54 protein-coding genes (1 of these 54 running past the window's edge) are annotated in these 57,671 nt (G+C 41.2%); 28 read left to right on the top strand and 26 right to left on the bottom strand.

Features of this window, described 5'->3' with window-relative positions; all coding sequences use genetic code 11:
* Window positions 1–598: the 3' portion of a YebC/PmpR family DNA-binding transcriptional regulator gene (locus DBR43_RS22555; RefSeq protein WP_124585096.1), read on the top strand. Its footprint begins 128 nt before the window's first position; only the last 598 of its 726 coding nucleotides appear in the window; its start codon lies beyond the left edge, outside the window; the stop codon is at window positions 596–598.
* On the opposite strand, the gene DBR43_RS22550 is transcribed toward DBR43_RS22555, so the two are convergent.
* From DBR43_RS22550 to DBR43_RS22495, 12 genes are all read right to left on the bottom strand, one after another.
* Complete coding sequence (locus tag DBR43_RS22550) at window positions 599–1,363, bottom strand: prolyl oligopeptidase family serine peptidase (protein WP_233603165.1); 765 nt, start codon at window positions 1,361–1,363, stop codon at window positions 599–601.
* A 116-nt stretch (window positions 1,364–1,479) separates the two neighbouring features.
* The gene (bglX, locus tag DBR43_RS22545; RefSeq protein WP_124585092.1) at window positions 1,480–3,783 is read right to left on the bottom strand and encodes a beta-glucosidase BglX; all 2,304 of its coding nucleotides are present in this window, start codon (window positions 3,781–3,783) and stop codon (window positions 1,480–1,482) included.
* A 25-nt stretch (window positions 3,784–3,808) separates the two neighbouring features.
* Entirely contained in the window at window positions 3,809–4,465 is a 657-nt protein-coding gene (locus DBR43_RS22540; protein ID WP_124585090.1) for a GDSL-type esterase/lipase family protein, read from the bottom strand.
* Window positions 4,466–4,475: 10 nt separating this feature from the next.
* A complete protein-coding gene (locus DBR43_RS22535; protein WP_199757117.1) occupies window positions 4,476–6,227 on the bottom strand; it encodes a family 43 glycosylhydrolase in 1,752 nt (583 codons plus the stop codon).
* A 33-nt stretch (window positions 6,228–6,260) separates the two neighbouring features.
* On the bottom strand, window positions 6,261–6,698 hold the full coding sequence (locus tag DBR43_RS22530) for a hypothetical protein (protein WP_124585088.1): 438 nt from the start codon (window positions 6,696–6,698) through the stop codon (window positions 6,261–6,263).
* 72 nt (window positions 6,699–6,770) lie between these two features.
* On the bottom strand, window positions 6,771–8,120 hold the full coding sequence (locus DBR43_RS22525; RefSeq protein ID WP_199757116.1) for a glucoamylase family protein: 1,350 nt from the start codon (window positions 8,118–8,120) through the stop codon (window positions 6,771–6,773).
* 231 nt (window positions 8,121–8,351) lie between these two features.
* Window positions 8,352–9,179, bottom strand: a complete 828-nt coding sequence (locus DBR43_RS22520; protein ID WP_124585086.1) for a LamG domain-containing protein — start codon at window positions 9,177–9,179, stop codon at window positions 8,352–8,354.
* Between the two features lie 22 nt (window positions 9,180–9,201).
* Window positions 9,202–10,689 carry a RagB/SusD family nutrient uptake outer membrane protein gene (locus DBR43_RS22515; RefSeq protein ID WP_124585084.1) on the bottom strand — a complete coding sequence of 496 codons (1,488 nt, stop codon included), beginning with the start codon at window positions 10,687–10,689 and terminating at the stop codon, window positions 9,202–9,204.
* An 11-nt stretch (window positions 10,690–10,700) separates the two neighbouring features.
* Window positions 10,701–13,739 carry a SusC/RagA family TonB-linked outer membrane protein gene (locus DBR43_RS22510; RefSeq protein ID WP_124585082.1) on the bottom strand — a complete coding sequence of 1,013 codons (3,039 nt, stop codon included), beginning with the start codon at window positions 13,737–13,739 and terminating at the stop codon, window positions 10,701–10,703.
* A 250-nt stretch (window positions 13,740–13,989) separates the two neighbouring features.
* Window positions 13,990–16,890, bottom strand: coding sequence for a two-component regulator propeller domain-containing protein (locus DBR43_RS22505; RefSeq protein WP_124585080.1), 2,901 nt, complete (start codon window positions 16,888–16,890; stop codon window positions 13,990–13,992).
* Window positions 16,891–16,905: 15 nt separating this feature from the next.
* The gene (locus DBR43_RS22500; protein WP_124585078.1) at window positions 16,906–17,844 is read right to left on the bottom strand and encodes a rhodanese-related sulfurtransferase; all 939 of its coding nucleotides are present in this window, start codon (window positions 17,842–17,844) and stop codon (window positions 16,906–16,908) included.
* Between the two features lie 74 nt (window positions 17,845–17,918).
* Window positions 17,919–18,704, bottom strand: a complete 786-nt coding sequence (locus DBR43_RS22495) for an SDR family oxidoreductase (RefSeq protein WP_124585076.1) — start codon at window positions 18,702–18,704, stop codon at window positions 17,919–17,921.
* A gap of 158 nt (window positions 18,705–18,862) precedes the next feature.
* Here DBR43_RS22495 and DBR43_RS22490 point away from each other — a divergent pair, with 158 nt between their 5' ends.
* Complete coding sequence (locus DBR43_RS22490; RefSeq protein WP_124585074.1) at window positions 18,863–20,059, top strand: aminopeptidase C; 1,197 nt, start codon at window positions 18,863–18,865, stop codon at window positions 20,057–20,059.
* A gap of 108 nt (window positions 20,060–20,167) precedes the next feature.
* Window positions 20,168–21,139, top strand: coding sequence for a 2-hydroxyacid dehydrogenase (locus tag DBR43_RS22485; RefSeq protein ID WP_124585072.1), 972 nt, complete (start codon window positions 20,168–20,170; stop codon window positions 21,137–21,139).
* On the opposite strand, the gene DBR43_RS22480 is transcribed toward DBR43_RS22485, so the two are convergent.
* Window positions 21,130–21,816, bottom strand: a complete 687-nt coding sequence (locus DBR43_RS22480; RefSeq protein ID WP_124585070.1) for a helix-turn-helix transcriptional regulator — start codon at window positions 21,814–21,816, stop codon at window positions 21,130–21,132. The genes DBR43_RS22485 and DBR43_RS22480 overlap by 10 nt on opposite strands.
* A 124-nt stretch (window positions 21,817–21,940) precedes the next feature.
* On the opposite strand from DBR43_RS22480, the gene DBR43_RS22475 reads away from it, so the two are divergent.
* Window positions 21,941–22,675, top strand: coding sequence for a hypothetical protein (locus DBR43_RS22475; protein ID WP_124585068.1), 735 nt, complete (start codon window positions 21,941–21,943; stop codon window positions 22,673–22,675).
* Window positions 22,676–22,727: 52 nt separating this feature from the next.
* On the opposite strand, the gene DBR43_RS22470 is transcribed toward DBR43_RS22475, so the two are convergent.
* The gene (locus DBR43_RS22470; protein ID WP_124585066.1) at window positions 22,728–25,178 is read right to left on the bottom strand and encodes a DUF5686 and carboxypeptidase regulatory-like domain-containing protein; all 2,451 of its coding nucleotides are present in this window, start codon (window positions 25,176–25,178) and stop codon (window positions 22,728–22,730) included.
* A 142-nt stretch (window positions 25,179–25,320) separates the two neighbouring features.
* On the opposite strand from DBR43_RS22470, the gene kbl reads away from it, so the two are divergent.
* From kbl to DBR43_RS22450, 4 genes are all read left to right on the top strand, one after another.
* Window positions 25,321–26,508 carry a glycine C-acetyltransferase gene (gene kbl / locus DBR43_RS22465; RefSeq protein WP_074608848.1) on the top strand — a complete coding sequence of 396 codons (1,188 nt, stop codon included), beginning with the start codon at window positions 25,321–25,323 and terminating at the stop codon, window positions 26,506–26,508.
* A gap of 102 nt (window positions 26,509–26,610) precedes the next feature.
* Window positions 26,611–27,648: a phenylalanine--tRNA ligase subunit alpha gene (gene pheS / locus DBR43_RS22460; protein WP_124585064.1), complete on the top strand. Its 1,038-nt coding sequence runs from the start codon at window positions 26,611–26,613 to the stop codon at window positions 27,646–27,648.
* Complete coding sequence (locus DBR43_RS22455) at window positions 27,648–28,067, top strand: hypothetical protein (protein WP_124585062.1); 420 nt, start codon at window positions 27,648–27,650, stop codon at window positions 28,065–28,067. Before pheS ends, DBR43_RS22455 begins: the two co-directional genes overlap by 1 nt.
* The gene (locus DBR43_RS22450; RefSeq protein ID WP_073237758.1) at window positions 28,067–28,642 is read left to right on the top strand and encodes a TetR/AcrR family transcriptional regulator; all 576 of its coding nucleotides are present in this window, start codon (window positions 28,067–28,069) and stop codon (window positions 28,640–28,642) included. Before DBR43_RS22455 ends, DBR43_RS22450 begins: the two co-directional genes overlap by 1 nt.
* 3 nt (window positions 28,643–28,645) lie before the next feature.
* On the opposite strand, the gene DBR43_RS22445 is transcribed toward DBR43_RS22450, so the two are convergent.
* Window positions 28,646–29,209 (bottom strand): hypothetical protein, encoded by a 564-nt coding sequence (locus tag DBR43_RS22445; RefSeq protein ID WP_124585060.1) that lies wholly within the window; start codon window positions 29,207–29,209, stop codon window positions 28,646–28,648.
* A 119-nt stretch (window positions 29,210–29,328) separates the two neighbouring features.
* On the opposite strand from DBR43_RS22445, the gene DBR43_RS22440 reads away from it, so the two are divergent.
* From DBR43_RS22440 to DBR43_RS22430, 4 genes are all read left to right on the top strand, one after another.
* Window positions 29,329–29,439, top strand: coding sequence for a phenylalanyl-tRNA synthetase subunit alpha (locus DBR43_RS22440; protein ID WP_124585058.1), 111 nt, complete (start codon window positions 29,329–29,331; stop codon window positions 29,437–29,439).
* 106 nt (window positions 29,440–29,545) lie between these two features.
* Window positions 29,546–29,713 carry a hypothetical protein gene (locus DBR43_RS33020; protein ID WP_158622575.1) on the top strand — a complete coding sequence of 56 codons (168 nt, stop codon included), beginning with the start codon at window positions 29,546–29,548 and terminating at the stop codon, window positions 29,711–29,713.
* A 134-nt stretch (window positions 29,714–29,847) separates the two neighbouring features.
* The gene (rlmD, locus tag DBR43_RS22435) at window positions 29,848–31,329 is read left to right on the top strand and encodes a 23S rRNA (uracil(1939)-C(5))-methyltransferase RlmD (RefSeq protein WP_124585056.1); all 1,482 of its coding nucleotides are present in this window, start codon (window positions 29,848–29,850) and stop codon (window positions 31,327–31,329) included.
* A 19-nt stretch (window positions 31,330–31,348) separates the two neighbouring features.
* Window positions 31,349–31,750, top strand: coding sequence for a hypothetical protein (locus DBR43_RS22430; protein WP_124585054.1), 402 nt, complete (start codon window positions 31,349–31,351; stop codon window positions 31,748–31,750).
* A gap of 10 nt (window positions 31,751–31,760) precedes the next feature.
* Here DBR43_RS22430 and DBR43_RS22425 read toward each other — a convergent pair whose 3' ends face one another.
* Entirely contained in the window at window positions 31,761–33,422 is a 1,662-nt protein-coding gene (locus DBR43_RS22425; protein WP_124585052.1) for a serine hydrolase domain-containing protein, read from the bottom strand.
* A gap of 68 nt (window positions 33,423–33,490) precedes the next feature.
* Window positions 33,491–34,207: a head GIN domain-containing protein gene (locus DBR43_RS22420; protein WP_124585050.1), complete on the bottom strand. Its 717-nt coding sequence runs from the start codon at window positions 34,205–34,207 to the stop codon at window positions 33,491–33,493.
* A 137-nt stretch (window positions 34,208–34,344) separates the two neighbouring features.
* On the opposite strand from DBR43_RS22420, the gene DBR43_RS22415 reads away from it, so the two are divergent.
* From DBR43_RS22415 to hemH, 5 genes are all read left to right on the top strand, one after another.
* The gene (locus tag DBR43_RS22415; RefSeq protein WP_124585048.1) at window positions 34,345–34,854 is read left to right on the top strand and encodes a phosphoribosyltransferase family protein; all 510 of its coding nucleotides are present in this window, start codon (window positions 34,345–34,347) and stop codon (window positions 34,852–34,854) included.
* Between the two features lie 38 nt (window positions 34,855–34,892).
* The gene (locus DBR43_RS22410) at window positions 34,893–35,516 is read left to right on the top strand and encodes a 1-acyl-sn-glycerol-3-phosphate acyltransferase (RefSeq protein ID WP_124585046.1); all 624 of its coding nucleotides are present in this window, start codon (window positions 34,893–34,895) and stop codon (window positions 35,514–35,516) included.
* Window positions 35,517–35,596: 80 nt separating this feature from the next.
* Window positions 35,597–36,478 carry a glycosyltransferase family A protein gene (locus DBR43_RS22405; protein WP_124585044.1) on the top strand — a complete coding sequence of 294 codons (882 nt, stop codon included), beginning with the start codon at window positions 35,597–35,599 and terminating at the stop codon, window positions 36,476–36,478.
* A 58-nt stretch (window positions 36,479–36,536) separates the two neighbouring features.
* Entirely contained in the window at window positions 36,537–37,385 is an 849-nt protein-coding gene (locus DBR43_RS22400; protein WP_124585042.1) for a 4-hydroxy-3-methylbut-2-enyl diphosphate reductase, read from the top strand.
* Between the two features lie 90 nt (window positions 37,386–37,475).
* Window positions 37,476–38,489, top strand: coding sequence for a ferrochelatase (gene hemH, locus DBR43_RS22395; RefSeq protein WP_124585040.1), 1,014 nt, complete (start codon window positions 37,476–37,478; stop codon window positions 38,487–38,489).
* On the opposite strand, the gene DBR43_RS22390 is transcribed toward hemH, so the two are convergent.
* Window positions 38,486–39,703 (bottom strand): 3-deoxy-D-manno-octulosonic acid transferase, encoded by a 1,218-nt coding sequence (locus DBR43_RS22390; RefSeq protein WP_124585038.1) that lies wholly within the window; start codon window positions 39,701–39,703, stop codon window positions 38,486–38,488. The two genes, hemH and DBR43_RS22390, sit on opposite strands and share 4 nt — an antisense overlap.
* A gap of 63 nt (window positions 39,704–39,766) precedes the next feature.
* Between DBR43_RS22390 and DBR43_RS22385 the strand changes: the two genes are divergently transcribed.
* The 5 genes from DBR43_RS22385 (at window position 39,767) to rfbB (ending at window position 44,823) form a co-directional block, all read left to right on the top strand.
* A complete protein-coding gene (locus tag DBR43_RS22385) occupies window positions 39,767–41,077 on the top strand; it encodes a UDP-glucose dehydrogenase family protein (protein ID WP_124585036.1) in 1,311 nt (436 codons plus the stop codon).
* Window positions 41,077–42,066 carry a UDP-glucuronic acid decarboxylase family protein gene (locus tag DBR43_RS22380; RefSeq protein WP_074608879.1) on the top strand — a complete coding sequence of 330 codons (990 nt, stop codon included), beginning with the start codon at window positions 41,077–41,079 and terminating at the stop codon, window positions 42,064–42,066. The genes DBR43_RS22385 and DBR43_RS22380 overlap by 1 nt, the downstream gene beginning before the upstream one ends.
* Window positions 42,067–42,072: 6 nt before the next feature.
* Window positions 42,073–43,095, top strand: coding sequence for a UDP-glucose 4-epimerase GalE (galE, locus tag DBR43_RS22375; protein ID WP_124585034.1), 1,023 nt, complete (start codon window positions 42,073–42,075; stop codon window positions 43,093–43,095).
* A complete protein-coding gene (locus DBR43_RS22370) occupies window positions 43,096–43,662 on the top strand; it encodes a hypothetical protein (RefSeq protein WP_124585033.1) in 567 nt (188 codons plus the stop codon).
* Between the two features lie 105 nt (window positions 43,663–43,767).
* A complete protein-coding gene (gene rfbB / locus DBR43_RS22365; RefSeq protein WP_124585031.1) occupies window positions 43,768–44,823 on the top strand; it encodes a dTDP-glucose 4,6-dehydratase in 1,056 nt (351 codons plus the stop codon).
* 55 nt (window positions 44,824–44,878) lie between these two features.
* On the opposite strand, the gene DBR43_RS22360 is transcribed toward rfbB, so the two are convergent.
* A complete protein-coding gene (locus tag DBR43_RS22360; protein WP_124585029.1) occupies window positions 44,879–46,111 on the bottom strand; it encodes an ABC transporter permease in 1,233 nt (410 codons plus the stop codon).
* 118 nt (window positions 46,112–46,229) lie between these two features.
* The gene (locus DBR43_RS22355) at window positions 46,230–46,583 is read right to left on the bottom strand and encodes a HesB/IscA family protein (protein WP_124585027.1); all 354 of its coding nucleotides are present in this window, start codon (window positions 46,581–46,583) and stop codon (window positions 46,230–46,232) included.
* Window positions 46,584–46,672: 89 nt separating this feature from the next.
* Here DBR43_RS22355 and DBR43_RS22350 point away from each other — a divergent pair, with 89 nt between their 5' ends.
* The 3 genes from DBR43_RS22350 (at window position 46,673) to dnaA (ending at window position 50,378) form a co-directional block, all read left to right on the top strand.
* Window positions 46,673–47,203, top strand: a complete 531-nt coding sequence (locus DBR43_RS22350) for a hypothetical protein (RefSeq protein WP_124585025.1) — start codon at window positions 46,673–46,675, stop codon at window positions 47,201–47,203.
* A gap of 2 nt (window positions 47,204–47,205) precedes the next feature.
* Entirely contained in the window at window positions 47,206–48,753 is a 1,548-nt protein-coding gene (locus DBR43_RS22345) for a methylmalonyl-CoA mutase (protein WP_124585023.1), read from the top strand.
* 194 nt (window positions 48,754–48,947) lie between these two features.
* The gene (gene dnaA / locus DBR43_RS22340) at window positions 48,948–50,378 is read left to right on the top strand and encodes a chromosomal replication initiator protein DnaA (protein WP_124585021.1); all 1,431 of its coding nucleotides are present in this window, start codon (window positions 48,948–48,950) and stop codon (window positions 50,376–50,378) included.
* Window positions 50,379–50,447: 69 nt separating this feature from the next.
* On the opposite strand, the gene DBR43_RS22335 is transcribed toward dnaA, so the two are convergent.
* The 6 genes from DBR43_RS22335 to DBR43_RS22310 all read right to left on the bottom strand — a co-directional run bounded on the left by DBR43_RS22335 (window position 50,448) and on the right by DBR43_RS22310 (window position 54,139).
* Window positions 50,448–50,999: an NUDIX hydrolase gene (locus DBR43_RS22335; protein ID WP_124585019.1), complete on the bottom strand. Its 552-nt coding sequence runs from the start codon at window positions 50,997–50,999 to the stop codon at window positions 50,448–50,450.
* A 1-nt stretch (window position 51,000) separates the two neighbouring features.
* Complete coding sequence (locus DBR43_RS22330) at window positions 51,001–51,399, bottom strand: hypothetical protein (RefSeq protein WP_124585017.1); 399 nt, start codon at window positions 51,397–51,399, stop codon at window positions 51,001–51,003.
* A gap of 5 nt (window positions 51,400–51,404) precedes the next feature.
* Window positions 51,405–52,181 carry a TPM domain-containing protein gene (locus DBR43_RS22325; RefSeq protein ID WP_124585015.1) on the bottom strand — a complete coding sequence of 259 codons (777 nt, stop codon included), beginning with the start codon at window positions 52,179–52,181 and terminating at the stop codon, window positions 51,405–51,407.
* Window positions 52,178–52,627 (bottom strand): TPM domain-containing protein, encoded by a 450-nt coding sequence (locus DBR43_RS22320; RefSeq protein ID WP_124585013.1) that lies wholly within the window; start codon window positions 52,625–52,627, stop codon window positions 52,178–52,180. Before DBR43_RS22320 ends, DBR43_RS22325 begins: the two co-directional genes overlap by 4 nt.
* Before the next feature lie 80 nt (window positions 52,628–52,707).
* A complete protein-coding gene (locus tag DBR43_RS22315) occupies window positions 52,708–53,289 on the bottom strand; it encodes a LemA family protein (protein WP_124585011.1) in 582 nt (193 codons plus the stop codon).
* 283 nt (window positions 53,290–53,572) lie between these two features.
* Complete coding sequence (locus tag DBR43_RS22310) at window positions 53,573–54,139, bottom strand: hypothetical protein (RefSeq protein WP_124585009.1); 567 nt, start codon at window positions 54,137–54,139, stop codon at window positions 53,573–53,575.
* A 512-nt stretch (window positions 54,140–54,651) separates the two neighbouring features.
* Here DBR43_RS22310 and DBR43_RS22305 point away from each other — a divergent pair.
* Genes DBR43_RS22305 through DBR43_RS22295 form a run of 3 tightly spaced genes read left to right on the top strand, consistent with a single transcriptional unit; the run spans window position 54,652 to window position 57,057 of the window.
* A complete protein-coding gene (locus DBR43_RS22305; RefSeq protein WP_124585007.1) occupies window positions 54,652–56,193 on the top strand; it encodes an NAD(P)/FAD-dependent oxidoreductase in 1,542 nt (513 codons plus the stop codon).
* 38 nt (window positions 56,194–56,231) lie between these two features.
* A complete protein-coding gene (locus DBR43_RS22300) occupies window positions 56,232–56,693 on the top strand; it encodes a DinB family protein (protein ID WP_124585004.1) in 462 nt (153 codons plus the stop codon).
* Window positions 56,694–56,697: 4 nt separating this feature from the next.
* A complete protein-coding gene (locus tag DBR43_RS22295; protein ID WP_124585002.1) occupies window positions 56,698–57,057 on the top strand; it encodes a CoA-binding protein in 360 nt (119 codons plus the stop codon).
* The last annotated feature ends 614 nt before the right edge of the window (window positions 57,058–57,671 follow it).

The following is a 57,671-nucleotide window of genomic DNA, read 5'->3' as shown; positions in this document are numbered from 1 at the left end:
CAACTCCCGCTTACGTACTGCGATCCAGAATGCGAAGGCAGTAAATATGCCTAAGGATAGGGTAGATGCTGCCATTAAAAGGGCATCGAATAAAGATGAAAATGGTTATGAAGAGTTTGTTTATGAAGGTTATGCACAACATGGTGTAGCCATTCTGATCGAAACAGCTACAGACAATACCAACAGAACTGTAGCGAATGTGCGCAGTTATTTCAATAAAACAGGGGGTACTTTAGGTAAAACAGGATCTCTGGATTTTATTTTCAGCCGCAAGTCTGTCTTCCGTTTCTTACCGGGAGAGAAAGATCTGGAAGAACTGGAATTTGAATTGATTGATGCCGGTTTAGAAGAATTGTACCTGGAAGCGGATGAAGAAGGAAATGACATTGCAGTAGTACAAACTGCTTTTGAAGACTTTGGAAAAATGCAGAAGGCTTTAGAAGATACAGGTCTGGAAATGAAAAGTGCAAAATTAGAGCGCATCTCTCAGTCTACCACTCCTATTACAGAAGAGCAGGCAGTAGATGTATTTAAATTAATTGATAAGCTGGAAGAGGACGATGATGTTCAGGCCGTTTATCACAATATGGCAGACTAGCTAACGCTGGTTCTGATTAGAAAATAACCAGGGCAATAGTTTGGGATCTGCAAAGGCAGTGTCCCAACTGTTGTGGTTGGCATTCGGATACAAAGTAAGCTTCGGTACTTTCCCCAAGACCTTAAGCTGATCCGCGATGATGGTAGAATGAACTACCGGTACCACATCATCTTTCTCCCCATGAAAAATCCAAAGGGGAACATCTTTATATTTCTGAACATTTGCTACGTTATCGCCTCCACAGATGGCAAAGGCTGCTGCAAAAAGTTTCTTTTTTCTTCTCAATAATTCGTAGGTACCCATAGCACCCATAGATAAGCCGCCAATATATACCTGTTTGTGGTCTACAAAAGGTTTATCCATGAAGTTGTCAATCATGCCCAGCAATGCATGCATGGCCTTGGTTGGTTTTCCTCTTTTTTGAAAATTAAAGGCACGTTTGCCTTGCGGATCTGTCCCGAATTCTACATTTGCCCAAAAGCTGTTTTCAGCACATTGCGGAAAAACGATGATGGCGGGAAACTGTTTACGGATGTCGTCTTTCAGGAACAGTTTTGCGCCATGTGTCAATTGCTTTTGGTTGTCATTGCCCCTTTCTCCGCTTCCATGTAAAAAAAAGAGGATCGGGTATTTCTTCGTCGCATCAAAATTCTGGGGAAAGAGGATGCGGTAGTAAATGCTATCTTTTCCTTCAATAAAGCTTCCTTTATCAAATTTTTTAAAATCCTGTGCTTTAATACTCATCGCAGAGATCAGCAGTAACATCGAAATAATTATTGTAGGGCGGTTCATCTTCCAAAATTAAACAAATTAAGAATCATTTAAAAAAAATAAACCCTGACTGCATTTATACAGTCAAGGTTTACACAAGGTGGAAAGAACTAAAGTGTCAGCTGGAAGGATGCTTCCGAATTGTCTCTGGAGTTGGTTCCGATGAATATTTTAAAATCACCAGGTTCTGCAACAAATTTTAAATCTGCATTATAGAACTTGAGGTCCTCTACCGAGATTTTGAAACTGATGTCTTTGCTTTCTCCGGCTTTTAAACTGATCTTTTGAAAGCCTTTTAATTCCTTAACCGGTCGGGTAATGCTGCCCACCAGGTCTCTGATGTACATTTGAACAACTTCTTTACCCTCTGCTGCACCTGTATTTTTAACAGTGATGGTTGCGGTAATGGTTTCGCCAGCTTTAAACTTAGTTTTGCTCAGTTTAAGGTTGCTGTAGTCAAAAGTAGTATAGCTCAGGCCATATCCGAAAGGATACAAAGGCTCATTGCTGACATCCAGGTAATTGGAACGGAATTTCGAGAACCATTTTCCCTCTTCTAAAGGACGGCCAGTGCTTTTCTGACTGTAGTAAAGTGGAATCTGACCTACATTTTGCGGGAAAGTAGCCGTTAGTTTGCCGGATGGGTTTACTTTTCCAAACAAGACATCCGAGATGGCATTTGCTGCTTCTGTACCACCAAACCAAACGTTTAAGATGGCAGGAACATTTTCATCTTCCCATTTCAGGGTTAATGGTCGTCCGGTGAACAATACCAGCACTACTGGTTTTCCGGTTTTTAACAAGGCTTGTAATAATCTTTTTTGAGGCTCAGGAATGTCAAGATTGGTACGGCTGGAGCTTTCTCCACTCATCTCAGAACTTTCTCCAAGTGCGGCAACAACAACGTCAGATTTTTTGGCAGTTGCTACGGCTTCGTTGATCATTTCTTCCTCAGAACGGTTGTCTCTTGGAATGTCACGGCCAAACATGGTTGCTCTTTTCTGATATTCAGGATCTGTCAATAAATTGGCACCCATGCTGTGTAAGATTTTAAGGTCTGCACCTGCATTGGCTTTTAGTCCTTCTAAAAGAGAGATGGTGTTTTTTAAGTCACTGTTTACGCTCCAGGTTCCAGGCATATTGCTTCCTGTATTTGCCAATGGGCCAATCAGGGCTACTGTACCTGTTTTCTTAAGTGGTAAGATTTGTCCCTGATTTTTTAACAAAACGAAGCTTTGAGCTGCAGTTTCGCGGGCAGCCTTTAAGTGTTCCGGGGTCAGGATTTCATTTTTTGCGCGTTCTTCACTGCAATAACGGAAAGGATCATCAAATAAACCCAGTTTGTATTTTGCTTCCAGTACCAGTCTGCAGGCATTGGTGATTTGTTGTTCTTTAACTTTTCCTTCCTGAACTGATTTTTTCAGGGTGGTTAAGAATCCTTCTCCTACCATGTCCATTTCAACTCCGGCATTTATAGATAGTGCTGAAACTGCCTGAAGGTCGCCTAATCCATGATCGATCAGCTCATTTACTGCGGTATAATCGGTAACCACAAAGCCATCAAATCCCCATTGTTTGCGCAACAAATCAGTCATTAGCCATTTGTTGGCAGTAGCGGGAACTCCATTGATGTCGTTAAAAGAAGTCATTACACTGCCGGCACCTGCATCGACAGCTGCTTTATATGGAGGTAAATATTCATTGTACATCCTGTGCAGACTCATATCAGTAGTGTTGTAATCTCGTCCTGACTCGGCAGCACCATATAAAGCGAAGTGTTTTACACATGCCATCATGGTATTGTATTTAGACAAGTCATCGCCCTGATATCCTTTTACCATTGCTTTTGCAATTTCTGAACCCAGGTAAGTATCCTCACCTGATCCTTCAGAAATTCTTCCCCAGCGTGGGTCTCTGGAAATGTCTACCATAGGGGAGAAGGTCCAGTTTAAACCATCAGCAGTAGCTTCAACGGCAGCGATTCTCGCTGTTTTCTCGATGAGTGCCATATCCCAGCTGCAGGATAGAGCCAATGGGATTGGGAAAGTAGTTTTATAACCGTGAATCACATCCTGACCAAAGATGATCGGGATTTTCAGACGGGTCTGGTTCACTGCAATTTCCTGTGCTTTGCGGATTCTGGCAGGGGTAGTCAGCGAGAAAATTCCTCCTACCTGTCCGTTTTTAATTTTACTTTCTACGCCTGTACTCACTACAGAACCAGTGGTCGCTTCTCCGCCTGTCAGTAGATTGAGCTGTCCGATTTTTTCCTCCAGTGTCATTTTTGACAGGAGGTTTTTAATAAAGGCATTCATCTTTTGATCGGCCGCTGTTACCGCTTTCTTTTGTTGTGCAAAGCCGGAGCTCAGACTAAAAAGGGCGGCCAGAAAAAATAAGTAAGTCGCTTTTCTCATTATATGTTGTTTTTATGTGTGTTCGTTATTTAATCAGGCAAGGGGTTATGGCTTTGATCCAGATGGCATATCCTTCCGGATTCATGTGGAGCATATCTTCCAGAAAAAGCTCCGGACGGACGGCATTGTTTTTTAACATTTTGCTGTTTACATCCAGAAACTGCGCATTTTTATAATGACTCAGGTATTCTTTGATCAGGGCATTGGTATGCGTGTTTGTGGCAGAAAATTTAGTTCTGGAAGGGCTGTTTTTTATAGAAAGATACAATACCGGAAGATCCGGGAATTTATTTCTGATGCTGGTAAAAAAGCTGGCAAACCTGTTTAAGGTTTCCAGCGCATTGACGCCATCCATGGCAATGTCATTCTCACCGCTATAAATCACCACCTGACGGGGCTGATAAGGGTACACGAGGTCGGCCACATAATAGTTGGCCTGTGCCAGTGTAGAACCGCCAAAACCTCTGTTGATGGCCTGATAATTTTTAAAGACGGTTTCCAGATCTTTCCATTTTTCAAATGACGAACTACCTACAAACAGGATCCCGTTTTTTGATGGCATTGAAATGCTGTCTTTGTGTTTAAAGTCCTGGATTTCCTTCCAGAAGGCTGGTTTTTCCTGCGCCGTTGCTGTTCCGCAACTGATGCTTAATAAAACCAGGAAATAATAAAATCGCTTCATTCTTTTGTGTTTAATTAATCGCCTGCACTTTTGTTCTTTCTGACAAGCCACTTTCATTAATGGCCTCAATACTGAAATAATAAGTTTTTTCTTTATCCATTCCTTTAAACCAATATTCGTTTGCATTGTGAACCATAATGCAGTTGTATAATTTGTCCGGATCTGTTCCCAGGTAGATGTTGTAGGCATAGGCATCGTTTGATGTTTGCCATTTGATCCAGGCACTACGTTTATCTTTTTCCGTTCTCAGGACGATAAAATCTTTGACCATTTCCGGTTTGGGCAGGTTACTGTTTCCGAAGACCCTCAATCCGCTGATGGCAAATTTTCCGGTCGGCATGTGGATGTTTTCCATTTTGATGAACCTGGTTTTGATGGGTTTCTCCAGTTCCAGGTAATCGTGCGGTACATCTTTTTTATTGTTGCTTTTGTCAGCGAGTATTTTCCAGCTGCGTCCATCCACTGAATACCAGAGTTTATACTGATGGTAAGTACCTTGTTGTTTCCCCAAAAAGGCAGCATCCTGATCCGCGTAATTAATTTGTACTGCGTTTACGGTAGAAAGGGTACCAAGGTCAGACTGGATCCATTCTCCCTTTTGATCAGAGGCGGCGCTCCAATAGGTTCTGATGTTTTCGTCTACCGCATTATTGGCGTTATAATTCCCCAGCGTAGAGGATACACTCACGGGCTTATTGTAGTTGAGTAACATCCATCCGGTGAAGCCGCTTTTTAAATGATCTGTAGCTTTATTGGGAAGGTAGTGAGGGTAATCTCCAAAAGCGGCATCCATGTACATCACATCATCTTTATCAAAGCCTGCCGGCCAGATACCGATGCGTCTTTCAAAATTATTTTTAACACCCAGTACCATGGTAGAAACATGCCAGTAATTTTTCCAGTTGTCCTGGAAAGTGGCTCCATGTCCGGCACCCCGGGCAAAGCCCCCGGGTTTATAAGAGAAGGGAAGCGACTGATGTTCGAATGGTCCGAGTGGTGTTTTTCCAATTGCTACACCATCTGCATAACCACTGAATTCCGTGGCTGGTGCACCATATTGGAGGTAGTATTTGTCATTGTGTTTTGTCATCCAGGCACCTTCCATAAAAGGGTCGAGGAAAGTATTGTCGAGATTTTCCCCGAAGCGCTGCCAGCCAAATCGGTCTGGGTTCAGGAGTAACAGTTCTTTTCTTGTTCCTATCGGCTGAAATGTTTTTCTATTGAGTTCTACACCATAGAGCGGATAGACATTACTGCTGCCGTTATACATGTATAGTTTTCCGTCCTCATCTACAAAATGGGCGGGATCCCATCCGCCGATTTCAAATTCATGAACCACTTCTTTCCAGTCATTACCTTTAGGATTGGTACTCATCCAGATGGGAAAGTTCCGGGAATAGGTAGAACCGAAAACAAGCATGGTATCGCCCTGGATCCAAACAGAAGGGGCACACAGGTCGTCGTATACTTTGTGCTCCGGTCTTAAAAATGATTTGGAGACAAAGTTCCAGTTGTTGAGGTCCGGGCTCCACCAATAGCCCCATTGGTTGGTGGAAAATAAGTAATAATCTCCTTTATAGTTAACAATTACGGGGTCAGCCGTTGCCCTGTGTTTTCCCTGAGTGGCAAAATTAGGGATAGGGGTATAACCGTAATCCAGGTTTACCGGATTGCAATAGGTCATTTGTTTTTGCTGCGCAAATGTCAGTAGACTTTGTAAGAAACAAAGCATGAAAATCGTCAGGTATTTTCTAATAGACATTATGATATTTTTAAATGTTTAGCCAGTCTCATTTTAGTTAAAGATTTTTATTTGTGCACAGCTCGGACATGCAAGTGCCATTCCGTTGGCAACTAATCCGGTAACCTTTGTTTTATGCTCCCAGTAGATCCACATGTCATGTGCTCCTCCGGTAGAAGTTAAGCTGACGTTGTAGATGTCATTGTTTGCCGGCAGATACCCCAGTACGGTTGGATTGTTGGTATTTGGCGGAAGGTAATAGGAAACATGACCTCCGGAGGTGGTGTTCCATAATTGTACATAAACACCATCGATTGTACTGTTCGTAGCCATTAATGGAATTTGTGCCTGTGTTTTCTTTACCTTTTTTGCCGAATTTACATTTGTTCTTAAAGGCGTGGTTTTATTGCTTTTTGCAAAAGATTGATTTGATGGACTTAAGAGTACAACTGTTAGTAAGAGTGCTGTTAAAGCAGTGAGGGTTCTTTTCATAATTTTGGATTTAGAGTTTAATGGATATGATATGGCTAAACATTTATAAATTGAATCCCCCGATTCTATAAATTACTTAATTGCAGGCGTACTAAAGCCTAGTTTTGTTAATCCTTTTTGTACATCCGGACTGCTCATGAACAATTTCCACAATAATCCGGTCCGGTAGTTTTCGATCATGACAATGATCGGCCCCTGGTCAATGGCAAGGTGAGATTTGGCCACCCATTTGTGCTGTTCGCTAAAAGCGTCTGCAAATCCATATTCTGTCCAGAGCTGATCACCCATGTCCTCGTAAAAATGTCTTAAAGCCTGCATGGAGTATTCCGGTGTATAAGGAAATGCAGATAAAGCTGCGGTAGGTGTGATGACTCCCAGATCCTCTGCAGGAGAATGAGCGGCATAACCCTGCCAGCTATCGCTCGCTGTTAAGCCCCAGCTTTTTGCGCTGTATCCTTTATAATTTTTGGGATTTTCTATGCAATAAGCCCTGTTGATAAGGGTATGGTTTTTATTTTGCTCCCAATAATCTGCGTATTTGTCTTTTAATCCTCTCGGATCCAGTCCCAGGTAGGAATAATGTGAGAAGAACAATGGGCCTCCACCATCAAACCCTAGTGGGAGTGTAATGTCGTTGAACTTCTTGCCATTGAAGAAGGTATTGCTCATGGCCCATCCTTCGTCATATACTTTTTTATCAATTGCATACTTCGGTGCGGAGGCCGCAAGGATATAGGTGATCAGGCATTCGTTATACCCCCTGATCTGGTGGTTCATGCTCCAGCCGTTGTTTGGGCTCCAATGCCAGTAAAGTACATTCTGATTTTGGGTGAACCAATTCCATTCAATGCCTTCCCACATCCACAATATTTTATTTCTGATGTCTCTTTCTGTGGCATTGTCTGCCGTATAGTATTGACGCGCCGTTAACAATCCCTGAAAGAGAAAAGATGTTTCCACAATGTCAGCGCCATCGTCTTTAGGACTGAAACGGATGGTTTTTCCGGTTTCTCCATTTAGCCAATGCGGGAATGCGCCATGAAACATATCGGCTTTCCAAAGAAAGTCTACGATCTTTTTTGTTCTGGCAGCGGCTTGTTCTCTGGTAATAAATTTTCTTTCTGAAGCGACGATGGTAGCCATGATACCAAATCCGGTTCCTCCGGTGGTTACGACTTCATTTCCGTATTCGAAGGCAACATTGCTGCGCTCACGTGCCATTCCGCTTACCGGATGTGCAAAGTCCCAGAAATAACGGAAAGTTTGTTTTTGTACGAGATCCAGTAGCTGGTCGTCGGTTAAATTCTTTTGTATCCTTAATTCAGGTTTTATGGTTTCGGTATTTTTCTTTTGCGCCATGACCTGGCTAAAGGAACAAATCACGATAAAGGTTAAGCAGGCAGAAAGTATGTTTTTTTTCATTTTAAATCGCTTTGGTAACTACGGCCTGATGTTGGAATAATGCGTTTGTGAAGTGGTTGTCACTGCAAATTTTATCACCCTGATGTTTTTTGAAATCCATCGTTCCGGGAGATGTAGAGATAAGGCAGAAGAGTTGAAATTTTAAAGTCATGTGAGGTTGGGATGATTTTTAAAGCGCTGCAGGCTAGCCGCAGCGCTTTAATCAGATGAAGTTAACTTAGGAATTCATCATTATTTTCCTTTACTTTCCAATTTGGAAATCGCACCGATTTCATCAATAGTTAGTGCTTTGTTATAGATTCTTACTTCATCTAACTGTCCTGTAAGATAACTGGCCCAGGATTCTTTGCCGGCAGTAGTTGTCAGACTTGGTGTGGTTTGGAACTGTAGGGTTCCGAAAACCATTTTAGAAGCATTCTGAAAAGTCAATGGACCATTGTTTGCTACATGTAAGGTCTTTATCCTGCTTCCATTAAGGTAGATGATAAAATCCGAAGTCGTTTCGTTATAACTTAACGCAAGGTGATTCCATTTTTTCCATGGACTGGAGATGGTGTAGTTTTCAGACTGGGTAAGTACGCCCTTATTATTTACGCGGAATTGAATTACCCCTTTATCTTCAGCACCTCCATTTTCAAGAAAGATACATAGATTTCCCCATCCTGAATTTGAATTGGCGATATCTATTAATCCTGTGGCACCGGTGTTTAGTTCAGATTTGAACCAAAGCATTGTGGTAAAACTTTTTAGATTTTGTACCTCCGTCGGAGTGTCTGAGATGACATATCCATTCAGTGCACCCTGAAGTGCCCGTCCTTTCATTCCTGTTGTAAATGAGGTGTTTGTTGATGTTCCCACTTTCTTTGAGATGCTATCGGTTAGGTTATCCTCAAAGCTCCAGTGTGCCACTAAATTGCCCGGTGCAATTTGTTTAGAGCTGGTAAAACCTCCAATATTTACGGGAGGGGCATAACTGGAGGGATCGAATTTTTTTGTACAGGATGATACAGTAAGCGCAATGGCGATCGCCGAACCTATATATGATATTTTTGTTTTCATTTTCTGTATTCTTTAGATGATGTTAATAACCTGGATTCTGAGTAAGCATATTGGCACTCAATTCGATTTCGTTATTTGGTATTGGCCAAACCTCATTTTTGCCTGTTTTCCATCCTCTTGGTCCAAAAACAGTTGCAGCCCTTCCCTGACGGATAACATCAAAGTACCTGTCGGATTCCATGGCAAGCTCTACGAATCTTTCCTTGTAAATGGCATTCCGCAGTACCGCCTGATCTGTAGAAACTACTTTAGGCAGGATACCTGGATTTCCTTGTCTGGCTCTGGCTCTTACCAGCTCAAGAGAAGAGATCGCCTGAGTTGAATTGCCCAGTTCGTTTGCTGCTTCAGCATTCATCAATAAAACTTCTGAATAGCGTAAAACACGTACATTCTGTTGTCCTCCTCTTGGATTTGCATTGTCGTATGGCGTATTAAAAGGAACGTAGGCTTTGTGGTTATACCTGCTCGGATCACCTGGGTTTGCAGTGATGGGGTCACCCTGAGGCGTTGTGGTGCCTACAAAAAGAATGGTAGCTTCCTTACGTGGATCGCCAGTTTCAAATGCATCCACTAATTCCTGGGTAGGGACGTTGAATCCCCAATATCCGGCTTGGGTCCTTATGCCTTGAATCTGGGCATACTGACTGTTACTGGCATCTTTGATACCCGGGTTGTACTCACATTGAAGTTCAAAGATAGATTCTGAATTGTTCTCATTGTTAATTCTGAATAAGTCATCAAAATTCGGAAACAAGCTATAGCCCATAGTCATTACCGAATTGGTTAAAGTAAGCACTTCAGACCATTTCTTTTGATACATGGCGGCCTTGGCGCGAAGAGACAGCGCTGCTCCTTTAGTTACGCGTCCCAGGTCCTTCGCAGGATAAGAAGCAGGAAGTACTGCTGCTGCATCATCAAGATCCTTTTCTATTGCAGCCCATACCTGTTCTTTCGGCGTGCGGGGAAGGTTAAATTCAGCAGGTGTTTTTGGTACATTTAATCTCAATGGAACTGCACCGAATGCTCTGACTAATCTGAAATAGGCGAATGCCCTGACAAATTTAGCTTCAGCAAGTAAACGTGCTTTCAGATTCGGGTCCATATTAATTGCCGGAACATTATCTAATACCTGGTTGCATAAATTGACATTTTGATATTGACCTTCCCAGAAACCAGACACTTGTCCATCGGTAGAGGTTACTGTAAAATCGTTAAATGCATTTAAGTAACTGGCATCATTGGATGAACTTCCTTTTTCTGCATCATCTCCTCCAAGACTTTCCACAGCCAGCGAATTGAAGCCAACATTGGACCAGCTGCGCAAATTTCCATAAATGGAACTCACGCCATCTATGGCATCCTGTTGTGTTTTCCAAAAGGTTACTGCGGGCTGTTTGCCCTGAGGGTCTACATTTAAGAAACTTTTCTTACATGAAGTGCTGAATAAAATTGTGCCTGTGATAAGAACAGCACATACCTTATGCAGGTTTATATTTTTATATATTCTCATTATCTGATCAATTAAAAAGTAACGTTAACACCTAAATTATAAGTTGCATATAAAGGGTAGACATTGGCATCCACACCTGCTCTTAGCGGTGAGTAATTTCCGACTGTAGGTTTACCTACCTCGGGGCTAAATCCTTTGTAGCCAAATAGGTTGATTGCATTTTGTGCGTTTGCAAATACCCTTACTTTCTGCATTTTCCATTTGCTCAGCAGACCTGCAGGTAAGGTGTATCCTAACTGAACATTTCTTAACCTGATGTAAGCACCACTTTCCACGTAAAATGAATTAGGTCTTGCATTTTCGGTACTTCCAACATTTGTGGATGGGTAAGTGTTTGAGCTACCTTCACCATGCCATCTGTTCTTGAAGAAATCCTGTGTGAAGTTCTCATTACCGAATCTAAGCCCGATATTTGCATTATAAACATCTACACCGGCCACTCCCTGGATGTCCACAGCAAGATCAAAGTTTTTATAAGCGAAGCTGGTATTTAAACCGTAGTTGAATTTAGGGTTTGGATTACCCAGAGGAACACGGTCTTTTTCCGAGATTTGTCCATCGCCATTCGTGTCTATGTATTTAAAATCACCTGGTTTAGCACCGGTTTGTGCTGAAGAAGCAATCTCTGCCTTGTTTTGGAAAATACCTGCAACCTGATAACCGAAGAACTCCCCAACTGGTCTGCCTACCATAGTACGTGTAGGTAATGAACCATTCGCCAGGCCTTCTCCTCCAGAATATACAGGGTTCTGTCCTGTAACAACTTTCATTACTTTATTCTGGTTGTAACCAAAGTTTCCACTGATCGAGTAGGTTAGTCCTCCTTCTGTTTTATCTCTCCAGCTGGCAACAAATTCAAATCCGCGGTTTCTGAAATCTGCTTGATTTCCAATTTGTTTACTGTTTCCAAGTCCGATTGAAGAAAGAACAGGTATTTCAAAAATGGCTTGTTGTGTAGTTTTAGTATAGTAATCAGCTTCGATGTTTAGTCTGTTGTCTAAGAATCCAGCTTCTAATCCAATATCTGTACCTGAACTTCTTTCCCAGTTAAGGAAGGTTGGAACCATGGTGTCAATATTTTTACCGGTATAAGATACACCGTTAAAATAAGCTACATAACCTCCTTTTTGAGTAATTACAAGTGTTGAAGGGTTTACCGGAACTCCTGCATTACCTACTTTACCCCAGCTTCCGCGTAGTTTCAGGTTGCTGAAGACTTTCTGATCTTTCATGAAGGGTTCATTTGTAACTACCCAGCCAGCTCCGATAGAAGGGAAATAGCCCCAAAGTTCTCCTCCGCCAAAAAATTGCGAAGCACCGTCAGCACGCATAGATGCGTTTAAAAGATAGCGGTCTTTGAAGGAGTAGTTTACCCTTCCAAAGTAAGAAGCAGCGGTTGTTAGTACTCCTGAGTCATTGATGTACCTGTTGTCGGAATCACCTAAAGCCAGGTAAAGATCTCCTTCGCTTGAATAAGGTACGTTTCTGGCAAGGGCGTTGATCGTATACGATTTTCTGCGTTGTGCAGTCTGACCTGCCAATACAGTCAGGTTATGGTCACCGAAAATATTTTTATAGGTTAATGTATTTTCTATAATCCAGTTTCTGTCTTCCGTTCTGTCTACTCCAAGTTCACTGGTCTCATTGCGCTGAGAAGCTGTTGCAACGTAAACTTGATTGTAGTTTCTTACTTCTGCCTGTCCGAAGTCGCCGCCAATGCTGGTTTTGAAAGTTAAGCTTTTTAAGATATTTAACTCTGCGTAGACATTTCCGGTAACTTTATAGTTTTTGGACTTGCGGTTGAAAAAGTCTAATGTTGCCTGAGGGTTGAAATTAGCGCCACCACCCAGACCAAAGTCATTTGGATCACCATAAGTGCCATCTGCATAGCGGACCGGCACTACCGGGCCTGCGGAATACATCTGATAGAAAATGCTATTTGGGATGTCATTGGAGTTGCTGGCTGTTCCTGAGACATTATATCCAACTTTTAAAGGTTTTAGGACCTGAAAATCGTTTGCCAATCTGGCGGTATAGCGTTTGTAATTATTTCTCTCCACGATTCCATCCTGATTAAGGTAGCCTAATGAGAAATTATAACTGGTTTTTTCTCCGCCACCACTGATCGATAGCTGGTGATTATTTACCATCGCATTTCTTAAGATCTGGCCATACCAGTCTGTTCCTTTTCCAAAACTTGCAGGATCTTTAAACAAAGGCGCATCTGGTGGAGTTTTCGAAGCGTTGATTTCATTAATGGCAGTAGCATATTCTGTACCGTTTGCCATTTTAACAGCATTTGTTACACTCTGAACACCTACAGATCCGTTATAGTTGATAATTGCATCGCCTTTCTTTCCTCTTGTTGTTGTTACCAGTACCACACCATTGGCGGCTCTGATTCCGTATATGGATAAGCTGGAAGCATCTTTAAGAATACTGATGCTTTCGATATCGGCAGGGTTTAAAAAGCTGATATCGTCGTGCCATACCCCATCAACAACATAAAGAACACCTGTATTTCCATAAACTGTTCCCGTACCACGGATGGTGATCAATGGAGCGGCTCCCGGAGCACCATTATTTGAAATGGACACACCGGCAACTTTACCTTGCAATGCACTTACCGGGTTTACTGAAGCCTGTTTTGAAATTTCTTCGCCTTTTACAGTAGCTACAGATCCGGTCACATCAATTTTTCTTTGTGTACCGTAACCTACTACGACCACCTGATCCAATTGCTGAGCAGATGAAGCCAATACTATATTTATGGTAGTTCTATTGTTTACCGGTACTTCTTGTGTTGTATAACCTATATAGGTAAATACCAGTGTCGCGTTCGCCGGGGCGCTGATGGAATAGTTTCCATTGACGTCTGTTTGTGCTCCTGTTGTTGTGCCTTTTACCTGTACACTTACTGCCGGAATGGTGGTTTTATCACCGCCATCGGTTACAGTTCCTTTCACAGTAATGTTCTGTGCAAAGGCCGTGTAATTAAAAAGAAAACAGAGAAATGTTAAAACAGAAAATTTTGTAAAGATTCTTTTCATGCTCGTTTAAGTTTTGTTTAATTGTTTGTTAAATCTCTGGGACTATAACCGCTATTACAAAAAAATGGCCTATACATTAATACATCAGATGCCGATGTGTAGTGTTTTAAACAGCTTATCCAAATCAGTTTTTGGGCTAAAAATGATGTTATTTATGCTGTTAAGCAAAATTATGTATGGTTTTGCAAGTATTTGCTAAAATGCAAAAATGTGGGGGTAGAATAAGGCTTTGTGTGGTAATGATGTAGTCCTAAAGTTCCATTAAGAACTCGACAAGGTTCTTATCATGTGGGATTTCGAGCTTTTTTCGGAGTCTGTAGCGTCTGATTTCTACACCTCGCAGAGAAATGTTAAGTAACGATGCCATTTCTTTACTGCTCATATTCATGTGCAGATAGGCACATAGTTTGAGGTCGTTTGGTACAAGATCCGGATGATTTGCCTTTAACTTTTTGAAGAAACTTTCATGTGCCTCATTGAAGCTGCTCTCGAATAAATTCCAGTCGCGCTCATCGTTCATTCCTTCGTCGATTACCTTTTGAATTTTGCGCAGCTGATCTTCCGCCAATGGTTTCCCGTTGCCGTCTTTTAACTTCAGAATTTCCTGACTCAACTTTTGCAACAATTCGTTTTTATAGACAAGGCTCATTGCGGAATTGGCCAGCTCTCTATTTTTACCTGCCAGCTCCACCTGTAGCTTTTCGGTCTGTAGTTTGATGATCTGTCTTTCTGTTGCTTCAGCTTCCTTTTTAAGATAAGCTTCTTTTTCTGCCTGTAGTTTTTTGGAAATGGCCTGCTGGTCTTTCTTTAGCTTTTTCTCATAAAGCCGTTTTGAAGAGATGAGCAGGGCAATGATCACTAAAATGTACAGAGCTATGGCCCAGTTTGTTGCATAAAATGGAGGGAGGATGCTAAATTCAAATACAGTTTCTTTGCTCACCAGCTCATCATTGAGCTTGGCCCTTACTTTAAACACATAACTTCCTCTGCTGAGGTTGGTAAAGTCTTTCTGAGAAGCGGTACTCCAGTCGGACCATTGTTTCGAGTAGCCTTCCAGATAATATTGGAACTTCACTTTCGCCTGTCGGTAGTAAGGGAGAGCGTAAGAAATCCTGATGTTGTTCCTGCTGAAAGGGATCTCCATCTCAGATCCATTGCTTCCAATTTCACTCAGGGTATGGTAAGTATCAGTGATGTCTTCTATCCTGCGAATCAGTACCGATGGTAAAGCAGCCTCTTTGTTTCGGGGCTGACCATCAGTTCCGTTGTAAATGACAAAGCCGTCATCTACACTGATCAGGTAAATGTCGTTGCTGATCTTGCTGATGTTCTCATAATACTGAACCATTCTGCCATCAAGAATGCTGAACCTGTTGGAATCAATATTGAGTTTACCTGGTTGGGTAAAGTGGACAAGGCCCATTTTTCCGCGGTTAATGAACCAATATCTGTCCAGTCCGGCGCTAATTATTTTGTTGGAAGTAGAAAACCCTTTTAGTCCTTTATTGAGCTCCTCGTAATTTTTAAAACGGTTACTGATCTCATCATAGATGAAAAATCCCTGATCAGATGAAAAGACAAGCTTGTTTGCGATTTTAAAGATATTGATGTTATAGTCATCAGGAAGGCCATTTTTTTCATTGTAAGGCCAGCTGGAAATGACCTTTGTGAGGTCAGGACTTAGGGTCAGTTTGTAAAGTCCTTTATAAGCATGGCTTACCCAGATATCGCCTTTGGCATCTCTTTCCACATATCTGGAAGGTGCGTCAAAACCGGAAATCTTATGGTGAAATCTCCAGAGGCCTCTGGGATCTTTTTTATAAATGACGAGTCCGTTATAGGTTCCCTGGATCAGACAATCCTGACCATCTTCGAGTTTTTTGATGGTCCAGCCACCGTTGGCACTGGATATTTTCTCCAGTTTATTTCCGGTCACATTAAAAGTGCCGTTATTGTGTCCGCAAATCAATTGCCCATCGATAATGGATAGGTCCCAGACCTGTCCCTGAGAGCCTGGGATCAGTTTGAAATCAAAAGAACTGAAGAGGTCCTGCCCTGATTTCCATGGACTGTAGAATAGTCCCTGATTGGTGCCCAGATAAATGGTATTGTTGTAAATCAGGCTGGAATAAACGGTTCCGAATTGTCCGGTTTTATCAAAATAGAAGTATAATGGGGAGTTGAGTTCTACACGGTCTATACCATTGTCGAGCCCTGCCCAGAGGTTCTGGTCATTATCCGCATAAAGGCTAAGGACCGTGTTGTTCTGTAAACCACTGGATTTATTGATGCGCTGAACGATATTTCCCTGCTCATCAATGATAATCAGCCCGTTTAATATTGTCCCGTAAGCGTAGTATTTGTCTAAGATCTTTACCCCGTTGTTTAACTGATAGACTTTCAAAAAAGCATTGGCTGCTGTGTTTAAAGGCTGGAAACTGTTCCCGTCGTAGGTAAACAGGCCGTCTTTGCTCGTTCCAATTAACAGGCTTCCGTTTTTATAGGGTAAGATCGACAATACGTCTGTGGAGTTTGCAGGAGTGCTTCCTTTTAGTGGAACCAACTTGTCGCCAATAAGTTCAAACAGGCCCTGGCTCAGCACCTCCACGAAAAAACGCTTTCCTACCTGGTGAAGAAACAAAAATGGATGTCCTGCTTTGACAACCTTGATCTTGTTGTTTTCGTAAATATAGATGGTGGTAAAAGATTGAAAAATCACCTTTTTCCCCTCCGAACAGATCTTCCAGATCTCATCTTTTACCCCACTTGCAGGAGGAACAAGCTTTGTTAGCGAAGTGTAGCTTAGCTTTCTGTTTTTATTAGACCAGTATCCAAGTTCTCCAAATCCGCCGGTGTAAATAATTCCCGAAGGGTCTGCAAACACCGAACGGACAATCTGCCTGTTGGGCATTTTGTATTGCTGCCAGTATTTGCCATCATAGGTAAGCAGGCCCTGTGCATTTCCAAAATACATAATGCCCTGCTTATCCTTGGTAATTGACCAGTTCTGATTTCCGGAAAGGTATACAGACTTTGGATAATTTTGTACATAAGGAACTCCAATACTTTTAATATTTTCTGCTGTAGCGGAGAAAGAAACAAATGCAAGCAGGATATGTAATAAAAAGTATTTCAGGTAGCCGATCTTCATTAATGACTAAGATAGTTATTTAGAAGCAACGTTTACTTGTTGAGGTACTTTTACATAATATCCGGTTCCGTCATAACTGCGTTTACGTGGGTTGGTTGTACAGGCTACAGAGCAGCACCCTTGTAGTTCTTCCCCGCAGGCATCACACTGGGTGATGTGCTCGTTACATTCCGGATTGGCACAATTGATCATTTTCGGCGTAACTGTTCCGCAATTGAAACATTTGGAAACGATACTGGGATTTACCGAGTTGACATCAACAGCAATGCGGTTGTCAAAGACATAACATTTGCCTTCAAAATCTTCTCCTCCGGCTTCTTTACCGTATTTGATAATTCCTCCATGAAGCTGATATACATCGTTGAAACCATGGTGCAGCAATAAGGCAGATGCTTTTTCGCATTTGATTCCGCCGGTGCAATAGGTGAGTACTTTTTTGTCTTTATACTGAGCGAGCTCATTGATTTTGTCAGGAAAATCCCTGAAATTTTCAATATCCAGCGTTACTGCATTTTTGAATTTACCGAGATTATGCTCATAATTTGAACGGACATCAAGAATAACAACATCCTCATCATCGATCATCTTTTGAAAATCTGCGGGTTCCAGGTGCTTACCTGTACGCTCATTGGGGTTGATAATACTCGTGTCTCTTAGTCCTGAGTGCACAATTTCTGCTTTATGGCGGCAGTGCATTTTGATAAAGGAAGGTTCATCTACCTCGTCAATTTTGAAATCAGTTTTAGCGAAACGTTCATCGGCCTTAATGGCAGCCATATAAGCTTCACAAGCTTCTTTAGTCCCGGAAACAGTTCCGTTTAATCCTTCATTGGCAACAATAATGCGCCCAACAAGGCCTAGAGATTTACAAAATGTAAGGTGATCGGCAGCAAATTGTTCTGCCTCTGCTATGTAACTATAGCAATAGTAAAGTAGGGTCTGGAATTTTTTCATATAATCATTGATACTGTTGCATACAGCGTTTAATGCGTTGCAAAGTTAAGAAAGATAAATGATATAGGAAAAATCTAAATGGAAGGTGTGCGTCCGCCGTCCACTCTGATGCTCGTCCCTGTTATATAGGATGCCGCTGGGGAAGCAAGGAAAGCGACGAGATTGGCGATTTCTTCTGCTTTTCCAAATCTGCCCATAGGGATCGTACTGATCATATTTTTTTCCAGATCAGGGATTTCTGATTGTTGAATCTTTGCTGTTTGTTCAATTAAACTGGTTAACCTTGCCGTTTCCGTTAGTCCTGGCAGGACGTTGTTTACCGTGATATTGAATTTCCCAACCTCATTGGACAAAGTCTTGGCCCATGATGCAACCGCAGCCCTGATGGTATTGGAAACACCCAGATTTGGCAATGGCGTTTTGACAGAGGTCGAGATAATATTGATGATCCTGCCATATCCCAATGCTTTCATCCCTGGAAGAACTGCTGTAGAAAGGATCTGATTTCCGATGAGGTGTTGCTGGAATGCAGATTCGAAATCATGTGGAAGGGCTGCTGTAACCGGACCGGATTTAGGCCCGCCAGTGTTGTTGATCAGGATCGAGATGTTATTAGTTGCAGTGATTTTCCGGATTGCGGTTTCTATTTGTTGCTTTTCAGAGAAATCAGCAACCTGATAACCATGCTGCTGACCCTGATCGCAGGCCAGTTGCTGAAGCGCCGCTTTCAGGGCTTCCTCGTTTCTGGCCATCAGGATGCAGTTCGCACCCAGACCTGCTAAAACTTTTGCAGTAGCAAGGCCGATTCCCTGTGTGCTGCCACAAATTAATGCGTACTTTCCTTTTAATGAGATGTCCATATCCTGATTTAAGCATAAAATTATAGAAATTTTCCGCAAACACCTTCGGTAACATTCTTTTTAAGCTGTTGTTGACTGAAAGGAATATTGTTAAGTTTGCTTCCGTCATTATAAATCAGATCCTGATTTGTGAGGCGGATTAAATTTAAACATATAAAATGACTAAAATTTCTATTAAACCGGTATTGTTGGCTGCAGGCCTTCTACTTAGTGCCGGGAGCGGATTTGCACAGGATGATCTTGTTAATTCACTAAAAAACAACCAAAGTACAGATAGTAAAAATAGTTTTGTTTTTACTCCTGTGATCAATGCAGAGGCAACTTCTGTTAAAAATCAAAAATCATCAGGAACCTGCTGGAGCTATAGTACCAACTCATTCCTGGAATCTGAAATGATCCGTGCAGGTAAAAAGCCGGTTGACCTTGCCGATATTTTTACTGCCCGCAATGCTTATATTGAAAAAGGAATTAACTATGTACGTATGCATGGTGCCTTAACGCTTGGCGATGGTGGTGCATGTCATGATGTAATCAATATGTTTGCTTTATATGGTGCACTGCCTCAGGAAGTTTATAATGGCAGAGATTACGGAACTGCGGCAAATAAGTCTGATGACATGAATAAGCTGACTAAAGCTATTCTTGAAGAAGCAGTTAAAGCACCTAACGGTAAGCTTGATCCGAACTGGAAAAAGAAATACATCGCTACGATAGATTCATGCCTTGGTGCTGTTCCTGAAAACTTTACGTTTGAAGGTAAAAACTATACGCCAAAAACTTTTGCTAAAGAAGTGGTAGGGATTAATCCATCAGACTATGTGGAGCTTTCTTCTTTCAACACTGCCCCTTACTATACAAAAACGGTTTTAATGGTTCCGGACAACTGGTCTTATGATCAGGTATATAATGTACAGATGGACGACATTACTAAAGTAATTGACAATGCTTTGAAAAAAGGATTTACAGTTGCCTGGGCTACCGATGTAAGTGAAAAAGGTTTCAGCTGGAAAAATGGGGTTGCTTTTGTTCCTGAAAAAGACTTTGAAAGTATGTCCAAAGAAGAGAAATCAACGATGTTCAACGGACCTAAACCTGAAAAAGAAATTACTACTGAAATGCGTCAGGAAGCATTTGACAATTACCAGACTACAGATGATCATGGAATGCAGATCACCGGTATTGCAAAAGATCAGAATGGTAAAGAATATTATATCGTTAAAAACTCATGGGGTGCAACCAATGATTATAAAGGATACCTGTATGTAACCAAGAATTTTGTGAAGTATAAAACCACAGCTTTCCTGTTAAACAAAAAAGGTCTTCCATCTGACATTCGTAAAAAGCTTAGTCTTTAATTAGTTAGCTTGTCAATAAAGAAGGCGGTTCCAAATTTTTGGAGCCGCCTTCTTTATTTTGAGAACATTTGCAGGGAAGGGTTGTTTTTTTTATATAAAAGAGGATTTATGAAAGTATTTGTAACCAGGGTGATTCCGGAAGAAGGACGAAAATTGATGATTGAGGCGGGGATTGAAGTGGAAGAGTGGAAAGAGAAAAGAGCACTTAGTCAGGAGGAACTGATTGCTTATACCAGGGATAGTGATGCTTTATTGAGTGTAAGTACAAGGCTGGACAAAGATTTTCTTCAGGCTTCCAGCCATTTAAAAGTAATTGCCTTACATTCTGTGGGTTATGATAATGTAGATGTTGAAGCAGCAACTGAGGTTAAGATTCCGATAGGTAATACCCCTTGTGTTCTGAGTGGCGCAACCGCAGATGTCGCGTTTTTATTGATGTTGGCCACTTCCAGGAAAGCCTTCCATATGCATAAAAGTATTATAAAAGGAGAATGGGACTTTTTTGATCCGACATCTAACCTGGGAATAGAATTGAGGGGCAAAACAATAGGTGTTTTTGGCTTGGGGAAAATCGGGTTGGAAATGGCGAAATGTTGTATCGGGGCATTTGGCATGCAGGTAATTTATCACAACAGGAACAGAAACGAAGCAGCCGAAAAAGAACTGAATGCCAGCTGGGTTTCTTTTGATGAACTGCTGGAACAGAGTGATGTCCTTACGGTACATACCGCGTTAACCCCGGAGACAGAGGGAAAGTTTGACTGGTCTGCTTTTAATAAGATGAAACCCGGAGCTATTTTTATCAATACGGCAAGGGGGGCAATTCATAATGAGGCAGATTTGTTAAGGGCATTGGTAGAAAAGAAGATCTGGGGAGCGGGGCTGGACGTAACCAATCCTGAACCAATGCATCCAGATCATCCTCTTTTAAATATGCCTAACGTATCCGTTCTTCCCCATATCGGCTCTGCAACAGAGGAAACCCGGGCGGCAATGTCTGTCCTGGCTGCCAGAAATATCATTGCCGGCCTCAAAGGAGAACGAATCCCATTTGTCGTCAATCCCGATGTTTATAAGTGATTTCGGGTTACTTTCCCTTTGACGAGGAATATCCGCTTGATGCCTCCCCGTTGAATCACAGTATCACCCTTAAATTCAGGATTGAGAGCGCGCAAAACGATCTTTTCCGGATTGGGATGTTCAAATAACAATTTTACCGTGGTGATGTTGTTCGCCTGCTCATCAGTGACAACCAGATAGGCTTCGCCCCATTGGATGATGTCCCGGTTCCGGATTTCTTTTACAATGATAATTTCTCCGCTGCTGAATTTAGGATACATACTGTCTCCATAGATAGGAAGGTAAGCATCACAGTCGTTAAAAGGCCGGTAGTTGACATAGTATTCCGGAGGGTCCTGAAAGACCTGAAGTTCTCCGAAGGTCATCTCAGTCAGGTTTACATTAAAAAATGGAACGCCCTCTTCCAGATGAGGCAGTTGCTCTGCAGGATCATCAGACCTCAGAAACATTTCTCCCATTCCCGTATTGAGGTATCTTGGATTGATCCTGTGGTATTCCAGAATTTCTTTCGAAAGTCTTTTCCCAATTCTTCTTCTTCCGCTTTCAATGGAAGAGCAGTTCCCTATATGTTTAGTAATAGGGGTGTAAAACTGGGACAAGGTCATCTGTTTTGTTAACCTGACTTCCCTCAGCCTCGCGCCGGCTTTGTCGGTCTCTAAATAAATGTTTTTTCTCATAGCTTTATTTATTGTCTTAATTAATTTGTCTTTTGATTAATTATACGTAAGATTGCATTAATTATTTAGCTAATATAATGTTTTAAACTATAATTATTATATCATTAATTAAAATTCGCATATTATGAGAAGACGGTATGAGGGATTAGAGAATCCCGGTTTCAGGTATTTGGAAGAAGTAGAAGTTAGAAATCCATTATTGGTGGTGGAAGATTTTTTTGATGCAACCGATCTGGAGTTGTTCAGGCAGGAACTTCGTTTATTATTTAGCCTTTCCTTTAGTAATTCATCTTATGGACAGGAAAAGGTATATGACCGCGCCAGGCTGATGTGCGTGCACCAGTATGCCACGCGATTTATTGAAATGGCCTGGATCCTGTTAAATGATGATTATATAGATCTGTTTATCCGGGAGGGAGATCCGCTTTATCAAAGCGGGGGGATGTGGAGAGAGACTTCTTTTGTAGAAGTGCAGAAGAGGTTGTCGGATGGCATTATGAAAAACTGTCGCTTACTGGAAGATCAGGAGATCAATAATGTAAAGTTTGTATTTGATGAGATCTTTCAGCATCAAAGCCTTTCGGTATGGCAGGATGAGCTGGATATGGTCTTGTTTTATAGCATGCGGTCTACACCGATGTCCGAGGAACGTGATAATGGCCACCTCTCTTTTGCCATGTATGAATTGCTGGAAAAGCTATTGGAATGTATTCATGTGATCCATGAGGTAAAAATCAAGAGGGATGAAGGCTGGAATGTCCTGCCTCTGGATACGGATGTCATCAACAGGGACTACAATTATTTTCCGCCTCAACTCATGATGGGCCTTTACCATCGGATGCTGAGTCTCGGGAATTGAGTATCAAACATTCATCCGTGACAAAAATGCGCGGATGAATGCTTTTTGGGGTTTAAAATCCGTAAGAAAGTCTGAAGCCGTGGTTTACCCTTTTGTTACCATCATAAGCAAAACCATAAGCGGCCCTGAAAATCAGTCGTTGTAATCCAAAATAAAACTCCGTATAATTTCTTTTCAAAGGCTGGCTAAGGTAACTGACACCGGCAAGTTCTTCCAGTTTTAACTTCCGGAGTAATGGTACCTTATTGGTCAGCAATCCGGAGAAATTATGCTCGAAATGTGCTTCAAAATATTCTCTGTCTGTACTGTATAAGTAAAAGTCAAGAAATAGGAACTTTCTCAATTCCGGTAAACCAAATAAGGAGTTGTTTCCTCTGAAATGTTTAAACTCCGGGTAGTAAACCTGTGCGTTATTAAGAAACTTCCCGGCACCGACAACGAAAGAGGAATAGCCCCATAGACCGGAACTGATCCTGTTTTGGTAAATCTCCGCAGAAATCAGATCGTAATCTACATCACTGCTCAGAACGCCTTTAATTCCTTTCTTATAAGAGAGTCTGATGGTTGGATATTTTGACTCCTGGTAAATCTTACGGTCTGGACGGGTGATGTAGCTTTGTCCGATGGTATAGGTAAGCGCTGCATTCAGAATAAAGGCTTCATAAGTAGGAAATAAAGGTTTTTCTACTTCAGGGCTAAAGGGGTTATTAGATTTGAAAGTTTCTCCTTTTAAATCCTTGATCTTATAAGTTGTGGTATTTATCAGATTGGTATTCCTTGTAAATTCAGCAGAAATTGTGGCTTGCAATCCATTGGTCAGTTCTCTGCTTGTTCCAATATTTGCAAATTCCTTTTTATAGAATTTAGAAAAATTGGTTTCGAAGAACAGGGAGTTGAAGGAGTTCGCCAGCAGACTCATACTGCCATGGTTATTCAGGTCATAGATTCCTGAGCCGATGCTTGCACTAATGCTGGCACGTTTTACAGGGTCATAGTAGTAATTTCCGCTTAGTGATCCAGTGAGCAGTTTATTGGATAGCCCATACCTTACTTCGGGTCTAATACTGTAAAAAGCGCCGTATTCCAGATCTTTGGTATAGGTTAGACCATATCTTGCCCCAAAGCCCTCCACCGTATTGTAGAATAAAGCAGGAAGAATGGGGTCAAACCTCAGGCGTTTCCTTTCGTAACGGTTATTAATGGTATAGCTGGTTAGCAATATTTTAACGATCCCAAATTTATTATTTGCCCTTTCCAGGGAGTCCAGATAAGGCTTTGAAGTCTTTAAAGCAGCGATGCTGTCTTTTCTAACGTAATCACGGCTTTCTTCCGGAGTTAATGGAATGGGTCTGTTGTTTAGCCAGAAAAGGGAATCTTTTTTATTGACTGCCTTGGTTATTTTTAAGATTTCTCCGTTAAAATAGTTCCTGGGAAAGTTAGGATGGAGGTTGTAATTGCTATAGACCCCTGCATAGTAACCTTCAAACTTAAAGCCAAAAACATTTCCATTAAACTGGAAATTCATATTGGAAGGCATATAAGTATCTTCTACTTTCAGGAATTGCTGAGAGATCTTTAAGGTATCTATTAAATTGATTCCTGAGTTTTGGGTCAGGTAAACGTTGGCATTTACCAGGTGCCAGCTGTCTTCTTTGATATAGATAATCCCTCTGAATACCGGGTCGTGTTCTCTTTTTGGAATCACCTGGATTTTATTGATGGTCTCTCCATTTTCATTGCTGAATCCTAAAAGTTTATAGCGATAATATAGGAATGCATTATCAGAAATAGGCGATACAAATCCGCGCGCACTCATGCTGTTCTCCAGGAGGATGTTGTCGTAGAAATTAACAACAAGATCGGAAGCTTTGTTAAAGCTAAATGCATTGTTCCGTCCTGATATTTTGGAAGAAATCATTTCTTCATGGATTTTACCTGGACGCTGAAAGGAAAAAATAGAGGTGGATTCTGATAAATAAAGGATTCCCTTTCTGTTGGTGTCCAGGTCAAGCGTCTTTTGTACATCTCTTCCAAAGAACTTTTTCGGGGCGCCGACGAGCTTTTGTACCCCTTTAATATAGACATTGGCGGTATACGACTTCACCTCCGTTAAATGTTGCTTTCTCTTTTTTATGGCCTGGCGTACGATCTCATAAGCCGGGTCTTCGGCATTGCCATCAATCGTAACTCCTGAAAGGGTATAAGATTCTGCGGCCAGGATGACATTCTCTTCAGTATTCTCAGCAATGCTGAGCTCCTTTTCTATCGCTTTATAGCCAATGGCTTTATAAACGATGGTAAAAGTGCCTTTGTCCAATGCCAGTGTGTAAATCCCATCAACGTTTGCCGAGGTTCCTCTTGTGGTATTTTTAATATATACAGAAACGAAAGGGACCGCCTGACCCTCAGTGTCTTTAATACTGCCTTTTAGTTTGAATTCTTGTGCAAATAAGGTACTGATACTTCCGAATATTAATAAAAACGTTAAATGGATTCTCTTCATATATGTATTAAAGCCTAAATATCGCTATGTTAATGTTAGATTAACACAATAATCTTGTTAAAGTTTGTGAATGATGATTTAATAAGGTTGTTCGTAGAAGACGATATTTTTATAACTTTGGTTGCAATAAGCAAATAATAGTATGTATAAAACATTACAACCTGTTCTGCAACAAGAACTGGAGCAAATAGAAAAAGACGGTTTATTTAAACGTGAACGCGTGATTGTTACGCCTCAGGGTGCAGACATCAAGGTAAGTACCGGACAGGAAGTGATTAACTTCTGTGCGAATAATTATTTAGGGTTGTCTTCTGATCCTCGTGTCACTGAAGCTGCTAAAAAAGCAATTGATAAATATGGCTATGGCATGTCATCAGTACGCTTTATCTGTGGTACCCAGGATGTGCATAAAGAACTGGAAGCAAAGTTGTCCAAATTCTTAGGTACAGAAGATACCATTTTATATGCTGCTGCTTTTGATGCAAACGGAGGTGTTTTTGAACCTTTATTTAACGATCAGGATGCCATCATTTCAGATGAACTGAACCATGCTTCCATTATTGATGGGGTACGTTTGTGTAAGGCCAAACGTTTCAGGTATAAAAATGCAGATATGGCAGACCTGGAGCAGCAACTGATCGCCGCAAAAGATGCCAGACATCGCATTATTGTTACTGATGGTGCGTTCTCTATGGATGGTGTCGTTGCCCCACTTGATCAGATCTGCGATCTTGCAGATAAATATGAAGCATTGGTGATGATTGATGAGTCGCACTGTACTGGATTTATTGGTAAGACAGGCCGTGGAACCCATGAACATTTTAATGTAATGGACAGGGTAGACATCATTACCGGTACATTGGGTAAAGCATTGGGCGGTGCGTCCGGAGGGTTTACTGCAGGTAAAAAGGAAATTATAGACATGTTACGTCAAAGGTCACGTCCTTATTTATTCTCTAATACTTTGGCTCCTGCGATTGCCGGTGCTTCTGTTGCAGTATTGGATATGCTGAGTGAGACTACTGACCTGAGAGATAAACTGGAAAGTAATACCGTTTATTTCCGTAAGAAAATGACTGAGGCAGGTTTTGACATTAAAGAAGGAGTTCATCCGATTGTTCCGGTAATGCTGTATGATGCAAAACTGGCGCAGGAATTTGCGGCGCAAATGCTGGAAGAAGGAATTTATGTAATTGGTTTCTATTATCCGGTAGTTGGACAAGGTAAGGCGAGGATTCGTGTACAGTTGTCTGCAGCCCATGAACAACATCATTTAGATAAAGCGATCGCTGCATTTACCAAAGTAGGTAAAGCGCTTGGCGTGATTTAAAATATAACGCTGAGTCCATTTACCTGTTGGAGATCAGTTCAAGTTGATTTTTGGACTCAGCGATTATAAAAATATTGTATAAATAGCTGTATATTTGGCCTCATGTTACAAGATAAGATAACACAATATACCGCCGAAATAAATGCGTTTTCTACGGATAACGCAGATGAGTTAGAACAATTCCGTATTAAATTCCTTGGTACGAAAGGGATAATCAAAGATATTTTTGATGAGTTTAAAGCTGTCTCACCTGAGGAAAAGAGAACCCTGGGTAAGGTTTTAAATGAATTTAAGCAATTGGCTGAAGCAAAATACCAAACGCTTAAAGACCAGACTGAAGTGGCTGATACCTCCAAAGATTCAGGCTTAGACCTGACTTTGCCGGGTGAAGGCTTTGAGATTGGCGCGCGCCATCCTTTGGCATTGGTAAGAAGAGAGATCGTAGAGATTTTTAATAAGTTAGGCTTTATTGTGGCTGAAGGCCCGGAGATCGAAGACGATTGGCATAACTTCTCTGCACTAAATTTTCCTGAGGAACATCCGGCACGTGACATGCAGGATACTTTCTTCATTAAAAAAGGTGGAGAAAAGGGAGACATCGCCTTGCGGACCCATACTTCTTCCGTTCAGGTGAGAATGATGGAAGCCGGAAAACCACCATTCAGAGCAATTATGCCAGGTCGTGTATACCGCAACGAAGCGATATCAGCAAGAGCACATTGCTTCTTTCATCAGGTAGAAGGTCTTTATGTGGATGAAAACGTCTCTTTTGCAGATCTGAAACAGACTTTGTTTTATTTTGTACAGGAGTTGTATGGAGAAGGAACTAAAGTGCGTTTCCGTCCTTCTTATTTCCCTTTTACAGAGCCTTCGGCAGAGATGGACATTTCCTGTACCATTTGTAAAGGAGCAGGTTGCCAGATGTGTAAATACAGCGGATGGGTAGAGATCCTGGGCTGTGGAATGGTAGACCCGAATGTATTGGAGAATTGTGGTATTGATTCGAAAAAATATAGTGGTTTTGCATTTGGAATGGGAATTGAAAGAATTGCAAACCTTAAGTTTGAAATTAAGGATTTAAGGTTGTTCTCTGAGAATGACGCCAGATTCCTGAAACAATATAAAACTTCATTGATATAATGATCAAAAGAATAACCGCAGCATTTGTCTTGCTATTGCTCTTTGCCGGATGTGGTAAAGACGATGGAAGCTATATTCCTAATGTTCAGGTCAGGTACCATATGACTGCCGCCGCTTTTAGTGTCGAGGCAAAAAATGGGGTCTATATCGTTGAGAACATAGGAGTTGCGGGGATCATGATCATTAAGCTCGCAGTGAATAATTATGTTGCTTTTGACCGCTGTAGCTCTGTCAATCCTGAACAGCGCTGCAAAGTAACGGTAGATGAAAGTGGAATTACTGCCACTGACCCTTGTTCAGGAGCTAAATTTTTACTTACTGATGGCAGCCCTCAAAAAGCGCCGGCAGTACGTGCTTTAAAGTCATACCAGGTATCTTTATCCGGTATCGGTAGTGGCGAAATAAATGTATCTAATTGATGGAACCAGAGAAAATTAAAGAAAGTATAATTAGAGCAGCTAAAGAGTTATTCAGGAAATACGGGTATCACAAAACAAGTGTAAACGAGATTGCGAAGAAAGCACGTATAGCCAAAGCCACCATATATAAGTATTTTGAAAGTAAGGAACAGGTTCTGGATGCCATTTTAATGGATTATCTGGATTTGAACCTGCATGAGATCCTTAAAAATAAAGCTCAGTTTGCAAATGAAGAAGAACACCTGAAGGCATTGGTGATGAAGACCTGCAGGTTAACTTATACCGTTTGTAACGAATTTATCGGCTGGGATTTCGTAAGAGAGAATGCCAATTCTCAGGAGTTCCTGAAACACCTTTCTGATCAGCTGGAATCACTATTGCTTTCCGCTTATCTGGAGCTTGATCACTTTAAAAATAACCCTTCCCGAAAAGAAGGACTGGCCTTCTTGCTGAAAGCCAGTAAGAGCATCGTATTCTCTTTCGCCTTTACTTCTGTTAGTGATTCTGATGTCCGGAAGAATTTTGTAAGTTTCCAGAAGGAGCTTTTGCCTTTTCTTGTTAAAGCTGCTTTATAATCATTAGTCCTTCCATCCCCAGGGAGCGGAAGGCGTATCTATTGTTTTTGATAAATCGAACTTCAGGGTAAAGAGACGGTCGGAGCCTATCCTTCTCAGGTTATAGGAAAAAAAAGCTTTATCTAATGTAATCCACCAGACATTGGTTGATGCATTGGGCAGCAGGCTGGCCGTTTGCTGATCTGCCGGGAAAAACTGGATTTCCGGCAAGCCCGCATTTGTACTTGTGCCCCCATATTGTGTCACTTTATCTTCTGAACCATCTTCATGGCGGTGGTCATGTTTAAGACTGATCCGGTCGTTGGCAAAGGTCAGTACCCAGGTCCTGGATTTATTTTCCCCTACAAAAAATGGAATTCTAATGGTATTGTCTGCACAGGAGCGAACATGCATCGTTAGTTTTTTATTGCTGAAGTCGTCGTTTCCTGCGCCGGCAGAAATACTCCCTTCATAAGATTTTCCGCAGTGGTTCTTCAGGTTTTCCCAAAATTGTCTTGCTGCACTTTTTTCCTGTGCATAACCTATCGTACTCATGCTTAAAAGCAAAAAGAAATACAGTTTTTTCATATTTTGAAGGTACATAATTATAAATCTCTTTAAGATAATTTGACATAAACTTAATATATACCGTTTTGGTATTTGGTATAAAAATATCTATATTGGCATCATTATCAATGAATAAGACAATGAGTAAAGAAGTTTTAGAGATTTCTGTTTTAGTTGATGAGAAGTTTGATATGAGCTTTAACCTTGTTGAAGGCATTTTTGGTTTTATCCTTAATGTTTTTGGTAAGTAGCATCTGATATCCTGATTTCTTTTTTAAAAGGCGTTAAAATGCCGGCAGGAGATCCCTATGTCTTGAAATTCCGGTTTTCCACTGTCATTTATTAATCCATACTGATTTGAAAGGCGTCAAAACTTCCGGTGGGAAAGATGATGTAGAAGAAATAATGGGCATAAAACCATCAGGACCTCACAGATTCCATAATGACCTGAACAACGCTTGCAAGCTCATGAATGCCATTGAGCGCAATAAATCAGATAAGATCAGGATCAATTCAAAACCATAAAAAAACAGTATATACTGATGAAACCGTCATGATTTTACAGATCATACAACGAAATGAATAACAAGATCATGATCGCTTCATAACCGATAAAAAACAATTATATTCCAATGAAAAAATCTTAAATTTGCGGCATAATGAGTAGAAATAGAAAATCCGGAACGGTAACCATTATTCCCAATCTAAGAATTATTGATATTGCTGAAGAAGGCAAAGGGGTAGGTAAAGCAGATGAATTGGTGGTATTTGTGGATAAAGCTGTACCGGGCGACGTCGTTGATGTTCGTGTAGTAAAGAAAAAGAAAAATTTTGCTGAGGCTGTAATTGAATCATTACACGAAAAGTCAGAACTGAGAACAGATCCTTTTTGTCAGCATTTCGGAACCTGTGGTGGTTGTAAATGGCAACACATGGGTTACGATGCACAACTGACATTTAAGCATAAAAATGTGGAAGCTGCTTTGCAGCGACTGGCTAAAATTGACACTTCTGCTATGGAGCCTATTTTAGGTTCTGCGGAGAATAAATACTACCGTAATAAACTGGAATATACTTTTTCTAACAAACGTTGGTTGAACAAACAGGATATGCCGGCGGCAGAGCCTGTATTGGAAAACGGAGAAGAGGAAGCCGGAACAGAAAAAGCGGAGCTGGAAATGAATGCCCTTGGCTTTCACGTTCCTTTACGTTTTGATAAAATCCTGGATATCGAGCATTGTTATTTACAGGCCGAGCCTTCCAATACTTTGAGAAACACGGTAAGAAGTTATGCCCTGGAAAACGGAATGAGCTTTTACGACCTTCGTAACCATGAGGGAAGTCTGAGAAACCTGATCATCAGGACCTCTTCTACAGGAGAAGTAATGGTGGTGGTGGTTTTTGCTTATGTGGAACAGGAACAGGCAAATGGTCTGATGGAACACCTGAAAGTTAATTTCCCGGAAATTACTTCGCTTTTATACATCATGAATCAGAAGAAAAATGATACTATTTTCGATCAGGAGGTCATCACCTATGCCGGAAGAGATCACATCTTTGAGGAGATGAATGGATTGAAATTTAAGATTGGTGCAAAATCATTCTACCAAACAAATTCTATGCAGGCGCATGAATTGTATAAGATCACCAAAGAGTTTGCGGGTTTCTCCGGAGATGAACTGGTTTATGATTTATATACGGGTGCGGGAACGATTGCCAACTTTGTCGCTTCCAGCGTAAAGCAGGTGATTGGTGTGGAATACGTGCCAACAGCAATAGAAGATGCCAAATTCAATTCTGCATTGAATGGCATAGACAATACTGTTTTCTATGCTGGTGATATGAAAGATATTCTGACTACTCAGTTTATTGCAGAACATGGCAAACCTGATGTCGTAATTACAGATCCGCCAAGGGCGGGAATGCACGCAGATGTTGTTGCACGGTTACTCGAGATGGAAGCAGAGAAGATTGTTTATGTGAGCTGTAATGCCGCTACACAGGCAAGAGATCTCGCTTTGCTAAAAGAGAAATATGAAGTCGTTCGTATTAAGCCTGTGGATATGTTCCCACATACCCAGCATGTTGAAAACGTAGTTTTGTTAAAATTTACAGGAAGTACTTCTCCGGAAGTTCTTTAAGCAAATAAGATATATTAGAATGGATATTGAAGAGTTATTGCCTCAGCAGCCTGAAGGTTCGAAAGAAGAACCTAAAAAACAAAGCCCGCTGGTGAGTTTAGAAAAAGATCTTGAATTGTATTCAGACTCTGTTAAAGAGGTCTCGATCGCAATTATGTCGGAAGGTATTTCAACACATCCGATCTTTGTTGCCCACCAGCATACGGTGAGCATCGGAGAAGTCATTCTGGATAGAGAAGAATTGAATACGGACTGGACCATCCAGGCCTCCACAATGGACGAGTTTGTAGAAAAGGGAATTATCAATCCTGAAAAGAAAGCCTTATTTCTGAAAAGCTACAAAAAGCCTGAGGATTTTATGTGCGTTTTTGTGATCGTTCCTGAGGGAGCCAACTTTATTTATTATCCGTATAAAAAATAGCACTGAGGGGCTATTCTTTTGTAAAGAGCAGCCCTTTTATCCGGACATGATCCAATGTAAAGCCATCAATCTGATGGCTTTTGTTTTTTCTGAGCGTTATGTTGAACCATGGTCCTGCAACGTAGAACTTTCCTTCTTTGTCTAAGGAAACTAATCTAAAAGTACTGTTACCAATCAGAAGATCCAGGTGTGTCCCATTTTTCTTTAAGCGGTGGTGGGCATTGATTTCCTTGCTATAATAGCGACCCGGGGCAGAATTAAAGTCTTGTTCGCTGACCCCTGTGTCGTTAATCCTGCTTGTGGGAGTCAGTTTACCATCCTGAGTAATTTCCATTTTGGAGAACTGCTGATGCTGCAGGTTCTTAAACCCGAAAGTAAGGTCATTTCCTTTAATGCAGAACAAAGAATCTTTAAGGGGAATAATCGGATACATTATTTCATTCCACTTTTGAATGACCATTAATGCATCGTCGTCATTAACAAGTTCAAATTTACGCTCAGGCTTAGAGTCCACCCTGTAGGTGCCGGTATATTTTGTGATGCCATCAATTATTCTGGTTTTTGCTGCTGTTTTCTGTGAATTTTTTTCAACAAGACTGCTGATGTTGTGCTGTGTATAGATGGCGTCGTAGGTAGATTGAAGGATGGTCTCGTAGGAGTAGTTGTTATTATTGATTAGAATGATAATACCGAGATCATCGGCTGTAAAATAGCTCATAAAACTATGGTAACCTGGCAAGTCTCCGCCATGACTAATCATTGGTTTTTCATGAAAAGGCCAGGTTTCCAGTCCGCCGGCATAAACTAAAACCGTCCCGTCATTGTTGACTCCCGGTGTAGTCATGTTTTTCCACACTTTATCCCCAAGAAGCTGGTGTGTCTTCATTTCCTTAAACCATTTGTCCCAATCGTCTACAGAGCTGTAGACGTTCGACTGGCCAATGATTGGAGAAGTTGGGTTGAATTCAGAATATTCCTTCTTGCCTTTGATATAAGCATTTGCTTTTCCCTGAACCTTGTGGCTCCTGGAGAATGCCGTGTTTTTCATTCCAAGGGGACTGAAAATATGGTCCGAAGCAAAGTCTGACAGGTCTTGTCCGCTAACCAGCTTTACAATTCCGGCAAGAAAATAATAACCGGAATTGGTGTAACTATGCGCTTCACCAGGTTTGAAATTTAATAACTGCTGACTGGCGAGAACGCGATAGGCATCTTTATCGGTGTCCTTATGGCCTGATTTCATATCCCTGAGCCATAATAAGCTGTCGTAGTCTCTTAGCCCGCTTTGGTGATAAATCAGATGTGCAATCGTAATCGTATCCGCATAAGCGGGAAGTCCTTTGAAATATTTTGAAAGCGGGTCTGTAGTTTTTAGTCTTCCCTGTTGTTCCAGCAAATAGATACAGGCCGCAGTAAATTGCTTTGAAGCGGAGGCAATATTGAAGGGGGTATGAATTGTATTTCTGCGATGCGTTTTCACATCGGCAAGTCCAAACCCATTCGCATACACTGTTTTTCCCTTATGGACAATATTGATGGCAAAACCAGGTTCTTCTGCTTTGGAGAGGCTGGAAAAAAGACTATCAAGGCGGTCTTTGGAAATGGATTGGCTGTAGGTGTTGCTGGTTAAGAAAAAAAGGCTGATCAGCGCGGAAAATAAGGATGTTCTCATATAAAAAAGCAAAAAAATCCCTACCAGGAATTCCTGTGTAGGGATAAACTAAAAACTAATGGTCTAAATTATTTTATTCTCTTTATGTCTCCGCTTTTCGAGGATGATGTTTTATTTACAGCCGGATCTCCTTTGTAATTGATGTCACTTCCGCCACTTGCACTCGCTTCCAATCCCTTTGTAACGTGTACATTGGCATCAGAACCGCCACTTGCAGTTACTTTTGCATATTCAGATACCAGGTTGAGGGCCTCAACATCTGAGCCTCCGCTCGATTGGATGTTCATATTGGTTACTGTTCCTTTAAGGTTGGCATCAGAACCACCACTTACGCTCAGTTCAAGATCTTTTGCAGCAATCTCCAATTTGATATCAGAGCCTCCTGAAGCCTGAATTTTAAGTGAAGTTGTTTTTAAGGTGTTTTGCCCGTAGACATCACTACCTCCGCTTGCAGAAATGGCCTGTAAAGTCTTGTAGTTCACATAAACTTTTAAAGTCTGACCTTTAAACATACGCTGCCAGCTGATGTTCTTTTTGTACCTGATATTCAGGGAAGAACCGCTTTTTTCTACTTCTACATTTTTAATCAGGTCTTCATGTCCGCTGATCTTGATGTTTTCCGAATTGCTTTGTGTAAGGTAAAGGTCTATTCCGCTGGCAACACTTATTTCATTGAAATTGGTAAGTGCTATATTTTTGCTCTCTTGTGCTGTTGCAGTCAGGGTATTCAGTGAAAATGCAAGAAGTACAGGGAGGGCAGATTTAAATATGGTTATACATTTCATGTCGTGGGTTTGTTAAGGTTTGTATGGATTAGACGCTGCGAGGCAGGAAACGTTGCATCATTTAGAAAATATTTTTCAAATATTTGAATATGACCCTTAAAATCGTTCTTTTTGTAGTATAAACAATGAAATAACAAATGGCAGAATCTCAATTGCTTATTCTTGATAAGAAGCAGATACAACAAAAGATTAACAGGATCGCTTACCAGGTTTTGGAAGATAACCTGGATGAGAAGGAAATTGTATTGGCCGGAATATGGGATAGGGGCTATAAGATAGCATTGCGTTTAAAAAAGGTCTTGTCTAAGATTTCCGATCTTAAGATCACCATGCTGAAGGTAGACCTTGACCGCGTAAGTACGAAGCTCGTTGCCAATACCGACTTAGACGAAAGTCACTGGAAAAATAAAGTGATTATTTTAGTGGATGATGTATTGAACAGTGGAAAAACATTGGCATATGGCCTCGGTGTTTTCCTGAATACGCCCCATAAAAAAATCAGAACAGTGGTGCTGGTAGACAGGAGTCATAAAATATTTCCCATTGCTACAGATTTTGTAGGACTACAAATGTCGACGGTTTTAAAGGAACATGTTGATGTAGTTATTGATGTAGAGGGAGAGGAAGACCGGGTTTATTTGAGTTAGTTTTTGCATTTAAAGCTTATTTTTCTCATTTTAGAGGGATGTACCGGTCCCGTAAAAGCCCAATAATTTTTCAATTCTTTTCCTGGTATATTGCTTATATCATAAAGAAGGACTTTTCCAGCTATACTTATAACAGGCTTCAGCTTAAAGAAGATGAAGCCATATTGCTCTTGTCTAACCATTTTAGCTGGTGGGATGGTTTTCTGATGTTCCAGTTGAATAAGGTAGTATTTAAAAAAGAATTCCATGTGCTGGTGACAGATGAAGACTACCGGAAGCAATGGTTTTTGAAATACCTTGGTGCTTTTGCCGCAGATGCCAAAGGCAAAGATGTGGTAGAAACATTGATCTATGCCGGACAACTCCTGGACCAGCCGCAAAACCTGGTGCTGTTATTCCCTCAGGGAAGGCTTTATACGAGTTATATCAATAGCATTTCCTTTGAAAGAGGTGTGATGCAGCTGATCAATGCTTCCAAAAAGAAATTCCAGATCATATTCTCCGCAACACTCATCGATTACTTTGATAAAAGAAAGCCAAAGGCAGAAAGCCACCTTTTAAGTTGGGAAGCAGAAGAATACATGAGCCTGCAGTTGTTGAAAAGAGAATACAACAAACATTATAACAATGCCGTCAGTAAACAAAGTAAAGAGGTGGCATGATCATTTTCATTTATACGGTTCTCGTTTTTTTAGTCTTACGTTTTTCAGTCACCTTATTTAATTTTCTGTCTAATCCAAAAATGGGAAATTATGGAAGAAAGTTTACCGATCTGGTTTCCCTGATCATTAAGGTTGAAAAAGAAAAGTCTGAAGCGGATGAACTATTGGCATCCATAGCTGCGCAGGATTATAAACATTTGCAAATCATTATTCAATATGGGGCAACTCCTTTCTCTGTAAAGGAAGCTACAGGTGATTATTTCTTGTTTTTAACGGCAGATACCCTGTTGAAGAATGGCTTTATTCACAGTCTGATTTATCGGACAAAAATATTTAATCTCGCTTTGCTCAGCGTAATCCCAACCCAAAGAAACAGGGGTTTCCTGGCAAACTGCGTTTATCCTTTAACCGACTTTGTCTTGTTAAACCTGTTCCCCTTAAGACTGGTCCGCCTGATCAATCATCCTGTATTTGCAACCGCAAATGAATCCTGTCTTTTTTTTGATGCCTCGCTGTATCGCCGGTTTAAATGGGACGAGAGGGTAAAACGAAGGGCATCCAGGGCGGTGGAAATTGTTAAAATGGTAAAGCAGGAGGGCTTGAAGGCAGATGTTCTGCTAGGCAACAGACTGATTTATTTTGGAGCAAGACAACTGGAACCCGGTTCTCTTGCTTTTTCCAGGGGCCTGATGCTCAACTTTAGCAACAACGTCTTAGTTGCTGTTTTCTATTTAATTTTTGTCATTGCTGGCCCCATCATTATGAGCATAGAGCTGGAACCTGCATTTTTGGTTTTGCCTTTCGGCCTGATCTTTTTATCGAGGGTGATGACTTCATTTTTGTCGGCTCAGCATCCTGTTCCCAATATTTTGCTGCATCCGTTGCAAATGCTGGCCCTGGTATGGCTATTGCTTAGTAACATATGGAATCGGCTATTCTCAGGTCTTAGCGATAAGAAATAGCATATCAAACTCTTTTTGTGTAATTTTGTAGTCTCATTGGTTTCTATATAATTGATTTATGAAATACGATTTAGCCGTAACTATAGATAAGGCATCAGGGTTTTGTTTCGGAGTGGTGTATGCGATCGACATGGCTGAAGACATTCTCGATGAAGAAGAATATTTGTATTGCCTGGGCGACATTGTACACAATGATGAGGAAGTGAAGCGCTTAACAGCTAAAGGGCTAAGGATCATCGATCATGAACAACTGCGTGAATTGAAGAAGGAAAAAGTCCTGATCCGTGCACATGGAGAGGCTCCGTCCACCTATCAGCTTGCTTTGGAGAATGAGCTGATCTTAATTGATGCTTCTTGTCCGGTGGTACTAAAACTGCAGAACAGAATCAAAAATTCTCATGACGAAGACGAACAGATTCTGATTTTTGGGAAGCATGGCCATGCGGAAGTTATTGGATTGCAGGGACAGACCGATGGAAAAGCGATCGTTTTTCAGGACCTTGCAGAACTGGACGAAGTAGCACTGCCGCCGAAGTTTACGCTGTATAGCCAGACCACAAAGAGCACAGATAAATTTTACCACATCAAAGACGAACTGATCAGCAGGGGATACGACGTGAAAGCAAATGACACCATTTGCAGACAGGTTTCCAACAGATATGGTGATCTGGAGAAATTCGTCGTTAATTTCGATAAAATTCTCTTTGTATCCGGCAAGAAATCCTCCAATGGAAAAGTATTGTATGATGTGTGCAAAAAATACAATGACAACGCTTATTTCATCTCTACCATCGAGGAGATCGACCTGAATTGGTTCTCTGCTCAGGATAAAGTTGGAATTTGTGGGGCAACCTCTACGCCGATGTGGCTAATGGAGCAGGTTAAGGCTAAGCTGGAATCTTATTAAAATAATCAAACATCATTAAAAAGTAATTATTGGTTTTCCCTTAGGAGATACGGGGTTATAATCAATGGATTAGTTATTTTTGCTAAAATTATGGGAAAAAAGGGCGTATTACTAGTGAATTTGGGAACTCCGGATAGTCCGGAAGTAAGTGATGTACGGACATATCTGGATGAGTTTCTGATGGATGAGCGGGTAATTGATATTAATGCTTTCAAAAGAACATTACTGGTAAAGGGCATCATTGTTCCTTTTCGCAGTCCGAAGACTTCTAAGTTGTATAAAGAGATATGGGACGAAAATGGATCCCCATTGCTGTATTTCAGTAAGATTCAGGTGGCTATGGTTCAGGAAAAACTGGGTGATGAATACCATGTAGAGCTGGCCATGCGTTACCAAAATCCCTCCATCGCTTCTGCTTTAGATAAGCTGAAAACGGCGATGGTAGAAAGTATACAGGTGATCCCGTTGTTTCCTCAATATGCTTCTGCCAGTACAGGGTCTGTGATCCAGAAAGTAATGGAGCTGGTGGGTAAATGGCAGACGATTCCACCGATAAGTTTCATTAATTCCTTTCATGATAATGAATTGATGATTGATACTTTTGCTCAAAATGCAGAAAAATATCAACCGGAAAGTTATGATCAGATTTTGTTCAGCTTTCATGGTTTACCGGAAAGACAACTGAAAAAATGCGACCATAGCGGTCAGCATTGTCTGAAAAAAAATGATTGCTGTGCTACCTTAACAGATGTCAACAAGTTTTGCTATTCTGCACAATGCCATGATACGGCAAGGCTGATAGCTAAACGTCTAAATATTCCAGCGGAAAAATATTCTGTATGTTTCCAGTCCAGATTAGGAAAAGAACCATGGGTACAACCTTATACCAGCGAAGTTTTAAAAGAGCTTGCTGAGAAGGGTAAAAAACGGCTGCTTGTGTTCTGTCCGGCCTTCGTAGCGGATTGTCTGGAAACCTTGTATGAGGTAAGTGTAGAATACCATGAAGAGTTTAGGGCGCTGGGTGGAGAAGAAGTTCAGCTCGTTGCGAGTCTGAATGATGATCCTAAATTCATCGAGGCATTGGTTGCGATGGTAAGAGACTAAAACTGCTTTTCTATAAATTCCAGAATCTGACGGGTTGATCCCGTTTTTTCATTTACATATTTTTGGGCGATCTTTCCAGCTTCCTTATGCGCTATGAAATGGGTAAAGGCTGCGGAAAGGTCGCTTTCTGTTTCAATACTCCTGGCTGCAGTAAGGGCAATCAAATCTTTAGCCTCCTGAAATTTATCGTATTTAGGGCCAAAAATAACTGGAATGCCAAAGGCTGCTGCTTCTAAGGTATTGTGAATGCCTACGCCAAAGCCACCTCCGATATAAGCAACGCTGGCATATTGATAAAGAGAAGAAAGCAAGCCGATATTGTCTATAATTAAGGTTTGAGCGGTCTCTGCCTTACCATTATGTAAGTTGGAATAGCGCAGCGCTCCGGGAATCAGTTTCTCAATGTCATGGATATGCGCTTCGTCAATTTCATGGGGCGCAATAATGAATTGCCAATCTGGTTGTTGTTGAATTAATACCGCGATTAAACGTTCATCTGCAGGCCATGTTGATCCTGCAACAAATACAGGCTTCTTTATCCACTCGTTTTCCACAAGTGTAACCTTTTTAGGGGATGATGCATTTTCTGCTACCCGGTCAAAGCGGGTGTCTCCACTCAGACTGGCATTTTCAAGTTGTAATTGCTTTAACAAATTCACACTCTCGGTATTTTGTACAAAGAAATGGTCTACAAAACCCAGGATCCGGCGATGAAATGAACCATACCAGCGAAAGAAAATCTGATTTGGCCGGAATATTCCTGAAATGAGGTATAAAGGGATTTGCTGGTCGTTCAGGGTTTTAAAATAATGATACCAGAACTCGTATTTGGTAAAAATGGCCATCTCCGGATTGATCAGTGAAATGAACCTTTTGGCATTACCGGCCGAATCCAGCGGCAGATAAAAAACACCGGATGCAAGTGCATAGTTTTTCCTGATTTCATATCCCGATGGGGAGAAAAATGTAATAACTATTCTTTTTTGGGGATGTAATTCCTTGACCTTTTCCAGAAGAGGTCTGCCCTGTTCGAACTCACCTAAAGAGGCAAAGTGAAACCAAATGTGCTTCTTTGTGCCGTCAATGGTTTTTTCTATGTGATCAAAAATATTTTTTCGCCCCTCAATGAACAGTTTGGCCTTGGAATTGAATATAGAAAATGCGCTAACGATTAATCCGTAAAATGAGATTCCTATATTATAAAGCCAAAGCATTTTGTGTGTTTATTTATTATCTTAGCCGAAGATACTCCATTAAAATTAAAACGTAATTAATATATGAAAATAGCTGTTATTGGGACAGGATATGTGGGTTTGGTTACCGGTACCTGTTTAGCAGAAACAGGAAATAAAGTAATCTGTGTAGATATAGATGCTGCCAAAGTACAGAAAATGCAGGAAGGTCAGGTACCGATCTATGAACCAGGACTTGATGTGTTATTTCACCGGAATATTGCACAGGGAAGGTTGACTTTTACTACCGATCTGGCTCATGGAATTAAAGATGCACAGATTATCTTTATGGCGTTGCCAACTCCTCCGGGAGGAGATGGGGCAGCAGATCTTTCTTATATTCTTGGTGCGGCAAAAGACATTTCTAAATTAGTTACTGAATACAAAGTCATCGTGAATAAGTCTACAGTTCCTGTGGGAACGGCAGATAAGGTACAAGCGGTTTTTAAAGCACATACCAATATCGAGATTGATGTCGTTTCTAACCCTGAGTTTTTACGCGAAGGTGTAGCGGTGGAAGATTTTATGAAACCAGACCGTGTCGTAATCGGAACCAGGAGTGAAAGGGCACAGAAACTGATGTCTGAGTTGTACGGCCCTTATGTTAGACAGGGAAATCCGGTATTGTTTATGGATGAACGTTCTTCAGAGCTGACAAAATATGCGGCAAATTCCTTTCTGGCGACAAAAATTACCTTTATGAATGAGATCGCAAATCTTTGTGAGATTGTTGGTGCAGATGTTGATGCGGTACGTAAAGGAATCGGATCGGATGCGAGGATTGGTAAACGCTTTCTTTTCCCTGGAATCGGGTATGGCGGAAGCTGTTTCCCTAAGGATGTTCAGGCATTGGCGAAATCTGCGGATGAAAACAATTATGATTTCCAGATCCTGAAAGCGGTGATGGAAGTGAATGAGAAACAAAAGACAGTTTTGGTAGAAAAGCTGCTGAAATATTATAAAGGTGATCTGAAAGGCAAACACTTTGCGTTATGGGGACTGGCATTTAAGCCGGAAACGGATGATATCCGCGAAGCTCCGGCCTTGTATATCATCGATGAACTGGTTAAACATGGTGCCACAGTAACGGCTTTCGATCCGGAAGCTATGGCTAATGTGAAACGACTTTTAGGAGATAAAATCAATTATGTAGAAGATCAGTATGAAGCATTACAACATGCGGATGCGTTATTGATTGCTACAGAATGGTCTGTCTTCAGGAATCCTGATTTTGAGAAAATGGAAGAAGTGCTGAGTAATAAGGTGATTTTTGATGGACGTAATCTATACGATCTGGAGAAAATGATCGACTTAGGATATTATTATAACAGTGTTGGCCGTAAACTTATAGATTAATGGGACGTAAAAGAGTATTAATTACAGGAGCCGCAGGGTTCTTAGGATCACACCTATGCGATAGGTTCATCAAAGAAGATTACCATGTCATCGCAATGGATAACCTGATCACAGGTGATCTCAAAAACATTGAACATCTTTTTAAGCTGGAGAACTTTGAGTTTGCCCATCATGATGTTTCTAAGTTTGTCTATGTTGCAGGTGAACTGGACTATATCCTTCATTTTGCATCTCCGGCAAGTCCTATTGATTATCTGAAAATCCCGATTCAAACTTTAAAGGTGGGTTCCCTTGGAACACATAATTTATTAGGCCTGGCAAAGAGTAAAAATGCGAGGATGCTGATTGCTTCTACTTCTGAAGTCTATGGTGATCCAAATGTAAATCCTCAGCCGGAAGAATATTGGGGAAATGTAAACCCCGTTGGTCCGAGAGGCGTATACGACGAAGCGAAGCGTTTTCAGGAAGCAATGACCATGGCTTACCATACTTTCCATGGTTTAGAAACGAGAATCGTTAGGATTTTCAATACTTATGGACCGAGAATGCGTCTGAATGACGGACGTGTTTTACCTGCTTTCATCGGACAGGCATTGCGTGGGGAAGACCTGACCGTATTTGGTGATGGTTCTCAAACCCGCTCATTCTGCTATGTGGATGATTTGGTAGAAGGGATTTACAGACTGCTGTTGAGCGATTATGCCATGCCTGTAAACATTGGTAACCCGGATGAAATTACCATTAAGCAATTTGGTGAAGAAATCATCAAGCTTACAGGAACAAATCAGAAGCTGGTGTTAAGAGATTTACCTGTTGATGATCCTAAACAAAGACGCCCGGATATTACAAAAGCAAGGGAAATTCTTGGTTGGGAGCCTAAAGTAAGCCGTGCAGAAGGACTGAAAATTACGTATGAATATTTCAAATCTTTACCTGCTGATGCCTTAATTAATAAAGAACACAAAGATTTTACAACCTATAATCGTTAATTAAAAATGTCTAAAATATTAGTAACAGGTGGTACGGGATTTATCGGATCACATACCGTTGTAGAGCTCTACAACGCTGGATATGAAGTGGTGATCGTTGATGATTTTTCGAACTCCAACCCTAAAATCCTTAACCAGATAGAAGCCATCACAGGAAAGAAGCCTGAATTTGTAGAACTTGATCTATGTGATGAATTGAAAGTGAAAGAATTTGTGACTAAGCATACGGACATTAGCGGAGTGATTCATTTTGCAGCATTTAAGGCCGTAGGTGAGTCAGTACAGCAACCACTAAAATATTACCGGAATAACTTTTATTCATTGATCAATATTATCAATGGTTTTGAGAGTAAAGTGAACCTGGTTTTCTCTTCTTCATGCACAGTATATGGTCAGCCGGATGTTTTGCCGGTAACAGAAAGTGCACCGGTAAAAAAGGCAGAATCTCCTTATGGAAATACCAAACAGATTGCAGAAGAGATTTTGCAGGAAACCTGTGCGGTGACACCAGCTCTGAAGGTGACTTCTTTGCGTTATTTTAATCCCGTTGGTGCACATCATACTGCACTGATTGGCGAATTGCCAATAGGAGTTCCGCAAAACCTGGTCCCTTTTATTACACAGTCTGCCATCGGTAAACGTGGTCCGATTACAGTTTATGGAAATGATTATGATACTCCGGACGGCAGTGCGATCAGAGACTATATCCATGTTGTGGATTTGGCTAAAGCACACGTAGCGGCCATCAGAAGGATGGAAAGCGATCATGCGGAATCTAATTATGAAGTCTTTAACTTAGGGACTGGTACAGGTTCTACGGTGTTGCAGGTGATTGAAGCCTTTGAAAAAGCAACAGGAGAGAAATTAAGTTATACGATCGGCGCGAGAAGAGAAGGTGATATTGAGAAAGTTTGGGGAGATGTCAACAAATCAGCACGTGATTTAGGATGGAAAGCAGAACTGGATATCAATGCGATGATGTCTTCTGCCTGGAACTGGGAGAAATATTTAAAAGATAACCCTTTTTAGATGTTATTAAGCGAGCATAAAGACCTTAAGCTGGAAATAAAATCCCTTCCTGAAAAGGAAAAGGATAAGCTTTTGCTCAGGTTGATCGCCAAAGACAAGATCTTAACAGAACACCTGCATTTTAAATTGCTGGAAGATGAACATGACCTGGTAGACAGGCAGGAGAAATTAAGAACGCGGATTGATCTGGAAATCGCTGAGCTGCTGTCGAACCGGAAAATGAATTCCAAAGATGCTTTGCTAAAAATGAGAAAGCTGAATGGAAGCATTACCCATCATTTTAAGGTGACAAAAGACCTGAATACGGAGATCGAACTGAGAATTCATCTTTTTCAGAGCGTACCTATTGATTTTAATGAAGGTGTGTTTTCTCCGTTGCATAAGTTCAATGAAAAGCTCATGATCTATTTTGCTAAATCTGTTCTTTCTGTATTTAATAAATATGAAAAGATGCATGAAGATATTCAGTTTGATCTGAAAGCGGGTTTTAATGAAGTACTGAACAAGCTATATGTTTATAAAACAGCCGCAGTAGCGGCAGAATTAGGCTTGCCTAAGGAAATTTAATAATGTGATATCTATTGGTATGAAACTATCCTGAGCATCCTGTCTGCAAAAAGACGATGAACGTGCTTAGGATAGTTTCATAACCATAAAAAACATTCTATACTGATGAAAAAGAGAATATTGATTACGGGTGGCGCGGGGTTTATTGGTTCACATGTCGTTCGTCGCTTTGTGAACAATTACCCGGAGTATGAAATCCTGAATCTTGACAAGTTGACTTATGCAGGAAATCTGGCTAATTTAACGGACATAGAGCATAAGCCTAATTATCGTTTCGTAAAAGCCGACATTACAGATGCGGTTTCGATGAGCGAATTGTTTAAACAAGAGAACTTTGATGCCGTTATTCACCTTGCAGCTGAATCACATGTAGACAGGTCCATCTCAGACCCTACAGCCTTTGTGATGACCAATGTAATTGGTACGGTAAACCTTTTAAACGCTGCCAGGGAACATTGGAAAGGTGCTTATGAGCAGAAGAGATTCTATCATGTCTCTACCGATGAAGTATATGGCGCTTTAGGAGAAACAGGCATGTTTACGGAAACTACGGCTTATGATCCACATAGCCCATATTCAGCCTCAAAAGCATCCTCAGATCACTTCGTTCGTGCTTATCATGATACTTATGGACTGGATGTGGTGATCTCCAACTGCTCTAATAATTACGGTTCTCATCATTTCCCGGAGAAGTTAATCCCTCTGGCCATCAATAACATTAAGAATAATCAACCTGTTCCGGTTTATGGAAAAGGAGAGAATGTAAGGGACTGGCTTTGGGTGGAAGACCATGCAAGGGCAATAGATGTGATCTTTCATCAGGCAAAAACCGGAGAGACCTACAATATCGGAGGACATAATGAATGGAAGAATATCGACCTGATTCATCTGTTGTGTAAAATCATGGATGAAAAACTGGGTAGAACTGCCGGCGAATCAGCAAAACTGATCTCTTTCGTAACAGATAGGGCAGGGCACGATTTACGTTATGCCATTGATTCTTCTAAATTGCAAACGGTCTTAAACTGGGTACCTAGCTTACAGTTTGAAGAAGGATTGAAAAAAACGGTAGAGTGGTACCTGGAGAATGAAGAATGGCTTTCTAACGTCACTTCAGGGAATTATCAGGCTTATTATGAAAACCAATACGAAGGCAGATAAGCTTTTGTAAATCATAAAAAAAGGGCGTCTTTTATATAAAAGATGCCCTTTTTTGTTATTCGTACCTTAATGCCTCTACAGGATCCAGTTTGGACGCCTTTTTTGCAGGGTAATATCCGGACATAATACCTACCAGAACGCAAAGCACGAAACCACCGAAGATCCATACCCAGGGAACAATAAATGAACCACCCATGGTGAAGGAAATGATATTGCCTATTGCAATACCCAGAAATATTCCAAATGCTCCACCCATCAGACAAATCATGACAGCTTCAATTAAAAACTGTTTTCTGATTACGGAAGGATTTGCGCCAATGGCTTTTCTGATTCCGATTTCCCGCGTCCGCTCGGTCACAGAAACGAGCATGATGTTCATTAAGCCAATAGAAGCCCCGATAAGGGTAATTCCTCCGATAGCAATTCCTCCTAAGACTACATATTTCAAGTTTTCAAATAAAGATTGCGCAATGGCATCGCTTTTTGTGATCTCAAAATTATTGGGTTCTGTGATTTTGATCTTCCTGATGTTTCTGAATTCTGCCGTGGCTTCTCCGATAATGGTTTCCTGAAGGTCATTGGTGGGAACCATTACCGTAATTGTATAAGAAGGATTGGCATTGGAATTAATGAGCTTTGCTTTTTGCAGGGGAACGTATACCGCCCTGTCTCCGCTAAATCCCATGCTTTGACCTTTAGACGCGAGCAAGCCAATAACTTTAAGCCGGTTGTTGCCCACATTTATGACTTTATCCAAAGGAGATTCTTTCTTAAATAATTTTTCGCTCACTTCACTTCCAATGATACAGACATTATTGCCCTGAAGAGTTTCAGTCTGGCTGAAATTTCGTCCCAATGCCAGTTGAAGGCCCTGGGAATTCAATCCGTTTTCATCAACACCCTGTATGTTGATATTTGGATTGGTCTTTTCTGTTCCATATTTTATGGTAGAACCAAAACTGGCACTTACACTAATAGCTACAGTAGCAGGGGTCTTCAGGCGCTCTTTAAATGCAATGGCATCTTCATATCGAATATTTTTAAAAGGCTTAGGCCTTTTTCCGCCACCACCAATTCGAATCCCTACTCCACGGTTTCTAATGGTAAAGGCGTTAGCTCCCATACTTGAAAAAGCTTCGGTCATACTGGTCTTAACCGCATCAAGAGTGGTTAAGATTCCTACTAAAGCAGATAAGCCTATCGCAATGATCAATGCCGTAAGCATCGTACGTAATCTGTTACTCTTTATAGACTGGATGGCAATTCTTACGTTCTCTGTATAGGTCATTCTTTAAGAAATATAATGCTTTATAGGGTAAAAATAAAAAGTCCCGTTGTTAAGACAACGAGACCTCTTATAATGTTACAAAGGAACTCTAAATAAAGTTCATCAGAACGAATACTATCTATGCAGAGAAACTGGTTCCACAACCGCAGGTGCTGGCAGCATTTGGATTGTTGAATGTAAATCCTCTCGAATTTAAGCCATCCTGCCAATCTACCTGCATTCCCATTAAATACATTTGATGGGCTTTGTGCATAAATACCTTAATGCCATCAATGATATATTCCTGATCTCCTTCTTTTTTTTGATCGAAACCTAAAACATAACTCATTCCGGAGCAGCCTCCACCTTCTACGCCAACGCGTAAGCCGAAGTCTTCAGCGATTTCCTGTTGGTCTTTTAACTTAAGAAGTTCTTTCACAGCGGTTTCTGTAAAGGTAACCGGTGCAAATGCCGTATCAACTGTATTACTCATGTTATTTAAAATTAGGAAGAACAAATATAAATAAAATGTACATTTTTGTCGGTGTTATTCGCTAATTATTACGGTATTCAAACAAAGAAATGAACATAGAATCTTTATTAACCGAAACTGCGGCGTTGACGATCGCCGGAGTGCTTACCGTTTCTGTTGGTTATTACCTGATTAAAGATGACATTCAGACCTTTTTCCGGCTGACATCTGCAGGCAGGCCACAGGATGGAAAGGCAGAGCTGTTGCCATTGAGGCTGCAGGCACATGAACGGTTGATCGTATTCATTGAACGCATTAATCCATCGAATTTATTTCTTCGTCTGCACCATCAGGGCATTGCCGTTAAAGATTTGCAGGCTTTGGCCTTGAATGAAATCAGGTCAGAGTACCAGCACAACGTAACCCAACAGCTCTATGTGAGCGCTGCCACCTGGAATGTAATCCGGAAGCTAAAGGATGATACTTTGGCGATGGTGAGTAATGGGGCGAGAGACTTACCGGAGCATGCTACGGGAATAGACCTGAGTAAAAAAGTGTTGCAGCACATGGCGGGGATTGCCGATAATCCTTACGATTTAACCCTTGATCTGATTAAAAAGGATATTCATCAGTTATTTTAATTATGGAAGATAAAAAGTTTACGACTACCTCTGGTATCGAAATTAAAGAAATATATACAAGTGCCAGGCCCATTACAGAATTACCAGGTGAGTTCCCTTATACCAGGGGGATTCAAAAAGACATGTACCGTGGCCGTTTATGGACGATGCGTCAGTATGCCGGTTTTTCTACCGCAGAGGAATCCAATAAGCGTTACCATTATCTATTGAAACAGGGAACAATGGGCCTGTCGGTTGCATTTGATCTTCCAACGCAGATCGGGTACGACTCTGATCATGAAATGTCTGAAGGTGAGGTCGGGAAAGTTGGGGTAGCAATCGATTCTTTAAAAGACATCGAAATATTATTTGACGGGATCGAACTTCAAAAGATCACCACTTCGATGACGATCAATGCGACTGCATCCATCTTATTGGCCATGTATATTGCACTGGCCAGAAAGCAGGGAGCAGATATCAGACAAATTTCAGGCACCATTCAAAATGATATCCTGAAAGAGTATGCCGCAAGAGGAACGTATATCTATCCTCCAAAGGCCTCGATGAGGATCATTACCGATATTTTTGAATACTGCAGCAAGGAGGTCCCAAAATGGAATACGATTTCTATTTCCGGATACCATATCCGGGAAGCAGGTTCTACGGCGGTACAGGAGCTGGCGTTCACGCTGGCAAACGGAAAAGCCTATTTAAATGCGGCTTTGGAAAAAGGACTGGACATCAATGTTTTTGCAAAGCGATTGTCGTTCTTCTTTAATTGTCATAATAATTTCTTCGAAGAGATTGCCAAGTTCAGGGCTGCAAGAAGAATGTGGGCGAAAATTACCAAAGAATTGGGAGCCACCGATGAGAAGGCGCAGATGCTGCGTTTTCATACACAAACAGGTGGTTCTACTCTGACCGCGCAACAGCCCCTGAACAATGTGATCCGCGTGAGCAATCAGGCGATGGCCGCTGTACTTGGTGGAACCCAGTCTTTACATACCAACGGTTATGATGAAGCACTGTCTTTACCTACGGAAGCGGCTGCAAAAATAGCGTTGCGGACACAACAGGTCATCGCATTTGAAAGTGGCGTAACGGATACAGTTGATCCTCTTGCCGGGTCTTATTTTGTGGAAAACCTGACCGATGAAATTGAAGCCGCTGCGCAGTTGTATATTGATAAGATCGACGCGATGGGCGGTTCTGTAAATGCGATTGAAAACGGGTATATTCAGAATGAGATTGGCGATGCTGCTTACCAGTATCAGGTCGAGATAGAAGCGGGCACAAGGGTGATCGTTGGTGTGAATAAGTTTACCCAGGAACAGGAAGGAATCAACGATGTTTTTACCATTGATGAATCCATCAGAACGATACAGACCGATAAGCTGAATAAGCTGAAATCAGAGCGGGACAATGTGGCTGTGGAAAAAGCTTTGAGCGATTTAAAAATTGCAGCGGCAGGAACAGAAAACCTGATGCCCTATATTCTGGTCGCCGTAGAGGCCTATGCAAGTCTTGGAGAGATTGCAGATGTCTTGCGTAGCGTTTTTGGAGAGTATTAAAAAGAATGTTAAAAAATAGTTATCCACACAATAAATTCAGGTTAACTATGGTATGCTACTGATGTTTAAGTACTTGCCAAATAAATTAAAATTAAGTTTTTTTTGTTGATAATTTTTTGAATATTCGATCTCTCGAATCAGCACGCCTTTTGTGTTGTTCTCGTCGCAATCAACCAACAAATTATATTATGACAATGGAAAAAACTTGTACCGAAGTATGGAAAAACTGTCTCCAAATCATAAAGGATAATATACCGAATCAAAGTTTCAAAACCTGGTTCGAACCAATATCCGCTCTCAAGTTGGATGGCAAAGTTTTGACGATACAGGTGCCTAGTTTATTTTTCTATGAATGGCTGGAAGAGCACTATGTTGGTTTGTTGCGAAAGACGGTGAAGAAGCAGTTAGGAGATGAGGGAAGACTGGAATACAATATCGTGGTGGATAAGTCTTCAAACACCGGTTCTCCCTATACGACCAATATACCCAGTAACGGAAATGGGGCAGCGGCAAAGTTTCAGTCCATGCCCATTCCGGTGTCCATAAATAAAGACATTAAAAATCCCTTCATCATTCCCGGATTAAAGAAACTCAACGTTGATCCCCAGCTGAATTCTAATTATACTTTTGAAAATTATATTGAAGGAGATTGTAACCGTCTGGCGCGCTCTGCGGGCTACGCTGTTGCGGCTAAACCTGGCGGGACATCCTTTAATCCACTGATGATTTACGGAGGCGTAGGCTTAGGCAAAACGCATCTTGCACAGGCGATTGGAAATGAGATCAAAAGAAACATGCCCGATAAACTGGTCATTTATGTTTCCTGCGAAAAGTTCTGCCAGCAGTTTGTCGATTCCCTGAAAAATAATACCATTAATGACTTTGTTAATTTTTATCAGGCGATGGATGTGATCATCATGGATGATGTTCATAATTTTGCGGGTAAAGAAAAGACCCAGGATATATTCTTCCATATTTTTAATCATTTACATCAGTCTGGTAAGCAGGTGATTCTATCTTCGGATAAAGCACCAAAGGACCTGGCAGGATTGGAAGAACGGTTGCTTAGCCGTTTTAAATGGGGCTTATCTGCAGATCTGCAGATTCCGGATTTGGAAACAAGGATTGCCATCCTGAGAAAGAAAATGTATGCAGACGGGATTGAGCTGCCCAACGAGGTGGTGGAATATGTAGCCCATAATATTGATAACAATGTACGTGAACTGGAAGGAGCAATGGTTTCCCTATTGGCTCAGTCTACCTTAAATAAGAAAGATATAGACCTGAATCTGGCCAAACAGATGTTGAAAAACTTCATTAAGAATACCTCCAAGGAGATTTCAATGGAATACATTCAAAAGCTGGTATGCGAGTATTTCGAAGTTCCTGTAGACATGGTGAAATCACCTACGCGGAAACGTGAGATCGTTCAGGCCCGGCAAATCTCGATGTATCTTTCAAAAAGCCATACCAAATCATCCTTGAAAACGATCGGTGCCTTTTTTGGAGGAAGAGACCATTCTACGGTGATCTATGCCTGTCAGACGGTAGAAGATCTCATTGATACCGATAAAAAATTTAAAGGTTATGTTCACGACATCCAGAAGAAATTAAAAATGACCTAGGAATCCCCGGATCATTAAACAAAAAGACCGGATAAGNNCTTATCCGGTCTTTTTGTTTTGCACCTAAACTTATTGAATTGCTTCCAGCTTCAGTAATCCGTAGAATAAAGCGGAAGCGTGTAAAGACTGGTCAATTTTATTCTCCAGAAGCAGTTGTTTCACTGCTGCAATACTGTATTTCTCTACATTCAGAATCTCATGTTCATCCAGATGCTGTTCCTGAGTTTTAATGCCTCCGGTTAGCAGATAGGTGTATGTGACGTTGTTTGCTGTTGCCGGATTAGGATAAAGCGTTGCAATAAGTGCTATCGTTTGAAAAGAATAACCTGTTTCTTCTAATAGTTCCCTTCTGATCGCATCTTCCGGTTTTTCATCACCATCGATCACTCCACCTGGAATTTCAAGAGAAATGATGTCTCCTGCATGGCGGTATTGACGCACCATAATGATCTCATTCTCTTCGGTCAGTGCAACTGCATTTACCCAATTTGGATATTCCAGGACAAAATAGTCGTCTTTTACCACCCCGTTTTGGAGGTCACAGGTATCTACGCGTAAGGTGGCCCATTGCTCTTTCACCAGGTATCTGGAGGAAAGTTTTTGCCATTTTAGTATTTCCATGTTAGGAGTTAAGGTATTGCTGAACCTTTTTTTGACGGTCCAGATTGGTCATGCTCACGATGCGGTGTTGTACTTCGAGCGTTTGATAAATCAGGTTAAGTTTTTCTGCCAGGCCTTCATTTTTATCGGAAGGTTGAGAAGGATCAAATTCCGCATATAGGAACTGACTCAGCATCTCCAGTTTTTCTGCCGGAAATGCGGAATCCCTAAGTAATCCTTCAAACGCATCATGCTGTTTTGAAAATAGCTGCTCCTCTGTGATTCCAAAGTCTTTTAATAAAGATTCAAGGAACAAGTCTTCTGCTTCTTCCAGTTTTCCTTCCAGCTTTAGTCCCATAATGCGGGCCAGTACCTGAGCTAGTTTTTGAATTTCTGCTGTTATTAAGTCTTTTCTATACATATGATTTACCAGCTACCACTACTACCACCGCCACCAAAACTACCACCGCCGAAGCCACCAAAGCCTCCGCCGCCGCCACTGCTTCCACCGCCCCAGCTTCCGCCACCGCCGGAACTTCTTCCTCCGCCAAGCAGCATACTCCAGAAAAGTGCATCTGCAACACCGCGACCGCCGATTACCTGGCCACCGCCACCGCCTCCGCCGCCTCTTTTGAGGATGATGATGACGACAACCACAATAATGATAATGATTAATACTCCTGAGGCACCGCCTCCGGAAGCGCCTTTCTGAGGTTTATCATTCTTATATTCTCCTTTGGTATAGCGAATAATGGCATCTGTACCTGCTTCCAGTCCTGCGTAATAGTCGCCGGTTTTGAAATGAGGCTTAATGTCATTGTCTATGATTCTTCTTGCGTATAAATCGGGAAGCACGCCTTCAACCCCATATCCGGTTTGAATAGAGATCTTTCTGTCTCCTAAAGCGACCACAATCAATACCCCATTGTTCTTGCCTTTGCTTCCAACACCCCATTTTCTACCTAGCCCAAGTGCGTATTCACCGATATCATAATCGCCAACCGATTTGAGCATGGCGATCGAGATTTGTGTAGAGCTGGAGTCGTCAAAGGCAACCAGTTTTTGCTCCAGTTGCGCAATCTGACTTGCAGTTAAGGTTCCGGTATAATCATTAACGAGTTTGTTGGGTTTCTCAGGGAATTCCTGTGCAAATCCAATGGTAGAAATTAAGGTAAAGAGTAAAGCGATGATGGATTGTCTCATGGCTTTGCTGCTTTATATTGGTCCATAAAAATGATCTCATTTGGGAGTTCATTGATGTCTCCACTCTGAAAAGGGAAGAATGAAGCTAGTTTTTCACCCGCCAGGACGATACCTGCGATGATTCCCTGAGTTAGATTTCCACCTGAAAAATGTGCTTTCATGGCCACCTTTGTCGTTTCCCAGAAATCTGCAGGAACGACTTTGTTGATGCCGCTATCTCCAATGATGGCAAATTTATGGTCCATATATGCGAGGTAGATCAGTACTCCATTGTGTTTAACCGTCTTTTCCATTCCCAGTTTAGAGAAATAGGAGGTTGCTTTTTCAAATGCGTCACCTTCGCAGTGTTTGTCTACTGCAATTCTAATTTCGCCGGAAGTTGCTTTTTCAGCTTCTGAAATTGCGTTGGCGATTAATTCTTGTTCTTGTTCTGTGAATATTCCCATGATAGGATTACTTGATAAAGATAAGGGTAATACATGTTGTTAATTAAACACGCATTACCCTTAAATGTTGTTATAGTCTACTAGAATTCTACTTTTGGGGCCTTTTCTGCGCCAGCTTCAGCTTTGAAACCTGCTTTTTGACTAAAGCCAAACAAACCGGCAGTAATGTTATTCGGGAAAGACCTCACTTTAGTATTGTATACCTGTACTGATTCGTTGAAATCTTTACGGGCCACACCAATTCTGTTTTCTGTGCCTGCAAGTTCTGCAGAAACATCTCTGAATTGCTCTGTAGCTTTTAGTTCAGGATAGTTTTCAGTTACCATTAGTAAACGTCCCAATGCCTGACTTACCTGTCCTTGTGCAGCCTGGTATTTTTCGATATTTTCAGGAGTCAATTTATCAGGATCAATAGTTACCTGTGTTGCTTTAGCGCGGGCTTCTGTCACCTGAGTTAAAGTAGACTGTTCGAATTTTGCAGCACCTTTTACCGTATTTACCAGATTAGGGATTAAATCTGCACGTCTTTGATATTGGGTTTCCACCTGATTCCATTTTGCTTTAACATCTTCATCTAATTTTACTAAACCATTGTATCCACATCCACTGATGGCTACAAATACGACTAAGATGGCAACTATTGCTAATACCGTTTTTTTCATAATTTCTGTTTTTAATTGAACTGAAGTTTGCATGTCGCTTATTTCAGTTTTTAAGTTCTGTTTTTCTAAGTGTTAATTTACACATTAGAACTCAATTTCCGTTCCTTTGTTACGAATACCGATAAAAACATGACAGGTTTTTACAAAAAAGCACAAAAAAGCAGTTTTGGTTTGGATAAACAGCCCTTTTGTCAGTTTCCAAAGGCGCCTGATGAGCAATGGGTGTCCAAAAAAAAAGGACCCAGACCAGGTCTGAATCCTTTTTATCCTGCTTCGTCTGCTGCTAATTACAATCGAGGCATCTCCATTCTACGATACCATCGCCGGAGCCGAAACGCCACATGGTATATTTCTCAATATCAATAAGGAAATTAAGTCCGTTCTGTCTGGCATTGACGGTACAACAGTTGTCTTCACAATCAGAATCAGAACACCTGTCGTAAACTTTGGCGTCAATCGTCTTGTTCCCTTGTCTTATTCTAAGTGTTTTTAGCTTGTACTTTGCTGCATCTTTAGAGTGAATAGAGATGATGTTGTTGGCTTTCACCCAACTTTCTGGTTTGACCCCCGATACAAACGCGAATTGTCCGGCCCAAAGGCAACCGTTGTATTCTATACATTCCGGACTGCCTGGATCGGGATAAGATTCATAATTGGTTAGATTAGCTTTGTTCCATACCTCCGCTGCTGCGGATACATTTGAGTTTGCCGCCTTCTGTGCGGCTGCTTCCGGTGTTTCAGGACCTGCAGGATCTGAGTTTTGTTTGCATGATGTGGCCAGAAGCATTGCTGTCATGACGATGAAAAGCATCTTTGCTTTTACATAGATTTGGTTTTTGTAGGTTTTCATAAATTTTGTTTTGGGATGATTGATTCTATGCTTATTATTTATTTAGCACTTTTAATAAACATATTTAAATATACCAATAATTCAGTTTCGTGAATCCCTGCTGTCGTCCGGCGGTTGAGGTAAGTTCTTTTAAATCAGCCTGGTTATCCCTCTCTAAAATGAAATTTTTTTGATAAAGAAGATCCCGGATTCCGCTGCCTTGTTTTGAAGGTTAAAGGGAGAAAATGGCTTGTAAAAATGGTGTTACATGGCGGAATGGCCGGTTTTTAAAATCAATTACAGCCGCTGTTATTTGAAGTATACTTAAATATTTCTCTGTTAAATTTGTTTTTGAAAAATTTGGCGCGGCAAATTTACAGGCTAATATGAGAGGTATTTATGCCAATATGATAGAGAACTTTGTGCTTCGGGATTACCTTAAGCCCTATGTTTTTCGAATCTATGTGCTTTTAAAATCCTTGGGGGATTTCCGTACCTTTGCTGCGGTTCAGGATAAAAACCTGACATGTTTTATGCAAAAAGAAATAGAAATTACGCTTGCTCCGGAAGATGTTGGCGAGGAAGCTCAGCTCAGGAATAGCCTTTCTCTGGCTTTAAAAGTCGATATCTCAAAAATAAAGGGATACAAAATTCTAAAAAGATCCATTGATGCCCGTTCCCGGAAAGTGATTTACCGCTTGCAGGTCAGGGCTTTTATTGAAGAGGAGCCGGTACCGGAAGTTTTCGCGGTAAATTATCCGGATGTAAGTAATAATAAACATGTAATCATTGTTGGCGCAGGACCAGCGGGCTTGTTTGCTGCATTGCAGTGCATTGAAAACGGGCTGAAGCCAATTGTTCTGGAACGTGGTAAAGATGTGAAGCAACGGAGACGCGATTTGGCTGCCATTAATAAAGAAGGTATTGTAAATACGGAATCCAACTATTGTTATGGTGAAGGTGGGGCAGGAACTTATTCTGACGGTAAGCTTTATACCCGCTCTAATAAGCGTGGGGATATCAATAAAGTATTGCAGATCTTTGTAGCGCATGGCGCCACAGATGATATCCTGGTGGATGCAAGGCCTCATATTGGAACGAACAAACTTCCGCATATCATTACCGATATCAGGGAACGGATCCTGAATGCAGGCGGTGAGGTTCGTTTTGACCAGAAGGTAACCGATATCCTGATTGACTTTGGGAAAATAAAAGGAGTGGTGGTAAACGGACAAGATCAGCTGTTAGCAGAGGCAGTGATTCTGGCCACGGGCCACTCTGCAAGAGATATTTACGAATTATTACATCAAAAGAATATTCTGGTTGAAGCCAAGCCCTTCGCATTGGGAGTAAGAATTGAGCATCCGCAAGCCATTATTGATGCAGCACAATATCATTGTGACATCAGAAGCGAATTCCTGCCTCCCGCTTATTATAGTTTGGTGGAGCAGGTGGGAAGCAGAGGCGTGTTTTCTTTTTGCATGTGTCCCGGTGGGATTATTGCTCCTTGTGCAACCTATGAAAATGAGATTGTGGTGAATGGTTGGTCTCCTTCCAAAAGAAATAACCCATTTGCTAATTCCGGAACCGTCGTACAGATCACGCTGGAAGATGTAAAGGGAGATGATCCTTTAAGAATGATGCATTTTCAGGCCGGGATCGAAAGAACCGCATTCCAGCTTGGAGGAGGAAATCTGGTTGCGCCCGGACAACGGATGGTGGACTTTGTTGAGCGTAGAATTTCAGCTGATTTGCCTAAGAATTCTTACTTGCCGGGTACTAAGAGTGTGATGCTTGAAGAAACACTTCCGGATTTTGTAGCTTCCAGTCTAAGGAGTGCATTGCCAATGTTCGGGAAAAAGATGAGAGGTTATTATACCAATGAGGCCATTCTTGTAGGGGTAGAAAGCAGAAGTTCATCGCCTGTGCGTATTCCAAGAGACAAAGAAACCTTTCAGCATCCGCAGGTATCAGGATTATTCCCTTGTGCAGAAGGAGCCGGATATGCGGGTGGAATTGTATCTGCTGCGATTGATGGGGTAAACTGTGCAAATGCAGTCTTAAAATACATTTAATAGAAACAGATTTAAAATAGGTTTGTTTATAATGCAGAATGATTGATTTTGCCTACGAATTAAGAAAAGCATATTCCGGCGATGCCTGGCATGGTAATAATATTTCAATTGTTATTGCCGCCGTAAGGGCAGAGCAGGCTTTTATGTATCCAATCCCCGGTGCGCATTCCATTGCTGAATTGGTACTGCACCTGAGTTCCTGGACGGAAGAAGTGATTTCAAGGTTATCCGGGAATCTGCATAAAGAGCCGCAGAAAGGGGATTGGCCGGTCCCGTTGTATGAAACTGAGGCGCATTGGGATGCTATTTTGAGGGATTTTAATCAGATAAATGAAGATTTACTGATTTTAGTGGCACAATTTTCGGAAGAACAATGGGCTGCTAAATTATTTACAGGGCCGATGCCAGCAAAGGCATTAAGCCATTTTGAACTGTTAAACGGTTTAATTCAGCATCACGCTTATCACGGAGGGCAAATTGCCCTGCTATCGAAATTTTAAAATTATGAGTAATACCTTAATTATTGGGGCTTCCCCTAATCCAATGCGCTATGCTTATAAGGCTGCACATATGTTAAAAGCTAAAGGGCACGACATTATAAATGTAGGAATTAAAAAAGGAGAGGTTGCAGGGACGGTTATAGAACAGCCGGGAGTGCCACATGATGATGTAGATACCATTACTTTATATATAGGGGAAGAAGTACAGCATTTGTATTATGATTATATTCTTGAGACAAAGCCCAGAAGGGTCATCTTTAATCCTGGAACAGAAAACCCGGAGCTGGAGGCGCTATTGAATGACAATGGCATAGAGCCAGTGGAGGCTTGTACTTTAGTTTTATTGGCTACAGGACAATATTAAACTCCCACTGCGGGTATAGGATTTCATTTTATTTTTCAGGGTATTCCGGGTTTGGTATACAGGCGGCTCAGGCTGTGGCTGCGGTCTTTTACCGGACTGATTTTTCCTGCCTGGAAAGGGGGTAGGAGCAGGTTCGGAATAAGGAGCAATCAAGGCGGGATAGAACAGGGATCAAACACGGAATTTGTCCCTGTTCTATCCGGGGTTTATACGAAGAAGTTTCGAACCTTTTTCGGGCCTTTGTCCTGTACTTGTCCCGCACTAAAATTTTTCACATAAAAATCCGATACTGAAAAGACTTTGTGGTTTTGCTGAACAGACTTGTAAAGCCGAAATGTTCCAGTGTCTCGACTTCATACTTTATTCTGTACCAAAATAAGTTTAGTTATTGGGGATGCTGCTTTAGCATCCCCGTTTTGCTGAATAGCTATATAGTATATATAGGTGGCCCTGTTGGTTTTTACACTTGTCAGAATCCTTTCCATATATAGTATACCTATTGATTTCGATCCTGATTTTGGATTTTACAGGTTGTTTGTTGTTGCTGTGTATTTAGTTTTAAGTATTTCTTACTGTAAATCATGTAGTTATGGTTGTGATACAATTATAATGGT

The sequence above is a fragment of the Pedobacter sp. KBW06 genome (genome assembly GCF_003852525.1).
In the GTDB taxonomy this organism is placed as follows: Bacteria; Bacteroidota; Bacteroidia; order Sphingobacteriales; family Sphingobacteriaceae; genus Pedobacter.
Note: the sequence above shows the minus strand (reverse complement) of the source record. Positions and strands in the feature narration are given on the sequence as shown.

What these genes read in the sequence shown, in the direction of transcription:
- DBR43_RS22370 (WP_124585033.1), top strand. Translation starts at nt 43,096, where the DNA reads ATGTTATTAAGCGAGCATAAAGACCTTAAGCTGGAAATAAAATCCCTT.
- DBR43_RS22320 (WP_124585013.1), bottom strand. Translation starts at nt 52,627, where the DNA reads ATGGGAATATTCACAGAACAAGAACAAGAATTAATCGCCAACGCAATT.
- DBR43_RS22535 (WP_199757117.1), bottom strand. Translation starts at nt 6,227, where the DNA reads ATGTCTATTAGAAAATACCTGACGATTTTCATGCTTTGTTTCTTACAA.
- DBR43_RS22420 (WP_124585050.1), bottom strand. Translation starts at nt 34,207, where the DNA reads ATGAAATGTATAACCATATTTAAATCTGCCCTCCCTGTACTTCTTGCA.
- DBR43_RS22400 (WP_124585042.1), top strand. Translation starts at nt 36,537, where the DNA reads ATGAAATACGATTTAGCCGTAACTATAGATAAGGCATCAGGGTTTTGT.
- DBR43_RS22515 (WP_124585084.1), bottom strand. Translation starts at nt 10,689, where the DNA reads ATGAGAATATATAAAAATATAAACCTGCATAAGGTATGTGCTGTTCTT.
- DBR43_RS22475 (WP_124585068.1), top strand. Translation starts at nt 21,941, where the DNA reads ATGAGAAGACGGTATGAGGGATTAGAGAATCCCGGTTTCAGGTATTTG.
- DBR43_RS22495 (WP_124585076.1), bottom strand. Translation starts at nt 18,704, where the DNA reads ATGGACATCTCATTAAAAGGAAAGTACGCATTAATTTGTGGCAGCACA.
- DBR43_RS22550 (WP_233603165.1), bottom strand. Translation starts at nt 1,363, where the DNA reads ATGTTACTGCTGATCTCTGCGATGAGTATTAAAGCACAGGATTTTAAA.
- DBR43_RS22530 (WP_124585088.1), bottom strand. Translation starts at nt 6,698, where the DNA reads ATGAAAAGAACCCTCACTGCTTTAACAGCACTCTTACTAACAGTTGTA.
- galE (WP_124585034.1), top strand. Translation starts at nt 42,073, where the DNA reads ATGTCTAAAATATTAGTAACAGGTGGTACGGGATTTATCGGATCACAT.
- DBR43_RS22445 (WP_124585060.1), bottom strand. Translation starts at nt 29,209, where the DNA reads ATGAAAAAACTGTATTTCTTTTTGCTTTTAAGCATGAGTACGATAGGT.
- DBR43_RS22405 (WP_124585044.1), top strand. Translation starts at nt 35,597, where the DNA reads ATGGGAAATTATGGAAGAAAGTTTACCGATCTGGTTTCCCTGATCATT.
- DBR43_RS22480 (WP_124585070.1), bottom strand. Translation starts at nt 21,816, where the DNA reads ATGAGAAAAAACATTTATTTAGAGACCGACAAAGCCGGCGCGAGGCTG.
- DBR43_RS22315 (WP_124585011.1), bottom strand. Translation starts at nt 53,289, where the DNA reads ATGAAAAAAACGGTATTAGCAATAGTTGCCATCTTAGTCGTATTTGTA.
- DBR43_RS22430 (WP_124585054.1), top strand. Translation starts at nt 31,349, where the DNA reads ATGGATATTGAAGAGTTATTGCCTCAGCAGCCTGAAGGTTCGAAAGAA.
- rfbB (WP_124585031.1), top strand. Translation starts at nt 43,768, where the DNA reads ATGAAAAAGAGAATATTGATTACGGGTGGCGCGGGGTTTATTGGTTCA.
- DBR43_RS22525 (WP_199757116.1), bottom strand. Translation starts at nt 8,120, where the DNA reads ATGAAAAAAAACATACTTTCTGCCTGCTTAACCTTTATCGTGATTTGT.
- rlmD (WP_124585056.1), top strand. Translation starts at nt 29,848, where the DNA reads ATGAGTAGAAATAGAAAATCCGGAACGGTAACCATTATTCCCAATCTA.
- DBR43_RS22385 (WP_124585036.1), top strand. Translation starts at nt 39,767, where the DNA reads ATGAAAATAGCTGTTATTGGGACAGGATATGTGGGTTTGGTTACCGGT.
- DBR43_RS22350 (WP_124585025.1), top strand. Translation starts at nt 46,673, where the DNA reads ATGAACATAGAATCTTTATTAACCGAAACTGCGGCGTTGACGATCGCC.
- dnaA (WP_124585021.1), top strand. Translation starts at nt 48,948, where the DNA reads ATGGAAAAAACTTGTACCGAAGTATGGAAAAACTGTCTCCAAATCATA.
- DBR43_RS22485 (WP_124585072.1), top strand. Translation starts at nt 20,168, where the DNA reads ATGAAAGTATTTGTAACCAGGGTGATTCCGGAAGAAGGACGAAAATTG.
- DBR43_RS22415 (WP_124585048.1), top strand. Translation starts at nt 34,345, where the DNA reads ATGGCAGAATCTCAATTGCTTATTCTTGATAAGAAGCAGATACAACAA.
- DBR43_RS22335 (WP_124585019.1), bottom strand. Translation starts at nt 50,999, where the DNA reads ATGGAAATACTAAAATGGCAAAAACTTTCCTCCAGATACCTGGTGAAA.
- DBR43_RS22410 (WP_124585046.1), top strand. Translation starts at nt 34,893, where the DNA reads ATGTACCGGTCCCGTAAAAGCCCAATAATTTTTCAATTCTTTTCCTGG.
- DBR43_RS22330 (WP_124585017.1), bottom strand. Translation starts at nt 51,399, where the DNA reads ATGTATAGAAAAGACTTAATAACAGCAGAAATTCAAAAACTAGCTCAG.
- DBR43_RS22360 (WP_124585029.1), bottom strand. Translation starts at nt 46,111, where the DNA reads ATGACCTATACAGAGAACGTAAGAATTGCCATCCAGTCTATAAAGAGT.
- DBR43_RS22450 (WP_073237758.1), top strand. Translation starts at nt 28,067, where the DNA reads ATGGAACCAGAGAAAATTAAAGAAAGTATAATTAGAGCAGCTAAAGAG.
- DBR43_RS22380 (WP_074608879.1), top strand. Translation starts at nt 41,077, where the DNA reads ATGGGACGTAAAAGAGTATTAATTACAGGAGCCGCAGGGTTCTTAGGA.
- DBR43_RS22310 (WP_124585009.1), bottom strand. Translation starts at nt 54,139, where the DNA reads ATGAAAACCTACAAAAACCAAATCTATGTAAAAGCAAAGATGCTTTTC.
- DBR43_RS22345 (WP_124585023.1), top strand. Translation starts at nt 47,206, where the DNA reads ATGGAAGATAAAAAGTTTACGACTACCTCTGGTATCGAAATTAAAGAA.
- hemH (WP_124585040.1), top strand. Translation starts at nt 37,476, where the DNA reads ATGGGAAAAAAGGGCGTATTACTAGTGAATTTGGGAACTCCGGATAGT.
- DBR43_RS22540 (WP_124585090.1), bottom strand. Translation starts at nt 4,465, where the DNA reads ATGAAGCGATTTTATTATTTCCTGGTTTTATTAAGCATCAGTTGCGGA.
- DBR43_RS22300 (WP_124585004.1), top strand. Translation starts at nt 56,232, where the DNA reads ATGATTGATTTTGCCTACGAATTAAGAAAAGCATATTCCGGCGATGCC.
- DBR43_RS22520 (WP_124585086.1), bottom strand. Translation starts at nt 9,179, where the DNA reads ATGAAAACAAAAATATCATATATAGGTTCGGCGATCGCCATTGCGCTT.
- DBR43_RS22455 (WP_124585062.1), top strand. Translation starts at nt 27,648, where the DNA reads ATGATCAAAAGAATAACCGCAGCATTTGTCTTGCTATTGCTCTTTGCC.
- DBR43_RS22510 (WP_124585082.1), bottom strand. Translation starts at nt 13,739, where the DNA reads ATGAAAAGAATCTTTACAAAATTTTCTGTTTTAACATTTCTCTGTTTT.
- DBR43_RS22500 (WP_124585078.1), bottom strand. Translation starts at nt 17,844, where the DNA reads ATGAAAAAATTCCAGACCCTACTTTACTATTGCTATAGTTACATAGCA.
- DBR43_RS22505 (WP_124585080.1), bottom strand. Translation starts at nt 16,890, where the DNA reads ATGAAGATCGGCTACCTGAAATACTTTTTATTACATATCCTGCTTGCA.
- DBR43_RS22440 (WP_124585058.1), top strand. Translation starts at nt 29,329, where the DNA reads ATGAGTAAAGAAGTTTTAGAGATTTCTGTTTTAGTTGATGAGAAGTTT.
- DBR43_RS22425 (WP_124585052.1), bottom strand. Translation starts at nt 33,422, where the DNA reads ATGAGAACATCCTTATTTTCCGCGCTGATCAGCCTTTTTTTCTTAACC.
- DBR43_RS22325 (WP_124585015.1), bottom strand. Translation starts at nt 52,181, where the DNA reads ATGAGACAATCCATCATCGCTTTACTCTTTACCTTAATTTCTACCATT.
- DBR43_RS22490 (WP_124585074.1), top strand. Translation starts at nt 18,863, where the DNA reads ATGACTAAAATTTCTATTAAACCGGTATTGTTGGCTGCAGGCCTTCTA.
- DBR43_RS22390 (WP_124585038.1), bottom strand. Translation starts at nt 39,703, where the DNA reads ATGCTTTGGCTTTATAATATAGGAATCTCATTTTACGGATTAATCGTT.
- DBR43_RS22295 (WP_124585002.1), top strand. Translation starts at nt 56,698, where the DNA reads ATGAGTAATACCTTAATTATTGGGGCTTCCCCTAATCCAATGCGCTAT.
- DBR43_RS22470 (WP_124585066.1), bottom strand. Translation starts at nt 25,178, where the DNA reads ATGAAGAGAATCCATTTAACGTTTTTATTAATATTCGGAAGTATCAGT.
- bglX (WP_124585092.1), bottom strand. Translation starts at nt 3,783, where the DNA reads ATGAGAAAAGCGACTTACTTATTTTTTCTGGCCGCCCTTTTTAGTCTG.
- kbl (WP_074608848.1), top strand. Translation starts at nt 25,321, where the DNA reads ATGTATAAAACATTACAACCTGTTCTGCAACAAGAACTGGAGCAAATA.
- DBR43_RS22305 (WP_124585007.1), top strand. Translation starts at nt 54,652, where the DNA reads ATGCAAAAAGAAATAGAAATTACGCTTGCTCCGGAAGATGTTGGCGAG.
- pheS (WP_124585064.1), top strand. Translation starts at nt 26,611, where the DNA reads ATGTTACAAGATAAGATAACACAATATACCGCCGAAATAAATGCGTTT.
- DBR43_RS22355 (WP_124585027.1), bottom strand. Translation starts at nt 46,583, where the DNA reads ATGAGTAATACAGTTGATACGGCATTTGCACCGGTTACCTTTACAGAA.